Here is a 56,577-nt window from a genome sequence, read left to right on the forward strand (position 1 = left end):
CCACCCGGTGAGGCCCATCGCCCGGTAGCCCGCCTCCGTGTACCCGCCGTGCCAGCCCGCCACCAGCCCGAGCCGCCACAGCCCGGCCGGCAGCGCGGTGACGGCGGCGAGGTGGGCGGCGCGCACGGCCCAGCGGGGCGGGGCGGGAACGGCGGTGGAGGCGGCGGCAGCGGGCCGGGGCGTCGTCATGCCCCCACCCTTCCGCGCGGCCCCGGCCCGCCGCGTCCCCCCGGCGGCGGGCCCGGCGCCGGGGGCTCCCCCGGGCGGGGGAGGGGCGCCTCGGCCCCCGGGAGCAGGGCGCCTCGCCCCGTCACCCTGCGGCCGGGGCGCCGCCCGGATCAGCGCAGCCGCGAGGAGGAGAGGATCGACGCCAGGTGCGCGACCACCATGCCCCAGGTGATCGCCGTGATGCCCGCGAGCGTCCACCGGGTGGCGTCCAGGTTCCCGAGTCCGGCGTCCACCGCGGCCGCCGCCAGCAGCACCAGCGAGGCCTCGATGCCGTTCGTCACCCGGTGGATCTTGAACAGCGAGGCGACCTTGCGGGCCGTCGCGATGCCCTGGGAACGCGGCTGCGTCGACTCCTCGGTCGCCGGCAGCTGCCCGCTGCGGGCGCGGGCCACGTCCACCAGGTCCGTCGAGGCCTTGAGCAGCACCACGCCCAGCGCGGCCGCCAGCCCCGCCGACACCCACAGCTCCGACCCGCCGCGCGCCGCCCGGACACCCGCACCGATCATCAGCGCGGCGTCCGCCAGATAGGCGCCGAGCCGGTCCACGTACACCCCGGCCATGCTGAACTGGCGCTTCCAGCGCGCCACTTCGCCGTCCACGCAGTCGAACAGCAGGAACAGCTGGAACAGCACGACGGCCAGCACCGCACCTACCGGGCCCGGGATCAGCAGGGCCGCGCCGCCGCCGACCCCGCACACCACCATCACCCAGGTGAGGGTGTTCGGCGACACCGAGGTGCGCACCAGCTGCCGGGTGGTCCGCAGCGAGATCCGCCGCATGTACATCCGGCCCGCCCAGTGCTCGCCGTTGCGGCTCTGAAGCTTGGCCTGCGGCTGGCACACCTCGCGCAGCTCGGCGAGCGCCGGAGCAGCCACCATGACGACATCCCTCCACCTGTCCCGAAAACGATCACCACAGGCTACGGCCTCCGGGGGAACGTCCGGACCAGGTGGTATGCCGCCGGCCGTACGGGAGGTGTCCGTCGTCGGAACGTCCGGTGCGAACGGCGGGGACGTCTGCCGCGGACGTCCGGTGCCCCTGTCGCGCGCGAGCGTCGCGGACGTCCGCCGGGGCGCCCGCGGTGAAAACCGGTGGGCCGCCCGAGCGCCCCCGGGCTAGGCTGCGCGGGTTCGCCGGAACCCGAAGCCCCGGGCCCGACTGCCCGCCCCCGTACGCCGGTTGACGCGGTCCGCGGTCCCGGAGCGGAACGAGGAGCGCAGACCCATGGTGACCACGGGCGGCCCGTCCCAGAGCCCCGACCCGGCCCGACTGCTGGCCGACCACCGTCCGCGGGGCCCGGTGGAGACCGCCGACCACGAGCGCGCCCGCCGCCTCCTCGGCGTCGCCGACGCCTGGAACAGGGGCACCTTCCCGCTGCACTTCACCGCCTCCGCGCTGATCGTCCACCCGCCCACCCGTCGCGTCCTGCTGCGCTGGCACGTCCGCCAGCAGGCCTGGCTGCACGTCGGCGGCCACGGCGACCCGGGCGAGACCCGGCCGCTGGACATCGCCCTGCGCGAGGGCCTGGAGGAGACCGGCCTGACCGACCTCGCCCCCTGGCCCGGCCCCGCCCTCGTCCACCTCGCCGTGGTGCCCGTCCCCGCCTCGCCCGCCGAACCCGCCCACGAGCACGCCGACCTGCGCTTCCTGCTGGCCACCGCCACCCCGGAGCAGGCCCGGCCGGAGAACCCGGCGTCCCCGCTGGAGTGGCTCACCGTCGAGGAGGCCAAACGGCGGACCACCGAGGACAACCTCCGTGAGACCCTCGACCGCGCGGCCCGCCTGCTGCCGTCCGCCTGAACACCCTGGAGACCGACCGGATGCACACCGACCAGACCCTGATCTTCGACGCCGACGACACGCTCTGGGAGAACAACGTCCTCTTCGAGCGGGTCATCGACGGCTTCCTGGACTGGGTCGCCGCCCCGCAGGAGCAGCAGCGCACCCGGGCCCTGCTGAACGAGATCGAGGCCGTCAACTCCGCCACCCTCGGCTACGGCGCCGCCGTCTTCCGGCAGAGCCTCGCCGACTGCCTCCAGCGGCTCAACGACCGCACCCCCACGGCCGCCGAGCAGGCCCGGATCGACGACCTGCTCACCCCGCTGACCAGCCGCGACGTCGAACTGATCGCCGGCGTCGCCGACACCCTGGCCGCCCTCGCCGACCGCCACCAGCTGCTCCTGCTCACCAAGGGCGACCAGGGCGAACAGCAGCGCAAGGTGACGGCGTCCACCATCGACCACCACTTCCGCGGCGTCCACATCGTCGCCGAGAAGTCGGTCGACACCTACCGGCGGCTCACCGCCGACCTCGGCCTCGACCCGGGCCGGACCTGGATGATCGGGAACTCGCCCAAGTCCGACATCGCCCCCGCCCGCCGGGCCGGCCTGCGCACCGTCTTCATCCCGCACGAGCACACCTGGGTGCTGGAGCACGCGGAACTCGGCCCGGACGAGGCGACGCTGCGGCTCGGGGCCTTCCCCGAGCTGCTGCGCCACTTCTGACGGCCCCTCCGGGCCCTCAGCCCATCATCGCGGCTGCCGGCACCGGCGTCCCGTCCCGGTACAGCCAGGCCCGCTCGGCGGCCGACCAGACGCCGGTCGTCAGCAGGTAGAGCACGGCGGCCACCGGGACCAGCGCCGCGAACAGCACCGACCCGAACGACAGGTACGGCAGCAGTCCCGCCCCCGGCTGCGGGGCGGGCTGCGCCGTCGCCGCTGTAGCCGCCGCCGTCGCCGCCGCCGCGGCCGTGCGCCGGGCCCGGCGGAAGTTGACGACCCCGACCGCCGCCAGCCCGGCGAACAGCACCCCGAACACCGCCCACTGCCCGGCACCCTGCGCGCCCGTGACGTGCAGACCCAGCGGCACCCCGAACAGGGTGTGGTCCAGCAGGTCGTTCGGAGTGGTGAACAGGCGGTACATCACCGAGAAGAACGGGATCTGCACCAGCACCGGCAGGCACCCCGCGAACGGCGACACCTGCTCCTTCCGGTACATCTCGGCCAGCGCCTCCCGCAGCCGCTCCGGGCGGTCCCTGTGCTTCCTCTGCAACGCCGCGACCTTCGGCGCCAGCCGCGCCCTGGCCCTCTCCCCGCGCGCCGCCGCCCGCGCCAGCGGGTGCAGCGCCAAGCGGACGGCGACGGTGAACAGGACGATGGCCAAGGCGGTCGGCACCAGGTGGGCGACGGCGGCGACGACGGCGTGCGCCACGGCGACGGCAGGGTCGAGAACAGCGAGTACGGACATGGTGGAGCGAGCCCTCCGGGGTCTCAGGACATGAGTGATCGGCGGAGGACGGCCACGGGGAACGCCTGGAAGAACGTCCGGCAGGAACGATCGGAAGAACGCCTGGAAGGACGTCGGACGGAACTACGCGGCCGCCGGGGCCGCTCCCGGCGCCCTGGGGCGTCGCCTGCCCCGGGCGTCCGGATCACGCTGCGGAAGGAACGCCGTACCGAACGCCCGGCGCCGCAGCACCCCGCTGCGCACCGCCGCCGACGCCCGCGCCCCGAGGAGTCGCGCCCCGGCCAGCGCCCCGGCGACCGCCCCGGCCACCAGTGCCACGGCCGCGACGGCGGCCACCGACGCCAGCGTCCCGCTGTCGGCCACCAGCTCCCCGGTCAGCACCCGGAGCAGGCCCAGCAGCATCGCCACAACGGCCACGACGCGCTCCCCCTCCCGGTGTCCCATCGGCTTCCTGACGTACCAGCAGGACGATCCTACGAGCCCCCGGGTTCCCGCCTGTGTCGGGGACGTCCCCCACGGTGTCCCCCTGGCGCCCCCACCTGGTCCCGCCCGATTCCGTTCGTACCCGAAGGTCCCGCCCTCGGGGCGGCGAGAAGCGGCCGTCCGGGGTGTAGCCGCCGGGGCTACACGGGGCTACCGTGGAGAGGTGAAGACGATTACCCAGCGGGAGTTCCGGAACAACTCCGCCGCCGTGATGGACGCGGTGGAGGCGGGGGAGACGTTCCACATCACCAGGAACGGGGTCGAGGTCGCGGAGCTGCGGCCGGTGCCCGGGCGTCGGCGGCTCACGGCGGAGGAGCTGGTGGCCCGGCACGTGAAGCTGCCGCGCGTGGACTACCAGCAGATGCGCAAGGAGGCCGAGGAGGACTTCGGCCCCGAGGAGCTGGTGGGCGACGACGGCGACGACCCGTTCGAGCGGCGGCGTGGCTGAGCGCCGCAGAGCACCCCGGCGGCGGCCGGCCGGGGTGCTGGACACCTGCGTCTACATCGACCTGGCGCTGCTCAGCCCCTCCGACCTGCCGGCCGTGCCCGAGCTGACCGCGATCACCTTCGCCGAACTGCAGCAGGGCGTGTCGATGGCCCGCGACCCGGCCAGCCGGGCCGCCCGGCTGGAGGTGCTGGGCGCGGCGATGGCGGACTTCGACCCGCTGCCCTTCGACGCGGCCGCCGCCGCCCGCTACGGGACGCTGGTCACCCTCACCATCGCCGCCGGACGGCAGCCGCGCCCGCGCCGGATCGACCTGATGATCGCCGCGGTCGCCTCGGCCCACGGGCTGCCGCTGTACACCCGCAACGTGGCGGACTTCCGGGGGCTGGGCTCCGCGGTGGAGGTCATCGGGGTGTGAGGTCCGGGCGGGTCCCGTGGGCCGGGCGGGGAGTGGCGGTCAGGAGGCCCCGAGGGCGGCGGCCCCGTCCCGCTCGACCCGGTCGGCCATGGCGGCCGCGGCCTTCAGGGCCTCCGCCCGGTTCCGGGTGCGCAGCAGGACGGTGTTGCCCCCGCGCTTGCCCCGGTCGCCGCCCGCCTTGGCGGCGACGGCCCAGCGCGGTCGGCGGAGCAGGGCGAGGACCAGCCAGCGGAGTCCGAAGTTCAGCCCCAGGACGGCGGCGATGGGGACGAGCAGGAGGACCCCCTCGCCGCCGGCTTCGCCGCCGACGTGCCGCATGGGGTCGTAGGCGTGCAGGGGCCTGTGCGTGGCCCCGAGGCGGCCGAGCCACACCACCGCGATCCGTACGGGGCGGCGGTCGGGCCCGGTCACGTCGACGTAGCCGATCGACCCGTCCCGCTCGCCGCGGGCCCAGGCCGTCCGCTCCCTCGTGGTCGACAGGCTCTCCTGGAGCTCGCGGTCCTCGGCCTCCCGGGCCTTCCGGCGCTGCTCGAACTCCTCCGACCAGGCCTTCTCGCGCTTCTTCTGCTCGGTGGACCACGCCTGTTCGCGCTCACGCCGCTCGTCGGCGGTGACCCGCCGTTCCCCCCGGTTGCTCATGGCGGTCATCGTAGGAGACGAGGTCAAGGGAGGGTAAAGCGGGCCGCACGGCCGTCAGCCCGGGCGGACCGCCGTCCCGGTGGCGGCGGAGGTGCGGGCGGCCTCCAGGACGGCCAGGGCGGCCACCGCGTCGCGCGGGTCGACCGGGGGCGGGGTGCCCGGGGTGGTCAGGGCGGCGGCGATGCCCGCGTAGAAGGCGGGGTAGTCGCCCGGGTCGGTCGGCAGCCGGATCGCCGACTCGTCGGTGCCGAGGGTGCCGTAGTGCGCGGGCTGGTCGGTGCCCCAGGGACGGGTGCCGTCCGGGCGCAGGCCCGCCCGCAGGTCGGCCTCCTGCGGGTCCATGCCGGACTTGACGTAGCCGGCGGTGTCGCCGAGCACCCGCAGCCGGGGGCCGATCAGCGGGGTGATGGCGCTGGTCCACAGGTGCGAGCGGGTGCCGCTGGTGTGGGTGAGGGCGAGGAAGGCGTCGTCGTCCACCACCGCGCCGTCGCGTCGCACGTCGATCTCCGCGTACACCGTCTCGACCGGCCCGAACAGGGTGAGCGCCTGGTCGACGAGGTGGCTGCCCAGGTCGTACAGGGTGCCGCCGACCTCGGCCGGGTCGGCCAGCTCCCGCCAGCCCGGCTTGGGCTTGGGGCGGAAGCGCTCGAAGCGGGACTCGAAGCGGTGCACCCGGCCGAGCGCGCCGCCGCGCACCAGCCGGCCCGCGGTGAGGAAGTCGCCGTCCCAGCGCCGGTTGTGGAAGACCGAGAGCAGCACGCCCTGCTCCTCGGCGAGCCGGCACAGCTCCAGCGCCTGGGCGGCGGTGCCGGCCAGCGGCTTGTCCACCACGGTGGCCAGGCCGGCCCGGAGGGCGGCGCGGGCGAGCGGGGCGTGGGTGCGGTTGGGCGAGGCGATGACGACCAGGTCCAGCGCGTCCGGGTCGGCGAGCAGCTGCTCGGGCGTGTCCACGGCGCGGGCGCCGGGGTGCTCGCGCGCCAGCTGGGCGCGCCGGTCGGGGTTGGCGGTGACCACGGCGTCCAGCCGCAGCCCCGGCGTGGTGGCGATCAGCGGCGCGTGGAACGCGGAGCCGGCCAGGCCGTAGCCGATCAGGCCGACGCGGAACGGACCGGGAGTCGTCTGCGGGTTCATGCGCCCACTCAATCACGAGGCGCCCGGTTGCTCCCGGTTTCGGCGGACGGGACGGCGGGCCCGCCGCCGCGCCCTCGTCCGGGTGAGGCTGCCGCCGCGGCCCGGAGCGCGGTGATACGTGTACGCGGCGATACGTGCACGTATCACCCCACGGACTGCGACGGAGGATCACATGGCCGCCAACGGCTGGACCGACGACCTGCTCGACCGGATGCGCACCGTCGGCGACCCGCTCGGGGACGCCGCCATCGCCGAGACGTACGAGTTCGGACAGCAGGACCAGGTGCAGCAGACCCTGCTCGGCTTCGGCCGCAACAGCGACGCCGTCCCGGCCGGGCTGCCGCCCAGGCTCCGGGCGTACTTCGAGGAGTCCGCCGTCCTGCCGTCCTGGGCGGACCGGGCGCGGATGGCGCGCGGCCACGAGCTGCTCGGCCGCTACCAGCCGCTGATCGCCTCGATCCTGCTCTGCGGCTCGCTCCCGCTCTGCTACACCTGCGGCAACGGCGCCGAGGTGCTCGTCCGCTCCCAGCGCCTCACCTCCGGGGTGTACCGGCGCCTGATGGAGACCTCGCAGTTCGTCGTCGACGTCCTCGACAACGACGGCCTGGGGCCGGGCGGCCGCGGGCTCCGGTCGGCCCAGAAGGTCCGCCTGCTGCACGCCACCATGCGCTACCACGTCTCCCAGCTGGGCGACTGGGACGCCGCGGCCCTGGGGGTGCCGGTCAACCAGGAGGACCTGGCCGGCACGCTGATGTGCTTCTCGGTGCTGATCCCGCTCGGCCTCGCCGAACTGGGCGTCGAGCTGCTGCCCGAGGACCGGGAGGCCTACTTCCACATCTGGCGGGTGGTCGGCCACGTCCTGGGCGTCGACGAGCAGCTCAACCCGGCCAAGTTCGGCGACGGCGCGGCCCTGAAGGACGCCATCATCCGCCACCAGCAGCGGCCCTCGGAAGCCGGACGGGTGCTGACGAAGGGCGTCCTGGACTTCATCCGGGAGGTGCTGCCGGTCCCGTCGGGAGCGGGCCCCACCCTGATCCGGCGCCTGATCGGCGACAAGTCCGCCGACGTCATCGCGGTGCCCCCGGCGGACAGCCTCACCAAGCTCGGGCTGAGCGCCGCCGCCCTGCCGAACTTCGGGTACGGCAGGACGGGCGACACCCTGCCGCCGCTCGCCGAACTGGCGAGCCAACTGGGGCTGCTGGTCTTCAAGGAGGGGCTGCTGCTCACCAACAAGGGCCGCCGCCGGGAGTGGCAGGTCCCGACCGGCCTGACCGACTCGTCGTCCTGACCGGGGCGCCACCGTGCGGCCACCGGCCCCGGCCCGTGCGGTCACCGGCCCCGGGGTGTGCGGCCACCGGCCGGACGGGGGCCGCGCGGTGGCGGTGCGGGCGACTACGCTGGTCGGAGTTGGGGCAGCCTGTGGCGCCCGACCGGCCGAGGGTGTCCGGTCTGGGCATGTGCGAGAACGTTCAGACCTGTGCAAGACCGAGGAGACACCTACGTGGCAGAGCGCAAGCCCATCGAGTCCTGGCTGACCGACATGGACGGGGTCCTCATCCACGAGGGCACGCCGATCCCCGGGGCGGAGGAGTTCCTGCGCAAGCTGCGGGAGTCCGGCAAGCCCTTCCTGGTCCTCACCAACAACTCCATCTACACCCCGCGCGACCTCAGCGCCCGGCTGGCCGGCATGGGCCTGGAGGTGCCGGAGGAGTGCATCTGGACCTCCGCCCTGGCGACGGCCAAGTTCCTCGCGGGCCAGCGCCCCGGGGGCACCGCGTACGTGATCGGCGAGGCCGGCCTCACCACCGCGCTGTACCAGGCCGGTTACGTGCTGACCGACAACAACCCCGACTACGTGGTGCTCGGCGAGACCCGCACCTACTCCTTCGAGGCGCTCACCAAGGCGATCCGCCTGATCAACCAGGGCGCCCGGTTCATCTGCACCAACCCGGACGAGACCGGCCCCTCCACCGAGGGCGTGCTGCCGGCCACCGGCTCGGTCGCGGCCCTGATCACCAAGGCGACCGGGGTCGAGCCGTACTTCGTCGGCAAGCCCAACCCGCTGATGATGCGCGAGGCGCTGAACACCGCCGGCGCCCACTCCGAGACGGCGGTGATGATCGGCGACCGGATGGACACCGACATCGTCGCGGGCATGGAGGCCGGCATGGAGACCATCCTGGTGCTCACCGGCCTGACCTCCGCCTCCGACGTGGAGCGCTTCCCGTACCGGCCGACCCGCGTGGTCCAGTCGATCGCGGACCTGGTCGAGCTGGTCTAGCCGCTGGGTTTTCACCCCGCGTTCTCGTCGTGGGCCCCGTTCCGGCAGGTCGCCGGGGCGGGGCCGCTCCGTGTCCGGGGTGCGGGGCCGCCTGGTGCCCGCGGGGAGGCGGCCGTTGTCGGTGGGGCTGTGTAGCGTTCGGGGTGAAAGAGGGCGTGCGGCGCAACAGCCGCGGTGTGGGAGGTAGATGTCGTGACGGACACGGTCGAGGCGGGCGTGGTCGAGGCCGGCGAGGGCGGCGGGCTGGAACTGCCCGAGTCCTGGCGCGGGGTGCTGGGCGCCGAGACGGAGAAGCCGTACTTCGCCGAGCTGGCGGCCTTCGTGGCGGCCCAGCGCGCGGAGCACGAGGTGTTCCCGCCGAGCGGCCAGGAGTTCGCCGCACTGGAGGCCACCCCGTACGACAAGGTCCGGGTGCTCGTGCTCGGCCAGGACCCGTACCACGACAACGGCCAGGCCCACGGCATGAGCTTCTCGGTGCTGCCGGGCACCAAGACGCCGCCGTCGCTGCGCAACATCTTCAAGGAGCTGGACGCCGACCTGGGCGTCCCCGCCCCGGACAACGGCTACCTGATGCACTGGGCCGAGCAGGGCGTGCTGCTGCTCAACGCGGTGCTCACGGTCCGCGCGCACGAGGCCAACTCGCACAAGGCGAAGGGCTGGGAGAAGTTCACCGACGCGGTGATCAAGGCGGTGAGCGACCGCGACGAGCCGGTGGTCTTCGTGCTGTGGGGCAACTACGCGAAGAAGAAGCTGCCGCTGATCGACACCGCCAAGCACGTGGTGGTGCAGGGCGCGCACCCGTCGCCACTGTCGGCGAAGCTGTTCTTCGGCAGCCGTCCGTTCTCGCAGATCAACGCCGCGCTGGACTCCTTCGGCGCCGAGGCGATCGACTGGCAGGTGCCGAACCTGAAGGAGGCCTGAGCCTCCGCCCGGAGCGCCTGCGGGCGTTCCGGGGTGCCGGTCGGCGGGCGCCGGCAGCCGGTGGTGGCCGTGGTTCGGACGGGTTCGATGTCCCGTCCGCCCACGGCCACTTGGCGTTCACCACCGGTGGCCGTCGGCCGGTGCCGGGTGTGCTTAGCTGGTGCCGACCGGTCGCCGGACCGGGGCCGGGGAGGGGCGGTACGTGCACGGGCTGGGGCGGACAGGGACGTTGCGGGGCGCCGTCGGGGCGCTGCTGGCCGGGGTGGTGCTGGCGGCCGGGTCCGGCTGCACCGGTTCGGACGGCGGGAAGCCGGGAGCCGGGTCCGTGTCCTCCGCCGCCGGGGCGGGCGCGGGGGCGGGTGCCGGTGCGGGCTTCGCCCAACTGCCCGGGCAGGCCTTCTACGTCTCCGACCGCACCAACGCCGCCCAGCAGGTGACCGCGCTGCGCGGCCAGGGCCGGACGGCGGAGGCCGACGCGCTGCTGCGGATCGCCGGCCAGCCCTCCTCGCAGTGGCTCGGAGAGCAGGGCGCCCAGACGATCGCCGAGCAGGTGAGCCGACGGGCCGCCGAGGCCGGCCGCACGGCGGTCTTCGTCGCGTACGACATCCCGCACCGCGACTGCGGCCAGTACTCGGCCGGCGGCGCCCCCGACGCGGCCGCCTACCGGGCCTGGATCACCGGCGTCGCCCAGGCCCTCGGCGACCGCAGGGCCTGGGTGGTGATGGAGCCGGACGCCGTCGCGCACACCCTGGACACCTGCGGGATCAAGGGCGACCTGGCCGCCGAGCGGTACGGCCTGCTGGCCTTCGCCGTCCAGGAGTTGAAGAAGAACCCCAACGCGCGGGTCTACCTGGACGCGGGCAACCCCGGCTGGGCACAGGACCCGGAGGAGATGGCCACCGCCCTGCGCAAGTCGGGCATCGCGGCGGCCGACGGCTTCGCCGTGAACGTCGCCAACTTCTACGACACCGAACGGAACGCGGCCTACGGCGCCAGGCTCTCCGCGGCCCTCGGCGGGAAGAACTACGTCATCGACACCAGCCGCAGCGGCAACGGGGCGCTGGGCGGCGCCGCCTGGTGCAACCCGCCCGGGCGCGCGCTCGGCGAGCGGCCGACCACCGAGACCGGCCGGCCCGGGGTGGACGCCTACCTGTGGATCAAGAACCCGGGGGAGTCGGACGGCGACTGCGGCCGGGGCGAGCCCCGGGCGGGCGAGTTCTGGCTGCCGTACGCGCTCGGGCTGGCGCAGGCGGCGCGCTGAGGCCGCCTGCGCCTGACCTCGGGCCCTGCGCGTCGTGCGGTTCACACGGCGCGCGGTCTACGCGGTGATCTGGATCCAGCGGGCGACCGACGGGGTGCCGGCGGCGTCCGTCAGGAACAGCATGTACCAGCCCGGCGGCAGCAGGTTGGGGTTCGCGGGCAGGGTGAGCGAGACGCCGTCCGCCGTCCGTCCGGCGACGTCCAGGGCCACCGAGCGCTGCTCGACGTCCGTCACGTGGGTGACCGAACTCGGCCGGATCAGCTTGGCGGTGGCCACCGCCTCCGGGCGCGCCGTCCCGACGGCGAGGGTGCCGCCGAGCCGGGCCGCCTGCGGAACGGCGCCGACCTCCGGACGGTCGCCGTGGTACAGGTACGGCGGGGTGTAGATCTCGATGCGCTGCTCGAAGCCGCCCGGCTGGGTCTCGGCCTTGTCCGCGAAGAGCGGGTTGGAGCCCAGCACGGCGACCCGGCCGTCCGGCAGCAGCAGCGCCTCGGAGTGGTAGTTGCGGCCGACGGTCGGCTCGGCGGCGGTGGTGAAGCCGTTGGTGTCCGGGTGGTACACCTGCGCCTTGAGCAGGTCGCTGTCGCCGCGGCCGCGGTAGCCGCTGGAGCCGCCGGTGGTGAAGACGGTGTCGTCCGGCAGGATCACGCTGTTGAGGTAGCGGGTGCCGCCGGCCGGCAGGTCCGGGCCCGGGGTGAAGGCGGGAGCGGCGGAGGAGAGGTCCGCGATGTCGGTGCGGGCCGTGGACAGCGGCGACTCCCCGACACCGCCGCCGCCGAGCACCATCACCTTCTGCGCCTGCGCGGGCGGCAGCAGCACCGAGGAGGAGGTCTCGGTGAGGCCGGGGTCGCGCAGGCCGGGGACGGGCTGGAAGGCCCCGCTCGACAGGTCCCACACGCCGGGCTCGCGGCCCTTGTCGCCGGGGCCGTAGCCGCCGTTGGAGCCGGAGTAGAAGAGCTTGCCGGAGGCGGTCAGGAAGACCGCCGGGTAGGTCGGGAAGTAGTGGTCGGGGCCCTTGGACCAGGACTTGGTCCTCGGGTCGTAGATCTCGTTGTCGTTGCCGCTGAGGATCTCCCCGGTGTCGTCCAGCCCGGAGACGGTGACCACCCGGCCATCGCCCAGCCCGGTCAGCGTCGGGTACCAGCGGGCGTGGGCCATGTCGGTGACCGGCTCGTACAGCTCGGTGTCCGGGTTGAACTCGAAGGCGGAGCGGATGCCCTGGTACTCCTGCTTGTCCAGGGTCAGCTTCTCGCTCTGCCCGTACAGGTTGTGGGCGTCGGTGCCGCTCAGGCCCTTGATCCGGTACTGGGCGGGGGAGTCGGAGACGAAGTCCTGGCCCGGGCCGACCGCCTCCACGTACACGTGCTGCTCACCGGCGGTGACCACGGTCTGCTTGCCGGAGCCGGTCTTGGTCGCGGCCGGGACCGTCACGGCGGCGGTGCTGGCGTACTCGTGGCCGTTCGGGGAGACGAAGACGGTGCCCTTGGGGAAGGTCCGGTCGCGCTCCGGGCTCTCGTTGCGCACCCGCATGATGCCGGCGGCCTTCTTCACGGCGCCGGCCAGCTTCTCGTAGCGCTGGGTGCCGCCGGCCACCAGGACGCGGCCGTCCGGCAGCGAGGTGTGGCCGCCGCAGAACATGTCGGCCGGGGTGGGGACCAGCTTGTAGGTGTTCCGGGCCGGGTCCCAGAGCAGGCTCTTGAAGGTGCCCGCGTTGAACTGCTTCTCGTCGTTGCCGGAACCGGCCACGATCAGGACCTTGCCCGTGCGCAGCACGGTCGCGTGCACGGCGTTGACCCGGAACTCGGTGGGCAGCGACAGGGTCTGCCAGTGGCCGTACTGCGCCTTGTACTCGGGGCGGTTGATCACGTAGTGGTGGTACTGCTGGGAGGCGAAGCCGAGGACGGCCGGCGCGTTCATCCCGGCCACGGTCAGCGCGACGGTGCTGCCGAGGGCGAGGCGCTTGGTGCGGCCGGCCTTGTGGATCTTCACGGTGGGTGCTCCCCTCGGGAGGCGGTCGGGGGCTCTGGTCGGTGGGCGGCTCTGTTAGGTGGGTGGTGCTGTTCGGCGGGTGGTGTCGGTCGGTGGGTGGTGCTGGTCAGGCGGTGGTGCTGGTCAGTGGGAGGGTGCCGGTCAGTGGGAGGGTCTGCCGCTGTCGGCGTGGTCGGGTGAGGTTCGTCCGGGGCGGGGGGCGGGAGGTGCGGGCTGCGCCGGTCCGGCGGTCCGGGCGGCTCGGGGGTCGCGGGCGTGGCGCGGGCGGCGCTTCTCCAGGACGACCTGCGGGGCCGCCGTCGGGTCGCCGGTGACGGTGAGGGTGGCGGTCGGGCGGGTCCGGCGGCGGCGTACGGCGTCGCCGGCGCTGATCAGGACCGGCAGGAGGGTGAGCAGCAGGGCGATCCAGGCCCAGGTGCGCATCGCGACGTGGTCGTAGCCGGTGACGTAGGAGGCGGCGATCGCGCCCCCGAACACCAGAGTCCAGAACAGGTGGAAGCGAAAGGTGCCGAGCCGGTCGGTGCTGGCCGAACTGCCCTTGGGCGTCACCACGAAGCGGCTGCGGCGGCGAACCAGCGCCTGGAGCAGCGAGGCCGCGTAGACCGGACCGCAGAGCGCCGACATCACCATGCCGGCGACCCCGGAGGAGCCGGCCGGCTCGTGCGGGCTCACGTTGTGCTTGCGGTTCCAGGTGTAGAGCAGGAGCTGGAGCGCGGCGGCGTCGCTGTAGAGCATCATCCAGATCTCCGAGGAGACGTGCACGCCGGAGGCGCCGAAGCCCAGGTAGAGCACGCTGGACAGGCCGCCGAGCAGCCAGGTGAGCGCCGCCATCGGGTAGAAGCCCACCATCAGCGAGTAGTTGAGCAGCCGGCCGGGCGACAGCCGCCACAGCACCCGCCAGTACTGGGTGAACAGGGTCTCGTAGGTGCCGCGGCTCCAGCGCAGTTGCTGGGAGAAGAAGTCGGTCCAGGAGGACGGGCCTTCGCCGACCGCGAGCACGTCCGGGGTGTACACGGACTTCCAGCGTTCTCCGGTCTCCGGGTTCCGGCTCCGGTGGAACTCCAGACCGGTCGCCATGTCCTCGGTGATGGAGTCGTACAACCCGCCGATCGACTGGAGAGCGCTGATTCTGACGGCGTTGTTGGTGCCCACGAACATGGGCGCGCCGTAACGGTTTCCGGCGCGTTGGATGAGGGCGTGGAAGAGGTACTGCTGGCTCTCGGAGAATTTGGTGACGGCCGATCCCGAGCTGCGGTAGTTCCCGTACACCTGGGGGCCGACCACGAATGCCACGTCGGGGTCGCGGAAGTAGCCGAGCATCCGCTCGCAGAAGTCCGGCAGCGGAACGTGGTCGGTGTCCACGGACACCCAGAACTCGTAGTCGTCGCCGTGGGCCTGGAGCCAGGCGTTGTAGTTGCCGTGCTTGGTCCCGGCGCGGAACCGGCCCTTCGGCCGGTTCCAGTGCGGCCGGCCGGCGCGGGTGAAGTGGCGCACGCCCAGCTCGGCGCAGAGCTCCCGCATTGCAGGATCGTTTCCCTCGTCCAACAACCAGACGTCGTACGGTCCGTTGTGCCGGACGGCCCGCGCCGCCGTCAGCGTGGCCCGGACCATCTCCGGCGGCTCCTTGCCCGGCACGCAGGTGGTGAGGAAGGCGACCCGGGTGCCGGGCTCCGGCGTCACCGGGACCGGGTCGCGGGCGACCAGCGTGGCGTGGGTGTTGGAGACGACGTTGACCAGCCGGAACACCTCGACGACGGCGATGATGCCGATCATCACCTTGTCGCCGAGCAGCACCAGGGAGTTCGTCTCGTCCAGCCGCTCGGGCCAGTGCTCCGGCAGCAGCAGCCAGACCAGCAGCACCGCCTCCACCACGGGGGCGGCCATCAGCAGCAGCGCGGCACGGATCCGGTGCGGCTCGCGGCGCAGCAGGCTGCGGTACCGGACGCGGTAGGGGGCCGCGGGGGGCGGCTCGTACGGGGCGGCTGTCGGGGCGGGGCCGTACGGGGCGGGGCTGTATGCGGTGGGGTCGTGCGGTTCGTCGGGGGAGGGCGGGTGCGGTGCGACCGGTTCGGGCCAGTAGACGCCGCCGCCGAGGTCGTCGTCCTCGTCCGGGTCGTACGCCGGGCCCGCGAGACGGCTGAAGTGGCCGTAGTCGTAAGGGGCTTCGGGTATGGGAAGGGCGCGCAGGGCGGCCTCGTCCAACTCCCCGGCGCCTCGCCCGTGGGCCGTTCCGACGCCCTTGCGTCGTGAGAACGGCGGCGTGGTCATAGCTGCTCCCCCCGGAGTTCGCGCCTTGCGCGGCTCGCTCGGTTCACTCGGCTCGCTCGGCTCTTGCGTGGGTCTGCCTCGACTCGGAGCCGTCCGGGTGGAACAGGGTGGAACCGGCCGGAATCAGCTGGAAACAGCTGGGAACAGCCGGAACCGGCTGGAACGAGACCCGGCGAACTGCGGTTCTCGGGCAGTTCCCGGGCCGTCCGGCAGATTCGGCGTGTGCGACCGGTTCGGTTGTGCGTCGGTACGGCGGCCTCGAATCCGGGATCCCGATGCACTTTCCAGCTTCCCCTCCGGGTACGTCGGGATCCTTGGCCGCCTCAACTCTCCCTGAGCGCAACGGTGATCGCAACCAGTCCGGGAGATCGCCGTCGCCCAGGCATGAAGATGCCACGGTTTCCGGCCGATCCGGCGGGCGTTGGTGCTAATGCGGTGAATTCGCTCCGGCCCGGGCGGTCCATGGAACTCGGTGGTGGTGGAGGGCTGTTGCGGAGTTGCCCGTGGAGCCGTTCGCGGGGTCGCTGTCGTGTGCCGGCGGGGGCAGCGGAACGGCCGGACCGCCCCTCGGGGCGATCCGGCCGTCCGTACGGGGCCGGGCTGGTCAGGCGGGCTGGTCAGAGCGGGGGCAGCAGGGGCGCGCCGGTCGCGGCCTGGACCTCGGCGAAGTCCACGCCCGGCGCCGTCTCCACGACCCGCAGCCCCTCCGGGGTCACGTCGATCACCGCGAAGTCGGTGACGATTCGGTCCACAACTCCCCGTCCTGTCGCGGGAAGTGACAGCTCATCGACGATCTTCGGCGAGCCGTCCCGGGCGGTGTGCTCCATCACCACGATCAGCCGACGGGCCCCGTGCACCAGGTCCATCGCGCCGCCCATGCCCTTGACCATCTTGCCGGGGATCATCCAGTTGGCGAGGTCCCCGGCGGCCGACACCTGCATCGCGCCGAGCACCGAGACGTCGATCCGGCCGGCCCGGATCATGCCGAAGGAGAAGGCGGAGTCGAAGTACGAGGCGCCGGCGGCGACCGTCACCGTCTCCTTCCCGGCGTTGATCAGGTCGGCGTGCTCGGCGCCCTCCTCCGGGTACGGGCCGACGCCGAGGATGCCGTTCTCCGAGTGGAGCACCACCTCGACGCCCGGCGGGAGGTGGTTGGGGATCAGGGTCGGCAGGCCGATGCCCAGGTTCACGTACTGGCCGTCGCGCAACTCGCGGGCGGCGCGGGCAGCCAGGGCGTTGCGGGGATCGAGAGCGGTGGCGGCGGTGGTGGCGCGGACTGCGGTCTCGGTGGGCATCGGGTCAGGCCTCCTGGAGTGCGGGGCGGACGGTCCGGCGCTCGATGCGGCGGTCCTCGGGGTCGGCGGCCACCACCCGGTCGACGTACACCCCGGGCAGGTGCACCGCGTCCGGAGGGAGCTCGCCCGGTTCGACGATCCGGTCCGCCTCGACCAGGGTGATCCGGCCCGCCGCCGCGCAGAGCGGGTTGAAGTTCCGGGCGGCGGCGTGGAACACGCAGTTGCCGTGCCGGTCCGCCACCTCGGCCCGGACCAGCGCGAAGTCCGCCGTGATCGCCTCCTCCAGCAGGTAGCGACGGCCGCCGAACTCCCGGACCTCCTTCGGCGGGGAGGCCAGGGCCACCGAGCCGTCGGCCGCGTAGCGCCAGGGCAGCCCGCCCTCCTCGACCTGGGTGCCGACCCCGGCCGGGGTGAAGAACGCCGGGATGCCGGCGCCGCCCGCCCGGAGCCGCTCGGCCAGCGTGCCCTGCGGGGTCAGCTCGACCTCCAGCTCGCCGGAGAGGTACTGCCGGGCGAACTCCTTGTTCTCCCCGACGTACGAGGAGGTCATCCGGGCGATACGGCCCGCCCGCAGCAGCAGGCCCAGCCCCCAGTCGTCCACCCCGCAGTTGTTCGAGACCACCCGCAGTCCGGTGGCGCCGGAGTCCACCAGGGCGCCGATCAGCGTGCTGGGGATGCCGCAGAGGCCGAAGCCGCCGACGGCCAGCACCGCGCCGTCGGGAACGTCCCCGACGGCGTCGGCGGGGGAGTCCAGGACCTTGTCCAAGGGGTCACCTCGTGAGGGAGTGGGCGGAGGGGGTGGAAGAGGAAGGGGCGGAGCGCGGCCGGGGTGGTGCGGCGGCCGGGGAAGGTGGGACGGGCAGGTGGGACGGGCTTGTGGGAGGGGCGGCCGGCGGGCTCGGCCGCCGCGCGGAGCCCGTGGCCGTACCAGGCCGGGCTGGGGTCCTGCCTGGGCCGGACCGGGGTCGGGCACGCCGCTGGGGTTGGCTGCCGTCGGACGGGCTCCGCGCCCCTCCACCGTCACCGGGCAGGGGTGGGCACAGCCATGGCGGCCACCCCCATGGGTGGGCGCGGAGCCGTGTCGGCGGGCCACACCCGGGCGCCCGGGGGACGGCGGCGGGCCGACGGTATGTCGACCGGAGCCACATCCCGACCGGCTGATACGTCGACCGGGCACATGTCGCCGTTCCCACCGCACACCTACGGTTCCCGCATCCACCCGCCGCACTTCAGGAGTCGGTCACCATGCGCAGCTCGACAAACCCCTCCAGGACCGCCTCCGGCGTTCGCCTGGGCGACTCCCTGACCGGCGGCCCGGCCCGGAAGCTCGCCGCCCTCGCGGCCTGCGTCCTGCTGGCCTCGGGCTGCGCCAAGGCCGGCACGGCCGGGACGACCGCGGCGGACGGTGGATCGAAGGGCCCGATCAAGGTCGGCCTGGTGTACTCCAAGACCGGGCCGCTGGCCGCCTACGGCAAGCAGTACCTGGAGGGCTTCAAGGCCGGCCTGAGCTACGCGACCAAGGGCACCGGCGCGGTCGACGGGCACAAGATCGAGTTCGAGGAGCAGGACGACGCCGGCGACCCGGCCAAGGCGGTGTCCGCCGCCAAGGACCTGATCGGCAAGGGCTACAAGGTGCTGGCCGGTTCCACCGCCTCCGGTGTGGCCCTCCAGGTCGGTCCGATCGCCGCCCAGAACAAGGTGCTCTTCATCAGCGGCCCGGCCGCCGCCGACAAGGCCACCGGTCTGAACAAGTACACCTTCCGTTCCGGCCGCCAGTCCTACCAGGACATCAAGACCGCGGCCTCGTTCATCGGTGACGCCAAGGGCAAGAAGGTCACCGTGCTCGCCCAGGACAACGCCTTCGGCCAGGCCAACGTGGCCGCCGTGAAGGCGCTGCTCGGCGCCGAGGGCGCGACGGTCGACCAGGTGCTCGCCCCGCCGAGCGCCACCGACCTCACCCCCTTCGCCACCCAGGCCAAGACCGCCAAGCCCGACCTGCTGTTCGTCGCCTGGGCCGGCGACACCGCCTCGGCCCTGTGGACGGCGCTCAACCAGCAGGACGTGTTCGCCGACACCAAGGTCGTGACCGGCCTCGACCTGGCCGCCTCCTACCCGCTGTTCGGCCCGGCCGCCGAGAAGATCTCCTTCCTGAACCACTACTTCGACGGCGCCGCCGGCACCCCGGTGGAGAAGGCCATGACCGATGCCGTCACCGCCGCCGGAGGGAAGACGGACATCTTCACCCCGGACGGCTTCACCGCCGCCCAGATGATCGTGCACGCCGTCGAGTCCAACCACGGCTCCGCCGACGACACCTCGGCCCTGGTCAAGGCCCTGGAGGGCTGGAGCTTCGACGGCGTGAAGGGGAAGACCACGGTCCGCGCCGAGGACCACGCCCTGCTCCAGCCGATGTTCCAGGTGCGGCTGACCGGCAGCGGTGCCGCCGCCAAGCCCTCGGTGGAGAAGACCCTGACCGCGGACGAGGCGGCACCCCCGGTCACCCCGATGGCGGGCTGATCCCGATGCCCGCCCGCACCACGTCGACTCCTTCCGCCTCCTCGGCTGCCTCCGCCGCGTCCACCTCGTCCGCGGGGTCCTCCGCGTCCTCCTCTCCGGTGCTGCGTCTGGACGGGCTCGGCTGGGCCGTCCGCGGCGTGCCGATCGTCGAGGACGTCTCCTTCTCGGTCGGCGAAGGCGAGTTCATCGCCTTCATCGGGCCCAACGGCGCCGGCAAGACCTCCCTCTTCAATCTGATCTCGGGCATCTACCCGGCGACCCACGGCAGCCTTCACCTCGACGGCGCGGACATCACCGCCGAGACGGTGCACGCCAGGGCCCGCCGCGGGCTCGGCCGCACCTTCCAGACCTCCTCGCTCTGGCCGGGGATGACCGTCGCCGACCACGTCCGCCTGGCCGCTCAGGCGGCGGCCGGACCGGGTGCCTCGTACCGGCTCTGGCGCCGCGCCGACCGCTACGAGCAGCAGCTGGCCGACACCCTGGAACGCACCGATCTCACCCACCGCGCGGACACCCTGGCCAGTGCGCTCTCGCACGGGGAGAAGCGCAAGCTGGAGCTGGCCGTCCTGCTGGTCTCGGAGCCCCGGCTGATCCTGCTGGACGAGCCGATGGCCGGAGTCAGCGCGGAGGAGGTGCCCGCCCTCACCGAGCTGATCCGTTCCGTGCACCGTGACCTGGGCCGGACCGTCCTGATGGTCGAGCACCACATGGACGTCCTGCTCGGCCTCGCCGACCGGCTCGCGGTGATGCACCACGGCACGCTGCTCGCCCTGGACACCCCCGAGGCCGTGATGGCCGACCCGACCGTGCAACAGGCCTACCTGGGTGAGGCGTTGTGACCTCCTCTCCGTTCTCCGCTCAGCGCCCCGCTCCTTCGGCGCACTCCGCCTCCTCTCCGTCGTCCGCGTCCTCGCCGTCGTCCGCTGCCGAACCCCTCCTCTCCGTCCGCGATCTGCGGGTGGTCATCGACGGGCTGCACATCCTGCACGGCGTCGACTTCGACGTGGCCCCCGTCGGGGTGACCGCGCTCCTCGGCCGCAACGGCGCCGGGAAGACCACCACCGTCAAGGCCGTCATGGGCCTGGTGCCGCGCACCGGAAGCATCCGGCTCTCCGGCTCCGAACTCTCCTCCCTTCCCACGCATCTGGTCGTTCGTCATGGCATCGGCTACGCGCCCGAGGACCGGGGGATCTTCGCCGGCCTCACGGTCGCCGAGAACCTCCGCCTCGCCGAGCGCGCTGCCGGGAGCGGGAGCGGGAGTGGCGGCGAGGCCGGTGAGCCCAACTACGCACTCGTCCACGAGCTCTTTCCCGAACTCAAGCAGCGGGCCGGGCAATTGGCCGGGACGCTCTCCGGCGGCCAGCAGCAGATGGTGGCGATCGGCCGGACGCTGCTCAACCGCAACCGGTTGATCATCGCCGACGAGCCCACCAAGGGCCTGGCCCCGAAGATCGTCGCCGAGGTGGCCGAGGTGCTGGCGCGTGCGGCCGAGGCCGTGCCCGTCCTCCTGGTCGAGCAGAACCTCGCCCTCGTCCGCCGGCTGGCCGGAACCTGCGCCGTCCTGGCCGACGGCCGTACCGCCCACCGCGGAGACACCGCCGAGCTGTTGGCCGACGAGGAGGCCGCCCGCCGCCTGCTCGGCGTCGGCTCCCGTCACCCGCTCGCCGGCGGGCCCCGGCCCGCCGCCGCCCCGGCCTCCCCGGCCGCCCCTGTCGTCACCGCCGAGGTGAAGCCCTGATGGACACTGTCGTCCTCCTTTTCTGTACCGGACTCGGTCTCGGTGCGCTGTACTTCCTGGTCGCCTCCGGTCTGTCGCTGATCTTCGGTCTGATGGACGTGCTCAACTTCGCGCACGGCGCCCTGCTCTCGATCGGCGCCTACGCCACCTGGTGGGCCGGTGCCGAGGCCGGTCTCTCCTTCTGGCTCGCGGTGCCGTTCGGCACCCTGGTCGGAACGGCCGCCGCCGTCCTGCTGGAGCTCTTCCTGATCCGGCCGCTCTACAGCCGACCGCGCGACCAGATCCTTGCCACCGTCGGGGTCGGGCTCGCCGTACCCGCCCTGCTGATGGGGATCTGGGGCGCGGACTCCCGCCCCTTCCCGCAGCCGGAGCTGCTGTCCGGCACCTGGCACGTGCTCGGGGCGACCGTCCCGGTCAACCGCTTCGTGCTGGTGGCCGCCGCCGCCCTGCTGCTGCTCGCTCTTCGGTTGTTTCTCGCCCGCACCCGCTACGGGCTGATCGTCCGGGCCGGCGTCGAGGACCGGGCGATGGTCACGGCGCTCGGCATCGACGTCCGGAAGGCGTTCACCCTCGTCTTCGCCCTCGGCGGGGCGGCCGCCGCACTCGGTGGCGCCCTCGGCGGCCTCTACTTCGGTTCGGTCAATCCCGGCCAGGGGACCGGCCTGCTCATCTTCGCCTTCGTCGTCGTGGTGATGGGCGGCATGGGCTCCGTGACCGGAGCCGCCGTCGCCTCGGTGGGCGTCGGCCTCGTCCAGCAGTTCGCCAACTACTACACCGGCGCCGGGCTCGGCGACCTCTCGGTCGTCGTCCTGCTCGCCGTGCTGCTTCTCGTCCGACCCCGTGGACTCACCGGGAGGCTCGCGTGAGCGCCGAAACACCGATCACGAGCACCGGTGGCCCCGCGGCCGGCCGCAGCGCCGCCGCTCCGGCAGGGGGGACTGACACCAGCCCTGCCGTGACCACCATGTCAGCAGAGGGGACTGACACCAGCTCCACCGACACCGCCACTGTGGCAAGGGGGACTGACACCGGCCTTGCCGAGACCCATTGTGAACACAGGGCCGAGTCCGGCGCCATCCCTCGAACGGGTGATCCAGTCACTAATCGCTGGACTGGCGCGCACAGAGCGCTACGCTGGTGGCCGATCGCTCTGCTGATCACGCTCCTTGTCGCCCCATACAGTGCGCTTCCCGTCCCGGGACTGCTCGACGGCCCGCTCGGCAGCCCCGGAAGCCTCCAACTGCTCGCCCTGTGCCTCCTCTACGGCGGGCTCGCCACCGGTTACGACCTCCTGCTCGGTCGGACCGGACTGCTCTCCTTCGGCCACGCGCTCTACTTCGCGACCGGCCTCTACGCCACCGACCTCGGCATGCTGGAGCTGCGACTGCCGTTCGCCGCCGCCGCGGTGTTCGGCGTCTCCTGCTCCGTCCTGCTGGCCCTGCTGCTCGGCTCGGTCAGCCTGCGCGTCACCGGCATCGGCTTCTCCATGGTCACCCTCGCCTTCGCCCAGGCCGGCTCGATCCTCGTCCAGCGCAACCCCGGTGGCGCCACCGGTGGCGAGGAGGGCCGGTCCGCCCCGGCCGACCTGCTGCCCTCCGGCCTGCTCGGGATCGAGAACACCGCCAACCTCTACTGGATCGCCGTCGGCTACCTGGTGCTGACGGTCGCCGCGGTCCACTGGGCCGTCAAGTCCCCGATCGGCCGGGTCTGGGAGGGCATCAAGGAGAACGAGCGCCGGGTCGAGGTGCTCGGACTGCGGCCGTACGGCTACAAGTTGGTCGCCTTCGTGCTGGCCGGCGGACTCGCCGGGCTGGGCGGGGTGGTCTACCTGCTGCTGACCGGTGGCGCCACCCCGCAGGCCGCCACCTCGGACGCCACGCTCGCGCTCCTGGTCATGGTCGTCCTCGGCGGCTCCGGCACCCGCTGGGGGCCGCTGCTCGGCGGTGTCCTCTACACCTGGGCGAGCCACCGGCTCGGCGACCTCGCCAACTCGTCGGCCGTCGCCGACCTTCCGGCGGTGCTGCGCGTGCCGCTCTCCCAACCCCTGTTCCTGCTGGGCGCCCTGTTCGTCGCCGTGGTCTACCTGCTGCCCGGCGGCCTGGCTAGACTGCCTGCCCGCATCCGATCCGCCCGCACCGGCCGTTCCGCCCCGGCGCCGGCCGGCCCCGGAACCGCCCACCCCACCGGAGGTACCCCCGCGTGAGCCAGTCGCCGCTGAAGCCCGAGGAGTTGACCGTCCCCGTGCCCGGTGGGGACCTGGCCGTCCTGCGCTGGCCCGCCGAGGACCCGCAGGCCCCGACGGTCGTGGCGGTGCACGGCATCACCGCCAACGGCCTCGCCTGGTACGAGGTCGCCCGCCGGCTCGCCGGCCGGGTCACCCTGCTCGCGCCCGACCTGCGGGGCCGCGGCGCCAGCCGCTCGGTCACCGGACCGTACGGCCTGGCCCGGCACGCCGACGACGTGGCCGCGCTGATCGGCGCGCTCGGCTCGGGGCCCGTCACGGTGGTCGGCCACTCGATGGGGGCCTGGGTCACCGCCCTGGCCGCCGTCCGGCACCCCGACCTCGTCCGCCGCGTCCTGCTGGTCGACGGGGCGGTGACCTTCCCGCTGCCGCAGGGCGTCCGCGAGGAGGACGCCCTGGCCGCGGTGCTCGGCCCCGCGCTGGCCCGGCTGTCCACGACCTTCCCGGACCGGGAGGCCTACCGGGAGTTCTGGCGCGGGCACCCCGCCTTCGCCGGCGAGTGGACCGAGGGGATCGACGCCTACACCCAGCGCGACCTGGTCGGCGCTGAGCCCGAACTGCGCTCCTCCTGCGTGCTGGAGGCCGTGCAGGCCGACGGCGCCCAGGTCCTGCTGGACGAGGACGCGGCCGCCGCCGTGCACCGGCTGCCCTGCCCGGCCGACCTGATCTGGGCCGAGCGCGGCCTGTTCGACGAGCCGCAGGGCCTCTACGACCACGAGCGGATCGGGCTGGCCGGACTGGACTCGGAGCGGGTTCCGGCCTCGCCGGTGCCGGACACCAACCACTACTCGATCCTCTGGGGCGAGGCCGGGGCGGACCGCATCGTCCGCATCCTGCTCGCGGACGCCCTCACCGCCGGGTAGCCGGTCCGCCCCGGAACACCGACCGGGAACCGAGCAGGACGCAGACCGGAACGCCGACGGCCGGCGGGGGCCTGCACCCCCGCCGGCCGCCGCCGGTGCCCCGTCCCGCCGTTCCCCGGCGGGTCAGCCCGCCGTGCCGAGGAAGCTCTCCCAGCCGCCCGCCGGCGCCTGGCCGACGTTGAGCGAGCGCAGTTTGCGCAGGGTGGACTGGTCCTGCACCTCCAGCCACTCGACGAGCTGCTTGAAGGAGACCAGCCGGACGTCGGGCTTGCCCGCGATGGTCTTGAGGGTCTCCTCGACGGCGTCCATGTAGATGCCGCCGTTCCACTGCTCGAAGTGGTTGCCGACGAAGAACGGCGCGCGGTTGCCGTTGTACGCGCGCTCGAAGCCCGCCAGGTAGGAGTTGGTGGCCTGGGTGCGCCAGTCGCCGTACTTGGCCGGGTCGCCCTTGGTGCTGCCGGCGGACTGGTTGGCCAGGATGTTGTAGTCCATCGACAGGACCTGGAAGGTGTGCCCGGGGAACGGAATGGACTGCAGCGGGAAGTCCCAGACCTTTCCGTCCTGCACCTTCTGCGGCCATATCTGCAGGCCGCCCGAGGAACTGGCGTCGTACTTCCAGCCCAGCTTGGCGATGGTCGGCAGCAGCGCCTTCTGGCCCTCCAGGCACGGGGTGCGGCCGCCGATCAGCTCCTTCTTGTAGTCGAAGGGGAGCGGATCGACATCGGTGAAACCGGTGTTGGTCCGCCACTGGGTGACGAAGCCGATCGCCTGGTCGATCTCGCTCTGCCAGTCCTCCGGGGTCCACACGTTGACCCCGTTCTTGTCCGGACGGCTGGAGCAGAAGTGCCCGTTGAAGTGGGTGCCGATCTCGTGCCCGGCCAGCCAGGCCTGGCTGACGAGCTTGAGCGTGCTCTTCACCGCGCCGTCCGACAGGTACGGGATGTCGGAGGCGCCGACCGAGTGCTTCGGCGGGTGGTAGAGGTCCGCCTTGCCCTTGGGCAGGGCGTAGATGCCCGAGAGGAAGAAGGTCATCGTGGCCTTGTGCTGCTCCGCCAGCTTCAGGAAGCGGGGGAACTGGCCGTCCTCGGTGCCGCCGGCGCCGTCCCAGGAGAAGACCACGAACTGGGGCGGCCGCTCACCCGGCTTGAGCTTCTCGGGCTTGGGCTGGTTCGGCTGCGGGCCGGTGTCCGCGTTGGAACCGTCGCCGATCGGGGTGCCCTTGGGCACTACCGCCTGGGTGGGGTCGCCGCTGCCGCCCTGGGTGGTGCTCGCGCCGCCGGGGCCGGGGGAGGGGGAGCCCTGGCCCGAGCCGGACCCGCCGCTGGAGCAGGCCGCGACCGCGCCGAGGGCCGCGGTCGCGGCGGTTGCGCTGAGCACCGTCCTGCGCGAGATGCTGGTCATGGTCTCCCCTGGGTGCCGATACCGGTGGTGAGGGCGGCCCGCGGCCGCACCGGTCAAATCGGGCAATTGATGAATATTCCGCCGTTAGCATGTCATGTCGCCGCAGCGGTCACCAAGGTCGCCGAGCGCTGACGACTCTCAACACGCCGGGCGCGTACGGCTGGGCTGCGGGGATGCCTCGACTGTTGCCGTCCTGTGACGCTTCCCGCCCCGTGCGGTCCGGTCAGTACGCTACCGCCGGTCGGTCCGCTCCCCGCCGGAGTTCGTCAGCGTTCGGCCCGGTTGGTCGCCCTTTTGGGAAAACTTTTGCCCCTTGCTGGGCCGGGCGGCCCGAAGCCCGCTATGGGGCCGCTCCGGGCGGGCCGGGAGCGAGGGGAAAGAGGGAGAGAAGGGGGAGGGGCGGTCGGGCGGGCCGTCAGAGCGCGGCGAGTCGCCGGGTGCGGCGCACCATGCGCGCGATCGCGGTGCTGATGGCGGTGGCCGCCGCGCAGGAGACCACGAGGCTCAGCCAGGCGGTGTTGAACCAGTGGCTGTTCAGCCAGCCCAGCGTCACGATGTAGGCGGCCCAGACCAGCGCCGCCAGTGCCGACCAGTGCAGGAACCGGTGCGGATGGGCGGGGGAGTGGCCGATGGCCAGGTCGAGGACGGTCCGGCCGGCCGGGACGAACCGCGCGACCACGACCATCGCGGCGGCCGCTCCGTGGGGGCGTTCGATCAGGGCCTCCTGGACCCGGGTCACGCTGGCCGCCAGTTTCGGGCGCCGGGCGAGCCGGCGGTGCAGCACCGGGGCACCGCGCCGGGCCAGGTTCAGCAGCAGGAGGTCGCCCAGGAAGGAGGCCACCGCCACGCCCAGTCCGAGCATCAGGGGCGCGCCGTTGATCTGCGAGGTCTTGAGCACGGCCAGGATGACCAGCGTCCCGCTGGGGATGAACGGCAGGAGGGCGTCCCCGAGCACGGCGACGAGCGCCAGCGCGCAGATCCACGAGGATCCGATCGCGGCCACGAAGTTCAAGACCCTTTACTCCCTCCGTGCCTCCCGGGGGAGCAGGTGGCTGCAGGGGTCAACGCTAGCGCCTCGACTTTTCATGCCATGAAGCACCCCGGTATGGCATGGATCACGAGTGCTGATTCCGGCCGTGCCCCGAGGCGGCGGGCCGTGTGTCCGGGCCGTATGTCCGGGTCGGCCGGGGTGAGGGGCACCCGGGCGGCGGAGGGCCGCCGAAACCGAACGAGCCCCCGGGGCGGGGTGCCGCGCCGAGGGCTCGCAGTGATCGTCCGGTGCTGGTCCAGCCCGACGATCTTGCTGGTGGAGTGCGGATCCCGCTCCGGCGGTCCGCCTCTGGGCCCAAGCCTGCCGGACGCCGACCCCCGGTCGCGAGGGCCCGGGCTGGCGACTTCCGGCGCTGGCGGGAAGTCGCCAGCCGTGTTCGCCCACTGGCTCTCCGTCAGCCGAACGGTCGGTCGGACGCCCGTGCGAAATGGCCGAAACCCACTCGGACCGTGGCCGGACGACATCCCCGAGGCGGGAACAGCGAGCCCCCGGCCGTGGTTGACCCCGGTCGGCGACAGCGACCGGCGGACCACCCGGGCCCGCGCGGCCGGCCACGACGGTCGGCTCAAGGACGGCAGCCAGGAGGGCGGACGGGATGACCACCGAGGACCAGCAGGAGCACGGGGCCGAACCGGCGGCCGACACGGCGATCCGGGGCACCGCCCGGGGAACGGCACCCGCCCCGCTCTCCATCCTCGACCTGGCCACGGTCGGCGTCGGCCACACGCCCGCCGAGGCCCTCGCCGCCACCACCGAACTGGCCCGCCAGGCCGAACAGTGGGGCTACCACCGCTTCTGGGTGGCCGAGCACCACGGCATGCCCGGAGTGGCCAGCTCCACCCCCGCCGTCCTGCTCGCCCACCTCGGGGCCAACACCACCACGCTGCGGCTCGGCTCCGGCGGCGTCATGCTCCCCAACCACGCCCCGCTGGCCATCGCCGAGCAGTTCGGCCTGCTGGAAGCCCTGCACCCCGGGCGGATCGACCTCGGACTCGGCCGCGCCCCCGGCACCGACCAGGCCACCGCCCGGGCGCTGCGCCGCGGCCTCGCCGAAGGCGCGGACGACTTCCCGCAGCAGCTCGCCGAGCTGACCCACTTCCTCGACGGCGACTTCCCGGACGGCCACCCGTACGCCCGGCTGACGGCCGTCCCCAAGGGCGAGGGCCGCCCGCCGGTCTGGCTGCTCGGCTCCTCCGGCTTCAGCGCCCAGCTGGCGGGCCGCCTCGGCCTCCCGTTCGCCTTCGCCCACCACTTCAGCAGCGCCAACACCGTCCCGGCGCTGGACCTCTACCGCTCGTCCTTCCGCCCCTCCGCCGTGCTCGCCGAGCCGTACGCGCTGATCGGCGTGAGCGCGGTCGCCGCCGACGACGAGCCCTCGGCCCGGCGCCTCGCCCGCTCCGCGGCCCTCGGCATGCTCCGCCTGCGGCGCGGCAACCCCGGCCCGATCCCCACCCCGCAGGAGGCCGAGGAGTACCCGTACAGCCCGGTCGAGGCCGACTTCATCGACAGCTGGCTCGACAACGTCGTGCTCGGCGACCCGGGCCGGGTCGCCGACGGGCTGGAGGCCCTGCGCAAGCGGACCGGCGTGGACGAGCTGATGGTCACCTCCCACATCCACGGCCACGAGGCCCGGCTCCGCTCGTACGGCCTGATCGCCGAGGCGTACGGCCTGACGGCGACGGTGTGACGGCTGCGGCCTGACGGCTGTGGCGGGACCGACGGCCTGCGGTCCTGCTACAGCCGTGACCGCCGCCGGGAGGTTCGACGCCCCGGGCCGGCCGGGGCGCGGGCCGAGCGCCACGCGGTGGTGGGCCACACCACCGCGGGCCGGGCGGACCGACCCGTCGGCCCGCCGGCCCGCGGCTGTTGCTCACTGCGACCGGTTCGGCTTCGCCGGGGGCAGGCGAAGTGCCGGCTCCGGGCGGGCGTCGGCCGAGGCCCCGTCTCGTTCCGGCCCGCCCCTGCGGCTAGCGGCCCTGTAGGGCGGGGCGGCCGTCGCGGAGTATGGCCGCGACGAGTTCGGCCTCGCCGGGGCGGGCGAAGTACCAGCCCTGGGCGGTGTCGCAGCCGGTCAGCCGCAGGCGTTCGGCCTGGGCGGCGCTCTCGATGCCCTCGGCGGTGACGGTCAGGCCGAGGGTGTGGGCGAGCTGCACCATCGCGCCGACGATCTGCTCGTCCGCGTCGCTGCGGCGGGAGCCGAGTTCCGGGCGGCCGGGCCGGTCCGTCGGGGAGGGCTCGCGGAAGCCCTCGATGAAGGTGCCGTCGAGTTTGAGCACGTGCACCGGCAGCCGGGAGAGGTAGGCCAGGTTGGAGTAGCCGGTGCCGAAGTCGTCGATCGCGATCCGCACGCCCATGTCGGCGAGCGCCTGGAGGGCCTGGAGGGGCCGGCCGCCGGGGCCGAGCAGGGCGCTCTCGGTGATCTCCAGTTGGAGCAGCCGGGCCGGCAGGCCGGTGCGTTCGAGGGCCCGGGCGACGTCGGCGACGATGTCGGAGTCCCAGATCTGGCGGGCGGCGAGGTTGACGCTCACGAAGGTCTCGGTCTCGGGGAACTCGGCGAGCCACTGCCGGGCCTGGCGGCAGGACTCCTCCAGTACCCAGGTCCCGAGCGGCACGATCGCGCCGGTCTCCTCGGCGAGCGGGATGAAGCGGTCCGGGGAGAGCGTCCCGTAGCGGGGGTGGCGCCAGCGGACCAGCGCCTCCGCGCCGTGCACGGTGCCGTCGGCCAGGCCGACCAGCGGCTGGTACTCGATCGCGAACTCGCCGCGTTCCAGGGCCGGGCGGAGCGCGGTGGCGAGCAGCTGCCGGGTGAGCTGGTGGGCGCCGCGGTCCGGGTCGTAGAGGGTCCAGCGGGCGCGGCCGTCGGCCTTGGACCAGTAGAGCGTGGCGTCGGCGTCCTTGACCAGGTCGGTCGAGGTGGTCTCGTGCACGGACCGCTCGACCACGCCGACGCTGGCGGTGACCACCAGCCGGTGCCCGGCCACGTCGAAGGGACGTTCCAGCACCTCCAGGATCCGGGCGGCCAGCTCGGTCAGCTGCTCGCTGCCCAGGCTGTCGGTGACCAGCACGGCGAACTCGTCGCCGCCCATCCGGGCCACCAGGTGGGTGTCGCGCCCGTCGAACCCGCGCCGCAGCCGGGTGGCGACGGCGATCAGCAGTTGGTCGCCGATGTGGTGGCCGAGCGCCTCGTTGATCGCCGCGAAGCCGTCGAGGTCCAGGTAGCAGACCCCGACCCGGCGTTCGTCCGGGGCGCCGACCGGGCCCGGCTGGTCGGTCGGTGCGAGGCAGGCGGCGTCGAGCCGCTCGAAGAAGTAGGTCCGGTTGGGCAGCCGGGTCAGCGGGTCGTGCAGGGCCTGGTACTCCAGCCGGTCGCCGAGCCGGCGCTGCTCGGTGATGTCCTCGACCAGCGCGAGGGTGTAGAGGGGGTCCCCGGCGCCGTCCCGGATCAGCGAGACGGTGACCTTGCTCCAGACCGTGTGGCCCTCGCGGTGCTTGAGCTGCTTCTCCACGCGGAACCGTTCCCGCTCGCCGCGGACGAGTTCGGAGAAGAGCCGGTCCGGCATGCCCTCCGGGTCGATGATCTCGTGCAGGTGGGTGCGGACCAGGTCGCCGACGCCCTGTCCGATCAGGGCGGCGAAGGCGGGGTTGACCTCGATGATCCGGTCCTCGGCATCGATCAGGGCCATGCCGATGACGGCGTCGCAGAAGGCGGCCCGGAACCGGGACTCGCTGGCCCGCAGCGCCGCCAGCAGCCGGTCGGTGTCGATGCTCTCCCGGCCGCTGCCGCGGGTGAGCCCCCGCTCCCGGCGGGCGTCGCCGTTGAGCGGGGCCGCGCAGGTGGGGCAGAGCAGCGGCTCCGGCTCGGTCAGCGTCCCGCGGGCGGTGAAGGAGGTGACGGGCCCCGCGGCCGGCCCGGTGACGGATCCGGAGACGGGCCCGCCGCCCGTTCCGCCGGTCGGTCCGACCACAGGTCCGGCGGCTGATCCGGCGGTGGGTCCCAGGGTCGGTTCAAGGGCCGGATCGAGGACCGGTTCCAGGACCGGAGAGGCGAGGTGGCGGTGGCACGGTGACTCCTCGTGCCGCCCGCCCGGGTGGTGTGCGTCGGCCCCCTCGTTCTGGCCCGGCACGGCATGCTCCCGTCCGCTGCTGACGCTTGACGATGTCCGGCCGGCCAGTCGGGACCCGGCGGTCGGCTCCGCACTCTGTCGTGGTCCTCGGAGTCGGTCCGCTGCGGGGCCGCCCGTCGTGGGGCGCCGGTGCGCGGGGACCCGCCTGAAGGACAGGGCGCTGCGGCCGATCATAGGCCGCGACGGCAACACGCGGTGACCGCCGCCAGGGTGATTCGCCCGCTTTGTGATCATGAATGGCGGTACGTGCAGACGCCCCCGGTGCACATCACATGATGTGCGCCAGGGGCGCGTGCGCTGAAGCCGCGCCCCTGGGCGCCGACCGTGCGCCGGACGCGGACCGGTCGCGCGCCGACCGCGGGCCGGACACCGGCCGGGAGCCGGACGCCGGCCGGTCCCCGAGGGGCGCGGTGGAGAAGAAGAGGAGAAGAGGGGTGCGGTTCAGGCCAGCTTGGCGGTGAGGGTGATGGTGGTGCCGGTCAGGGCCTGGCTGACCGGGCAGTTGGCCTTGGCGTCCTCGGCGGCCTTGACGAAGCCCGCCTCGTCCAGGCCCGGCACCGTGCCGGTGACGGTCAGGTGGATGCCGGTGATGCCCTCGCCCGGCTGGAAGGTGACGTCGGCCTGGGTCTCCAGCGTGGTGGGCGGGGTGCCGGCGCCGGTGAGGCCGTGGGAGAGGGCCATCGAGAAGCACGCCGAGTGGGCGCCGGCGATGAGCTCCTCCGGGCTGGTCTTGCCGTTGGCCTGCTCGGCGCGGGACGGCCAGGACACCGGGTACGTGCCGATGCCGGACGATTCGAAGGTCACCTGGCCCTGGCCGGCGACGAGGTTGCCCTCCCAGGCCGTACGGGCGGTGCGGGTGGTTGCCACGATCGGTTCCTCCAGTGCTGAGGGAGAGTGTTCGAGCGGTCACTTCCGGTCATGCGTGCCCCAGCCTACGGGCAGGGGCCTCCCCGCTCCGGCGTGTCACGCCGCAGCGGGGAGGCGGTGCGCGGTGCCGGCGGGCGGCTCCGGGGCGCTGTCCGGATCGTGGACGGTTCTGTTCGACGGTGCGGGGCCGGAGCGGGGGCCCTGTTAGATTTGCCCGGGCCCGAGCCCGGCCGGCGTACGGTCGGGCGCCCACTCCAGACACCGGGAGCCGCCCCGATGACGGACCACTCCACGACCCCCGACGCCGCTCTGCCCCAGGGGATCGACGACGCCGTACGGGCCGAGCTGACCAGCCTGCGCGAGAGCATCGACAACATCGACGCCGCGGTGGTCCACATGCTGGCCGAGCGTTTCAAGGCGACCCAGCGGGTCGGCCGGCTCAAGGCCGAGCACAAGCTGCCGCCGGCCGACCCGGCGCGCGAGCGGGACCAGATCAAGCGGCTGCGGGAGCTGGCGGCGGGGGCGAAGCTGGACCCGGTCTTCGCGGAGAAGTTCCTGAACTTCATCATCGCCGAGGTCATCCGCCACCACGAGGCCATCGCCCGCGCCTGACCGGGCCGGAGCCCGCACGCCCGGAGGCCGGAGGCCCCCGCGCCCGGAGCCCGCACCCCACCCGGAGACGGAGACGGAGCGGACCGCCGGCAGCGGGCCCCGGTCGTTCCCGGCCCCTCCCGGCCGTTCCCAGGTGACCCCCGGTGATCCCCGGTGCGACCCCTCGGGGCTCCCCTGGGACACCCGGCGATGTCGGCGGCGGCTAAATGACCGATTTCGTCAGGCTCCACGGTTGGCGTAGCGTGCAGGTTTCCCCAGCCGGAGAGGTGGAGCAGCGACGATGGCGGTGAACCTGCCCGAAACGCCCAGCGGGGCCGGAGCCCCCAGCGGCTCCGCGTCGAACGTCCACGAGGTGTCCGGCGGCCGCGCCGAGGCCCGCCGTCGGGCGCGCGGTTCGCGCGGCCGTACGGACCGCCGCGCGGGCCGGCGTCCCCGGCCGTGGTGGATCGAGCTGCCGGTGATGGCGGCGGTCGGCCTGGTGGTCGCGCTGCTGATCAAGACCTGCCTGTTCCAGGTGTTCACCATCCCGTCCGGCTCGATGGAGAACACCCTGCGGATCGGCGACCGGGTCGGCGTGAACAAGCTGGCGCCGCTGACCGGCTGGGAGCCGGAGCCGGGGCAGCCGGTGGTGTTCAAGGACCCGGGGGGCTGGCTGCCGCCGCAGCCGACCGACCCGAACCCGGTCACCAACGCGGTGAGCTCGGTGCTCAGCTTCGTCGGCCTGGTGCCGCCGAAGGACGACAACTACCTGGTCAAGCGGGTCATCGCGACCGGCGGCCAGACCGTGCAGTGCGAGGGCACCACACTGACCGTCGACGGGCGGAAGGTCGACGAGCCGTACCTGCACCCCGGGGACGACTCCTGCGCCGGGCTGGACTTCGGGCCGGTGAAGGTGCCCTCGGGCTACGTCTGGGTCGAGGGCGACCACCGCAGCGACTCCGCGGACTCCCGGTACCACCAGCACGGCCCGGGCGGCGGCGCCGTGCCGGTGGACAACGTGGTCGGCCCGGTGTCGGCCGTCGTGTGGCCGCTCAGTCACCTCGACTGGTTCGGCTGGACCGGCCGCTGATCCCGCGCTCGGCGGCCACCCGGTCGGGGGCCCCGGGCCCGGCGGCTCCAGAGCTGTCGGCCCCCGCGTCTGAACCCGAGCCCGAACCCGTTCCCGAGCCCGTCCCTGAACCCGTCCCCGATCCCGTCTCCGCGGGCTTGCTCGCCTGCGCCGCGAAGGCGCCGGTCAGCACCAGCAGGCCGCCCGCGATCTGCGGCACCCCGAGGTGCTCGCCGAGCAGCACCCAGGCCGTCACGGTGGCGACCACGGCCTCCAGGTTGGCGACCACCCCGGCGATCGGCGGCGAGAGGTAGCCGACCGAGATCACCCCGGTCAGGTAGGCGAGCACGGTCGCGATCAGGACCATCCACGCGGCCGGGACGAACGCGGGCAGGGTGTGCCCGTTCATCACCACCGACCCGCCGAGCCGGCTCCAGTCGGCCTGCCACGGCCGGGTGAGGACGGTGAGCAGCACCGCGCCGACGAGCAGCCCGAACGCGCTGACGGCGAGCGGGTCGACCGGGCGGTCGCCGTGCCGGCCGGCGTCGGCGAGCACGAAGTAGCCGACCTGGCAGAAGGCCGCGCCGAGGGCGAACAGCACGCCCAGCGCGTCGAAGCTCAGACCGTTCCAGACCTCGACCACGCAGGCCAGCCCGGCCACCGCGACGCCGGCGCCGATGGCCGCGCCGCGGGTGATCGGCTTGCGCTGGACGAACTTGACGTAGCCGATCAGCAGCGGCGGGCCGAGGTACTCGATGAGCAGGGCGACGCCGACCGGGATGCGGGAGATCGCCGCGAAGTAGCAGGCCTGGACGCCCGCCACGGCGAGCAGGCCGAAGCCGAGCAGCAGGCCGGGGCGGCGCAGGACGGCGTCCCGGTGCCGGTAGGCGATCGGGAGGAGTGCCACCGCCGCCCCGGTGACGCGGAGCCACACCACGTGCAGGGGGGAGAGTCCGGCCTCTATCAGCGGCTTGGCCGCGGTGCCGGAGCCGCCGAAGGCGAAGGCGGAGACGAGCGCGAGGCCGAGGCCGAGGGTTCTGCCCGAAGGGAGGGTGGGCGAGGCCGTTGATCTGTGCACGGCCGCATTGTGACAGTCATACCAATGATCGGGTAAGGCGCCATTCCGTCATTCGGTCCTGCCCTTCACCGTACGCGGCGGCGAAATCACTCGGCCCCGGCCGCCCGGTCTCAGCTGAGAGCGGGCGGCCGGGGCCGAGTGAACTGGCCGGGATGATCGGACCCCCGTCAGCCCCCGGACCGGGACGAGGCGCCCGCCCCCGTGAGCGCGTCCGTCCCGCCCGTCCCGCCCGTGGGCTGGCCGGTCGGCTGGCTGGTCGGGGGCGCGGTCGGCTGGGTGGTCTGCGTCGGCTTCGAGGTGGGCCGGGGCGGCCGGGTGGGCTGGGTGGTGGGCTGGCTGGTCGGCGGGGCCGTCGGCGCGGTGGTCGCGCCGCCGTCGGTGCCGCCCGACGGGGTCGAGCCCGAGCCGTCGCCCGGCGCCGTGGTGGGGCCGGTGCTCGGAGCGCCGCTGGGGGCGCCCGTCGACGGGGCGCTGCTCGGCGTGCTCGGGGCGGTCGGCAGGTCGGTGGCGCCCGAGGAGTCGCCGCCCGCCGGGGTGGCGAAGTCGCTGACCGGCTGGCCCTTGAGCGCGGACTTCATGTAGCTGGTCCAGATCTGGGCCGGGAACTGGCCGCCGGCCGCGCCGTCGATGCCGCCGACGCCGCTCAGGCTGACCTGGGAGCCGTTGCCCGGGTCCTGGCCGAACAGGGCGACCGAGGTGACCAGCTCGGGGGTGTAGCCCACGAACCAGACCGACTTCTGGTCGTCGGTGGTGCCGGTCTTGCCCGCCACCGGTCGGCCGAGGCCCTTGGCTCGCCAGCCGGTGCCGCCCGGGTCGCTCACCACGCCCTGGAGCATCGAGGTGACCTGGTTGGCGGTGTCCTCGCTGATCGCCTGGGTGGTCTTGTGCGCGGGCAGCGCGACGTTCTCGCCCTCGCGGTCCACCGACTGCACCAGCCACGGGGTGATCTGCTTGCCGCCGTTGTCCAGCGTGGCGTACACGCCCGCCATGTCGAGCACGCTCGGGGTGGCCGCGCCCAGCGGGATGGACGGCACCGGGTCGAGGCCCGGGGTGTTGCCGGGCAGGCCCATCGCGACGGCGGTGTCCTTGACCTTCTGGAGCCCGGTGTCCTGCGCGAGCTGCGCGAACGCCGAGTTGACCGACCAGTCGGTGGCCTGCTGGAGGGTGATCTGGCCGTAGCTCTTGTCGCCCTCGTTCGGCGGCGCGTACGGGGTGCCCTTGCCGCCGCGGACCTTCCGGCCGCTGGTGCCGTCGTAGACCGTGCGCGGGGTGACGGTGCGACCCTCCTGGGTCTTGGCGTTGTTCTCGAAGGCGGCGGCCAGCGCGATCGCCTTGAAGGTCGAGCCGGCCTGGTAGTCGCGCCGGGTGGCGTTGTCGACGTAGTGCTTCACGTAGTCGACGCCGCCGTACAGGGCGACGACCGCGCCGGTCTTCGGGTCCACCGAGGCGGCGCCGGCCTGGGCGGCCGCGTCCTTCTTCCGCTTGTCCGGGTTCAGGCTGTCGTGCAGCTGGGCCTGGACGGAGTCCTGGAGGGCCTGCTGGCGGGCCGGGTCGATGCTCAGCTTGATCGTGTAGCCGCCCTTGGCCAGCTCGGTCTCGTTGATCACGCCGCTGGAGGTGAGGTACTGGGTGGCCGCGTCGACCAGGTAGCCGGCCTGGCCGGACAGGCCCGGGTTGGGCTGGGGGTCCCGGACCTCCGGGAAGGCGGTCCTGGCCCGCTCGTCCGCGGAGAGCCAGCCCTCCTTGACCATGCCGTCGAGCACGTAGTTCCAGCGGTTGACGGCGTTCTGCTTGCCCGCCGCGGTCGCGGTGGCGACGTCGTAGGCGCTCGGGGCGTTCAGCAGGGTGGCCAGGTAGGCGCCCTGGGCGGGATCGAGGGCGGACGCGTCGATGCCGAAGTACGCCTGGGAGGCGGCCTGGATGCCGTAGGCGCCGCGGCCGTAGTAGGAGGTGTTCAGGTAGCCGGAGAGGATGTCGTTCTTGCTCTCGGTGGCGTCCACCTTGATGGCGATGAACAGTTCCTTCACCTTGCGGGTGACCGACTGCTTCTGGTTCAGGTACGTGTTCTTCACGTACTGCTGGGTGATGGTGGAGCCGCCCTGGGTGCCCTGGCCCTTGGCGGTGTTGACCGCGGCCCGGGCCAGGCCCTGGACGTTGATCGCGCCCTCGTTGTAGAAGTTCCGGTCCTCGGCGGCCAGCGCGGCGTGCTGGGCGGCGGGGGAGACCTTGTCCAGGGAGACGTTCTGCCGGTTGGTCTGGCCGGTGCGGGTGAGCACCGAACCGTCCGCGTAGAGCCAGGTGTTGCTCTGGGCGGTGGCGGCGGCGTGCGCGTCCGGCACCTTCACCAGGGCGATCCCGAGGGCGAACAGACCGATGCCGAGCAGCAGCGCGGAGCCGAAGCCCAGCAGGGTCATCCGCCAGGTGGGTATCAGCCGGCGCCAGCCGGTGCGCTTCGGACGTCGCGGCTTCCCGCCGCCGGATCCGCCGGATCCGCCGGCCGGGCCGGTGGAGCGCTTGAGCCGTTTGACCGGCCGGAGACTGATCGACGGCGTGCGACGGCCGCCCTGGGCGTTTCTGGACAAAGCGCGGCCTTTCCTGCGGGCGCATCGAGGCAGCCCGGCACGGACGGGGACATCGGCGGTTGGGGACCTTTGTCCCGATTCCGGTTTTACTGCCCTGGACGAGCAGAACGGGCCGGATAGCTCCGGCGGATCGCCAATCGAGACCGACATCACACGCAAAACGGACGTCGGAGGCCAAAAAATCGGGGAGCCCCTCGCTGCTGCGAGAGGCTCCCCAAATGTCTGTGCGCCGCCAGGGACTCGAACCCCGGACCCGCTGATTAAGAGTCAGCTGCTCTAACCAACTGAGCTAGCGGCGCCTGCTGACCTGGAAAACAATACACGGTTCCGAGGGGTGCCTCGAACCATCGCCGAGCCATCACCGAACCGTCGCCGAGCCGCCCCCGGGTCGTGCCCGGGGCACCCGCGAACGACCCGGGCGGCGGCCGATCGATCCGCCCCTTTCCTTCCGGTTGGTCCGGAGTTCGCCGCTGGTTAGGGTGGAACGGTGCCCCGCCCCCAGCCAGGCCACCGCGCCGCGCGGACGACGGTCGCCACCCTGCTGCTGCTCAGCGCCGTGGCGTACACCGCCTGGGTGCTGGAGGTCGTGCTGAGCACCGGACTCGACCCGGTGCAGGCGTACATCAGCGAACTCGCCGCCGAGGACCAGCCGCTGGGCGGCCTGTTCCGGGCCACCGACCTGGCCGCCGGACTCTGCCTGCTCGCCGCCGCCGGCACCGCCCTCGCCACCGGGCGGGTCGGGGCCTCGCGGCGGCGGCGCTGGGCGCTGGCCGGCTGGTCCGCGCTCGCCCTGTTCGGCGCCGCGACCGCCGCCGACTCCCGGCTGCCGCTCAGCTGCGCCCCCACCAGCGACGAGATGTGCGCCGCCCGGGAGACCGCCGGGCTCGTCCCCGCCACCCACACCGCGCACGCGGTCACCAGCAGCCTCGCCATGGCCGGGGCGCTCACCGCGCTGGTCTCGCTCACCGTGGCCGCCCGGCGCTACCGCTGGTGGCCGCCGGTGCGCCGGTTCGGGCCCTGGCTGCTGGGCGCCGAACTGCTCGCCACCGGCTGGAGCCTCGCCTCGATCGCCGCCTTCCAGGCCGGGCGCGGCACCTGGGCGCTCGGGGCCGGGCAGCGGCTCCAGGTGCTGCTGGTCGCGCTCTGGCTCGGCCTGCTGGCCCTGGGCGTCGCCCGCTCGGACGGTACGGACGAGGACGCCGAGGACGCCGAGGTGAACCAGGGGGACGAGGGGCGGCGCCGACCGACCGAACCGTCCCCGGGACGGAGGCCGACATGAGCACCGCCGGACCGGAGGCCGTCGACCGGGCGCGCTTCCTGCGCGTCGACGGCGTCCCGCTGCACGTCCGCACCGAGGGCAGCGGCCCGGTCTGCCTGCTCTCCGGCGGCCTCGGCAGCAGCTGGTTCGACTGGGACCTGGTCGTCCCCTTCCTCACCCCGTACCGCACCGTGGTCCGCTTCGACCGGCCCGGTTACGGGCTGAGCGCCGGGGAGCCCGCCACCGGGCGGCCCGCGCCGACGGCGGCCGGCGAGGCCGGGCGGATCCGGGCGGTGCTGGACGGCCTCGGGCTGCGGGAGCGCTGCACCGTGGTCGGGCACTCGCTCGCGGGCTTCCACGTCGAGGCCTTCGCCCGGCTGCACCCCGAGCGGACCGCCGGACTGGTGCTGGTGGACGGCAGCGTGGAGGCGGCGGCCCGGCCCTACCCGGCACCCGGTGCGCGCGACCTGGCGGCCCGGGCGGTGGCCGGCGCCGCCACCGCCCTCGCCGTGCCCTACCTGCTGGGCCCGACCGCCCGCCGGGCCATGGCCAGGCTGTCCACCGTCCGCCGCGAGGACCTCGCCCCGGCGCCGCTGGTCCGGCACTGCTACCGCACCGGGCGGGCGCTGCGCGCGCTGCTGCGGGAGAACAGCCGCTACCTCGACACGGCCGCCGAACTGGACGAGCTGCGGCGCACCCGGCCGCTGGCCGAGGACCTGCCGGTGACCGTGCTGGCCGCCGACGACGGCTGCCGGACCCGCCGCACCGAGGACTGGCTGGCCCGGCAGCGGGAGCTGGCGGCACTGCTCGGGGCGGACTTCCGCACCACCGCCCCGGCCGGGCACCTGGTGATGTTCGACCGCCCGGACGCGGTGGCCTCGGCGGTGCTCGACACCCACTGAGCGGTCGGCCTGGCTGCCGGAGGCCGCGAGGGCGGGTGCCGGAGCACGGATCAGCCCCCGGACTGGGACCTCCGCCGGGTGATCTCCCGCTTCACGGCCCGGGGGACCGGCAGGTCGCGGGCCAGCTGCCGGACGGCGTGCCGGGTCTCGGCGCCGTCCGGACCCCGGTAGAGCCGGCGCTCCAGCCCGGCCGCCCCGATCAGGCCGGCCAGCTGCCGGTCGCGCTCGTCGGCCGGATCGGTCGGATCAGCCGCACCGGTCGGACCAGAGAGACCAGTCGGACCAGAGAGACCAGAGAGCCCGGAGAGCCCGGCGCGCGCCAGCGTGGCCGCCGTCCGGGCGGCGATCAGCGCTCCGGCGTCCGGCCGCACGGCCGTCCAGCGGCGGTAGGGCAGCCCGAGGAAGCGGTGGCTCCGGACGGTCAGCACGCCCTGCCCGACCATCCGGTCCAGGTGGTGGTGGGTCGCCCGGCCGTGCGGGTGGGTCAGCGCGCGCAGCGCGTGTTCGAGGGTCCGGGGCCGGCCCTCGCCCGCCTGCCCGAGGTCGGCCAGGACGGCGGCGGCGAGTTCGTCCTGGTCGCCCGGCGGCCGGTGGCCGGTGATCCGGCGCCCGTCGACGGTGATCGTGCCGGCCAGCTGGAGCTCGGCGAGGACGGCGCCCGCGACCGCCGTCGAGAGGGTGAGGGCGGGGATCCGAAGGCGTCCGTCCGCCGGGTCGGCGCAGAGCAGCAGCAGTTCCTCGGCCAGGGGCCGGGTGCCGGTGTCGGGGGAGTTCATGGAGAGAAGGCCTACCCGGCCCGGAAACGCCTCAGGCCGCCCACCGGAGTGGACGGCCTGAGACCTTGCCATGTGCGCCGCCAGGGACTCGAACCCCGGACCCGCTGATTAAGAGTCAGCTGCTCTAACCAACTGAGCTAGCGGCGCTTGCTGACGTCGAAGACTTTACACGCCGCCGACCGGATCCACCGAATCGTGTTCGAGTGATTACCGATTGTCACTGCCCCTGAGTTGCCGGCTCCGGGTGGTGGCAGGCCGCCTGGTGGTCCGCCCCGGGGGTGCCGAGCAGGGTCGGCCGCTCCTGTTCGCAGCGGGCCCGGTCCGCCGGGGCGGAGAGCGCGGCGTAGCGCGGGCAGCGGGTGCGGAAGACGCAGCCGGTGCGGCGCTCGGTGGGCGGGGGCGGGTCGCCGGCCAGCAGGATGCGGTCGTGGGCGCGCTCGGCGGCGGGGTCGGGCAGCGGGACGGCGGAGAGCAGGGCGCGGGTGTACGGGTGGCGGGGGCGGTCGAAGACGGCGGAGACCTCGCCCTGCTCGACCGTCCGGCCGAGGTACATCACGCTGACCCGGTCGGCGAGGTGCCGGATCACCGAGAGGTCGTGCGAGACGAACAGGTAGGAGAGGCCCAGTTCGGCCTTGAGGGCCTGGAGCAGGTTGAGCACCCCGGCCTGGATGGAGACGTCCAGGGCGGAGACCGGCTCGTCCAGCACCAGCAGCCCGGGCCGGACGGCGAGGGCCCGGGCGATCGAGACGCGCTGGCGCTGGCCGCCGGAGAACTGGTGCGGGTAGCGGACGGCGTGCTCCGGGTCGAGGCCGACCTGGCGCAGCAGCTCGGGCACCCGGCGGGCGATCTCCTCGCGCGGGGCGCGCTGGGCGAGCAGTGGTTCGGCGACGATGTCGCCGATCGGCATCCGGGGGTCGAGGCTGGCCATCGGGTCCTGGAAGACGATCTGCACCCGGGCGCGGAGCCGGTGGGCCTCGGCCCGGGTGAGCGTCGCGGTGTCGTGGCCGAGCAGTTCGATCCGGCCGGTCTCCGGGGCGCCGAGCCGCAGCAGTTCGAACAGGGTGGTGGACTTGCCGGAGCCGGACTCCCCGACCAGGCCGAGGGTCTCGCCCTCCCGCAGGTCCAGGTCGACGCCGTCCACCGCGTACACCTCGCCGACCTTGCGCTTGAACACCGTGCCCTTGAGGAGGGGGAACGTTTTTTCCAGGCCGCTCACCGACAGCACCGGCGTCCGGCTGGAGCGGTCGACGGGGCCGGCGGCGGCCGTCGGCAGCTCCGGAACGGGGTAGACCTCGGCCGGCGCGGGCCGTCGCTCGGCGAGCTCCGCCGACCGTACGCAGGCCGAAAGGTGCTCCTCCGTACCCTCCAGGGCGGGCTCGGCCGTCGTGCAGCGCTCCTCCGCGAGCGGGCAGCGCGCCGCGAAGGGGCAGCCCGGGGGCAGTTCGGCCATCGGCGCCGGGGTGCCGGGGATCGGTACGAGCGGACCGCCGCGCCCGTCCAGCCGGGGCAGCGCGCCGATCAGGCCGAGCGAGTACGGGTGGTGCGGGGCCGCGAAGAGCTCGTCCACCCCGGCCGTCTCGACCACCCGTCCGGCGTACATCACCGCGACCCGGTCGGCCGCCCCGGCGATCACCCCGAGGTCGTGGCTGACCAGGACGAGCGCCGCGCCGGTCTCCCGCTGGGCGGTGCGCAGCACGTCGAGCACCTGGGCCTGGATGGTGACGTCGAGGGCGGTGGTGGGCTCGTCGGCGAGCAGGATGTCGGGATCGTTGGCGACCGCCATGGCGATCATCGCGCGCTGCCGCATGCCGCCGGAGAACTCGTGCGGGAAGCTGTCCAGGGCCCGGTCGGGCGCCGGGATGCCGACCAGGTCGAGGAGTTCGGCGGCCCGGCGGCGCGCGGCGGCCCGGTCCACCCGCTGGTGGACGCGGACCGCCTCGGCGATCTGGTCGCCGATCCGGTAGACCGGGGTGAAGGCGGACAGCGGGTCCTGGAAGACCATGGCGATCCGGCGGCCGCGGATCGCGGCGAGCTCCCGGCCCGGCAGCCCGACCAGTTCCCGCCCGTCCAGCCGCACCGAGCCGCTGACCCGCGCCGTGCCGGGCAGCAGCCCGAGCACGGACAGCGCGGTCACGGACTTCCCGGAGCCGGACTCGCCGACGATGCCGAGGGTCTCGCCGCGCCGCAGGGTGAGGTCCACCCCGCGGACGGCGGGGACAGGGCCGTCGGGCCCGGCGAAGTCGACCCGCAGGTCCCGGACGGCGAGCAGCGGGGTTTCGACGGTGGTGGTCACGGGAGCTTCCTACGGCTGGCAGGGCGGTGGGAACGGCGGGCGGACCGGGAACGGCGGGGCGCGGTCCCGGAGGTGGGGTCGAGGGCGTCGCGCAGCCCGTCCCCGATCAGGTTGACGGCGAGCACGAACAGCACCAGCAGCGCCGCGGCGAAGTAGAACAGCCAGGGGAACACCGGGGCTTCGCCGGTCCCGGCGGCGAGCAGGGTGCCGAGCGAGACGTCCGGCGGCTTGACCCCGAAGCCGAAGTAGGAGAGCGCGGTCTCGCTCATCACGGCGCCGCCGACCGCGATGGTGGCGTCGATGATGAGGAAGGAGGCGACGTTCGGCAGGATGTGCCGGCTGATGATCCGCAGCGGCCGTACGCCCATGAACCGTGCGGCGCGGACGAATTCGCGCTCGCGCAGGGAGATGGTCATCGAGCGGACCACCCGGGCGGTGATCATCCAGTTGAACAGCGCGAGCAGCAGGACGAAGGCGATCCAGCCGGCGCTCTTCAGCCGGGACGAGACGATGGTGATGATCAGGAAGGCCGGGAAGACCAGCAGCAGGTCCACCAGGAACATCAGCGCCCGGTCGGCCCAGCCGCCGAAGTAGCCGGCGCAGGCGCCGACGACGGAGGCCAGCACGGTGGAGAACAGCGCCACCAGCAGACCGATGACCAGCGACTTCTGCAGGCCGCGGACGGTCTGCGCGAAGACGTCCTGGCCGACCCCGTTGGTGCCGAACCAGTGTTCGGCGGACGGGGGTTGGTGCAGCGCGGAGAAGTCCGGGGCGGCGTAGTCCCAGGGTGTGAGGTACGCGCCGCCGAAGGCGAGCAGGAACAGCAGCAGGACGATGACGGCCCCGGCGACGGCGCCGCGGGCGGCGAGCAGCCGGCTGAGGACGAGCCGTCCGCGGCCGGTGCCCCGGGGGGCGGTGGTCGCGGCGGAGGGCTCGGCGACGGTGGTGGTCATTCGGCTCTCCTCCGGTCAGGACCGCACGCGCGGGTCGAGGGCGGCGTGCAGGGTGTCCGCGAGGAAGCCGGAGACGAGCACGACGACGGCGGTGAACAGGTTGATCGCCACCACCGAGTTGACGTCCTGTTCGTTGATCGACTGGATCAGCCACTCGCCCATGCCGTGCCAGCCGAAGATCGTCTCGGTGAAGATCGCGCCGGTGAAGATGCCCAGGAAGCTGTAGGCGAACATCGTCGACATCGGGATCACCGCGGTCCGCAGCCCGTGCTTGAGCAGCGCCCGGCCGCGGGTCAGGCCCTTGGCCTCGGCGGTGCGCAGGTAGTCGGAGCCGAGCACGTCGAGCATGGTGCCGCGCTGGTAGCGGCTGTAGGTGGCGAGGCCGCCGAGGGCCAGCGAGATGGTGGGCAGCAGCAGGTGCAGCGCCCAGTCGGCGAGGTGGGTGCCGAGGCCGCCGGTGAGCCCGGGGGTCTCGTAGCCGGTGAACGGGATGACGTCGTGGCCGGCCGCGTCCTTGGCGGCGATGGCGCCGTTCTTGAGGAACAGCGCGACCAGGAAGACCGGGGTGGAGAGCAGCACGAAGGACAGCACGGTGAGCAGCCGGTCGGAGATCCGGTACTGGCGCACCGCGCTCCAGGCCCCGGCCGCGACGCCGAGGACCATGCCCAGCAGGCTGCCGAGCAGCAGTAGCCGCAGCGAGACCCAGACCCGGCGGCCGAAGTCGTCGGTGACCGGGGTGTCGTGGATGGTCCGGCCGAGGTCGCCGTGGAGCAGCCCGCCGGCCCAGTGGCCGAAGCGTTCGACGACCGGGGTGTGGTCATTCAGGTTGAGCGCCGTGAGCTGGCGTTCGACCGATTCGACGGCCGGGCGGGGGACCTTGGCGTCGAAGTAGGTGCGCGGCTGCAGGGCGGTCGCGGAGATCGCGTACGCCAGGAAGACGGCGGCGATCAGCAGCACCGCGTAGTAGCTCAGCCGCTTCGTCAGGAAGCGGAGCATCAACGGCCGCCCGTCACGGTGCGGGTGGGGCCGACGCGTCTGGTGGGCATCGGGTGGGGGCCTCCGGTCCGGGCCCGTTCGGGGCGTCGGTTGGCAGGGTTTGGCGGATCGTCAGATGGCTTGACTGGTCGGTGAGTTGGGAAAGCGCAGGTCAGAGTGAAGCACCCGGGCACTGAGGCGGTGTTGCGCCCGTGTTGCCGCGTGTGACTTTTCGATCAGGTGTGCCCTCCTCCCCCTGGTGGCGGATCTGATCCGCTGTTACCTTCTGCTCGCCCGGTGCCGAATTGGCTGCCCACGCTCAAGCCCCGTCACACCTCTCGCGCCCCAACTCCCGTCATCGATCCCAGGGGGACCCTCATGGACGCTTCCACCACGGCCCGCCGCCTCGGCCGGGCCGCCGCGCTCGCCGTCGCCGTCGCGCTCGCGGTCACCGCGTGCACCTCGGGCGGGGGCGGCTCCGCCGACAACGCGGCGAAGAGCGAGCCGCCGGGCCCGGGCGCCAACGACCTCAACCCCAAGCCGCTGGACCAGGTCAAGGACGGCGGGGAGGTGCGCTTCCCGCTCTACCAGTGGATCACCCAGTGGAACCCGCTACAGGTGGACGGCTACTACGGTTCCGCGGTCTCGATCATGCGCAACCTGGAGCCCTCGCTCTTCAATACGGACGCCGCCGGCAGCTTCCTGCCCGACCCGGACTACCTGGTGGACGCCAAGGTCACCTCGACCTCGCCGCAGGTGGTCACCTACCGGCTCAACCCCAAGGCCAAGTGGTCGGACGGCAAGCCGCTCGGCTACCTGGACTTCAAGGCCGACTGGCAGGCCGCCGGCGGCAAGGACCCGGCGTACAACGTCTCCGACCCGTCCGGCTACGAGCAGATCTCCGCGGTCGAGCAGGGCGCCGATCCGACCGAGGTGAAGGTCACCTTCGCCGAGCCGTACGCCGACTGGCAGAACCTGTTCCGCCCGCTGATCCCGGCGGCCGGGATCTCCACCCCGGACGACTTCAACAAGGGCTGGGTGGAGAAGATCCCGATCACCGCGGGCGCGCTGAAGGTCGGCACGGCGGACAAGACCGCGCAGACCCTGACCCTCGTCCCCGACCCGGCCTGGTGGGGCACCAGGGCCAAGGTCGACAAGGTCACCTTCCGGGTGATGTCCCAGTCGGCGACGACCCAGGCGTACCTCAACAACGAGATCGACTACGCCGCGGCCGGCACCGCCACCGCGTACGGGCAGCTCAAGGACGCCAAGGACACCGTGATCCGCAGCGCCAGTCCGTGGGACGAGGTGCACATCTCCTTCGGCGGCTCGGGTGCGCTGAGCGACCGGAAGGTCCGGCAGGCGCTCGGCAAGGCGCTGGACCGCTCCGCACTGATCAAGATCGCCAACAACGGCGTGCCGGTGGAGTTCAAGCCGCTCGGCAACCACATCTTCATGCCCAACCAGACCGGGTACCAGGACACCTCTGGCGACTGGGCCAGGTTCGACCTGGCCGCCGCCAAGAAACTCCTGGACGAGGCGGGCTGGAAGGAGGCCGGCGGCGGTCAGCCGCGCACCAAGGACGGCCGGCCGCTGGAACTGCACTGGGTGCTCAACGACTCCACTCCGCAGGCCCAGATCGACCTGGCCACCGCGGCGGTGGCGATGTGGCAGGCGGCCGGGGCCAAGGTCAGCCTGGACAAGGTGCCCGCCAACGACTTCTTCACCAAGTACGTGAACCCGGGCAAGTTCGAGATCGCGAGCTGGCGCAACACCGACTCCTTCCCGCTCTCCAAGAGCCTGACCAACTTCCGGCTGCCGGTGGGCGACAACAGCTTCAGCAACCCCTCGCGCCTGGGCAGCCAGGAGATCGACGAGCTGCTGAAGAAGGCCGCCGGGACGGTCGACCCGGCGGAGGCCGCGAAGCTCTACAACCAGGCGGACGCGAAGATCTGGGAGCTCGGCCACACCGTCGAGCTCTACCAGCGGCCGGAGGTGGTGGCGACCCGCAAGGGCCTGGCCAACTACGGGGCCTTCGGTCTGGCGGGGGAGGACTACAGCAAGCTCGGCTGGGAGAAGTAGCCGCCGCCGGGGCGGGGCGGGCCGCACGGCAGGCGCTGGCGAGCAGCGCGGTGATCACGAGGCCGGTGGCGCGGACGCGGGGGGATCGGCTCCGCCGCCCCCGCAATCCCGCCACCCGCCTTGACCTTCCGCGTTGCCCGCACGCCACCCGTGTCGTGGGGCCCGGCAGGGCCCGCGCTCTTCCAACCGGGGAAGAATCTAGCGGCGCTCCGGTCGCTCGCGACGCAGCGCGCGGGGCGCGCCCGGAAACCCGCCGCGCTGTCACCCGGTTCGCGCACCGGAGCGTCAACTACGGCTGACGGCAAGGAAAAAAGGGGACATACGGGGCCATCGCGCCCGGGGGCGCGCGGCCTTTCCGGGCCGCGCCGGTGCGTGCACGGCCGTCACGCCCGCGTGCAGAGCCGTCGCGCCGGTGCGTGCGCCGGGCCGGGGCCGCTGCCAGGATGCGCGGGACGGTCCCCCCGCCCTCCTCCCGACTCCCCGGAGCAGCTCCGATGGCCAGTGACCCCGCCGCGACGGCACGCCCCAGCCACCCCGTCGATCCGCCGCCGGTGCGCCGGATGGTCCCGCGCGACCGGAGCGAGCCGCACCGGGTCGCCACCCCGCTGGAGCTCTTCTTCGACCTCTGCTTCGTGGTCGCGGTCGGCCAGGCCGGGCGCGAACTGGCGGGCTCGCTGGCGGCGGGGCACTACGGCGACGGCCTGCGCGGCTTCGTGCTGGCCTTCTTCGCGATCTGGTGGGCCTGGATGAACTTCACCTGGTTCGCCTCCGCGTACGACGTCGACGACGTGCCGTACCGGATCACCACGCTGGTGCAGATCGCCGGGGTGCTGATCCTCGCCGCCGGCGTGCCGCGGATCTTCGCCACCCAGGACCTGACGCTGGGGATCGTCGGCTACCTGGTGATGCGCCTGGCGATGGTCACCCAGTGGCTGCGCGCGGCCGCCGGCGAGCAGGGCCCGGCGCGCCGGGTCGCGCTGGGCTACGCGGCGGGGATCACGCTCTGCCAGGCCGGCTGGGTGGTGGTGCTGTTCCTGCCGCAGGACGTCCGGCTGTACGTCATCCCGGTCGGGGTGCTGTGCGAGCTGGCCGTGCCGGTGGTCGCCGAACTGCGGGCGCGGACCTCCTGGCACCCGCACCACATCGCCGAACGGTACGGGCTGTTCACCCTGATCGTGCTCGGCGAGACGGTGGCGGCGGCGACCGTCGCGGTGCAGTCGGCGGTGGACGAGCACGAGGAACTGGGCCGGCTGGTGCCGGTGGCCGCCGGCGGGCTGCTGATCTGCTTCGCGGCCTGGTGGATCTACTTCGCCCGGTCCGTCCACGAGCACCTGCGTTCCAACCGGCAGGCGCTGGTCTGGGGGTACGGGCACTACCTGGTGTTCGCCTCGGCGGCGGCGATCGGCACCGGGCTGGAGGTGGCGGTGGAGTCGGCGGTGCACCAGGCGCACATCTCCGAGACCGCCGCCACCGCGACGGTCACCGTGCCCACCGCGCTCTACCTGGTCACGGTCTGGTTCCTGCACTCCCGGCACACCAAGCGGGGTGCGGCGGCCCAGTCGGTGGCGCCGGCGGGGGCCGCGCTGGTGCTGGCCTGCACCGCGCTCGGCGGCTCCGGGGTGCTCGCGGCGGGCCTGGTCTGCGCGCTGATGGTGGCGGTGGGCGTGCTGGTCCACGGCCGGGAGAGCAGGTGGGCGGGCGCCCGCCGGGCGTACTGATCCGCGGGGCGTACCGATCCGCGGGGCACGCCCAGTTCGAACCGCCCAGTCCGAACCGCCCTGTCCGAACAGCCCGTCAGCCGACCCGGCCCAGCAGCACCGGCTCGTGCCGCGCCAGCCAGTCCAGGTAGGCCGGGTTGACCTTGGCCAGATCCAGGTAGGCGGCCCGCAGTTCGCCGTACAGCGCGTCCAGCGCGGGCGGGCTGAGCACGCGCGGACGCCAGGTGAACAGCAGCCGGACGGCCAGCGGGTCCCCGTGCACCGGGCGGACCACCGTGCCGGGACCGGGCAGTGAGGTGGGCTGGCAGGGGCGGACGGCCTCGCCGGAGGCGACCAGCTCGGCGGCGGTGGCGTTGTCCCGCACCTGGACCACCCGGGGGTTGAGCCCGGCCTCGGTGAACACCCGGCGCATCGCCGCGTACTCGTGGTCGGCGGTCGGGTCGACCATCCAGGTGTCCTCGGCGAGGTCGGCCAGGTGGACGACGTCGCGGGCGGCGGCCGGGTGCCCGGCGGCGAGCGCGACGAACTGCGGCTCCCGGGCCATCAGCACCCGGTGCTCGGCGTCCGGCGGCACCCGCAGCGGGAAGCCCTCGCACTCGTGCACGAAGGCCACGTCCAGCTGGTCGGCGGCGACCATCCGCAGCAGCGCGCTGGCCGAGATGTCCACGTGGATGGTGGTGTCGGTGTCCGGCAGCCGCTCGTGCACCCGGCGCAGCCAGGCCGCGACCGCCCGGCTTCCGACGCTGCCGATCCGCAGCCGCCGCTGCCGGCCGGGGCCGGCCGAGTCCCGCGCCTCCTGGCGGGCGGCGGCCACCAGGGCGGCCATCTCGGTGATCACCGGCCGGGCCCGGGAGAGCACCGAGTGGCCGAGCGCGGTGGGCCGGCTGCCGGTCTGCTCGCGGGTGAACAGGGTGCCGCCGATGGCCCGTTCGATGCGGTGCAGCTGGGTGGTGAGGGAGGGCTGGGTCATGCCGAGCTGGAGCGCGGCCTTGCGGAGGCTGCCGCTGTCGGCGATCGCGCACAGCACCCGGAGGTGTCTCACGTCGAGCTCCACGTCGGGAGCATAGACGCCGTCGCACCCCTTCGCCAAGGACATGACAGGCATTCAAGGCATGCCGAAGGGCCGGCCGACGGACCGACCGGCTGAACGGCCGACGGATCGGCCGGTGCGCCGCACGACGGCACCGGGCCGCTATGCGGTGGTGCTATCGCCGGTTGGCATCATCCGCGACGGCCCCGCCCGGGTCGAAGCTCGGGGGCAGCAACCCGCCCCTCGGCCACCGCCCGGGGCGGCCCCCACCGTGCGCCCCGGCCGGGCCCGGCCCCCATCGGGCCCCGGCGAGCCGGCGCACCGCGAAACCGGAGTCCCCACATGAAGCGATCCGTGCTGTCCGCAGCCCTGGGCCTGACCCTCGCGGCCGGCCTGGCGGTCCTGCCCGCCACCGCCGCGACCGCCGCTCCCGCCGCCCCGGCCGTGCAGGGCTACACCCCCTCGACGTACGCGGGTTCGGCCGCGGAGGCGGCGAACAACCAGGCCTTCTTCCAGGCCGTGATGGCCTCGGCCAAGGCCAAGCAGGCCGCCAACCCCGGCCTGGCGACCGTCACCGTCACCTACGACACCGCGAACGCGCCCTCCTTCACCAGCCAGATATCCCAGGCCGCGCAGATCTGGAACAGCTCGGAGACCAACGTCCAGCTCCAGGCGGCGAGCGGCAGCGGCGACTTCTCGTACTACGAGGGCAACGACAGCCGCGGCTCCTACGCCAGCACCGACGGCCACGGCCACGGCTACGTCTTCCTCGACTACCAGCAGAACCAGCAGTACAGCTCGCTCCGCGTGGTGGCGCACGAGACCGGCCACGTGCTCGGCCTGCCCGACGACTACTCCGGCCCGTGCAGCGAGCTGATGTCGGGCGGCGGCCCCGGCCCGTCCTGCACCAACCCGTACCCCGACGGCAACGAGCGCAGCCAGGTCGACTACCTCTGGGCGAACGGTCTCGCGGCGCGGAACTGACGCGAGCGGCAAGCGGGTTCGGGGTGGCGGGCCGCTCGGCCGGAATCGAGCGGCCCGCCACCCCGGGTACTTCCCCGGACCGGAGCCTAGCCGCCGCCGGAACGGAATGCCAGGGGCACGATTGAGTCAAGTCGAGGAAAAGACAGCTCAAATCGACTCCATAGCAGGGGTATTGAACGGTGCTATCGCGGGTTGGCATCATCCGCGCACGCGCCGGGTTGCCCGAAGCTCTGGGGACACCACCCGTTGACCAGGTGTTCCCCCCGGCCGGCCCCCAACCGGCCACGTCACCTCAGGAATCGGAGCCCCCACATGAAGCGATCCGTGCTGTCCGCCACCCTCGGCCTCGCCCTCGCGGCCGGCCTCGCCGTGCTGCCCACCACCGCCGCCGCGGCCGCGACGCCGACCGCCCCGGCCGTGCAGGGCTACACCGCCACGACGTACGCCGGTTCGGCCGCGGAGGCGGCGAACAACCAGGCCTTCTTCCAGGCCGTGATGGCCTCGGCCAAGGCCAAGCAGGCCGCCAACCCGGGCCTGGCGAGCGTCACCGTCACCTACGACGCCAGCTCCGCCCCCTCCTTCCGCAACCAGATATCCCAGGCCGCGCAGATCTGGAACGGCTCGGTCGCCAACGTCAAGCTGCAGTCCGGTTCGGCCGCCGACTTCCGCTACTACGAGGGCAACGACAGCCGCGGCTCCTACGCCAGCACCGACGGCCACGGGCGCGGCTACGTCTTCCTCGACTACCAGCAGAACCAGCAGTACAGCTCGGTGCGCGTGGTGGCGCACGAGACCGGCCACGTGCTCGGCCTGCCCGACCACTACTCCGGCCCGTGCAGCGAGCTGATGTCGGGCGGCGGCCCCGGCACCTCCTGCACCAACCCGTACCCGAACACCACCGAGCGCAGCCGCGTCAACTCGCTCTGGGCGCGCGGCTGAGCCGGGCGCTGAACCCCGGGCAGTGAACCCCGGACGGTGAACCCCGGACCGGCCGCCTCGGCGCGGCCGGTCCGGGGCCTCGTCGGTTCCCGGGTGCGATCCGGTCCGGGGCCTCGTCGCTCCCCGGCGTTGTCGGTGCCGCGTGCGAGCATGCGGCCGAGACCCGTACGCCCCGACCGCCAGGAGCCACCGCCATGCCCCGTTCCGCCCCCGACCGGCTCGCCGACCTCCCGTACGCCGAGCTGCTGCGCCCGCACACCGGGCCGCTGCGCGCCGACGAGCGGTACGACACCGCGCACTTCGACGGCGGCGAGCACACCGACGAGTCGGGCGCCGGGGCGGCCTTCCTGGAGTGCGCCTTCACCGGTGTCGCGCTCAGCGGGGTCAAGCTGCGCCAGGCAAGGTTCAACGAGGTGTGGGTGCAGGCCGGCCGCTGGGTCGCCTGCGACCTGAGCGACTCCGAGTGGCAGGACAGCTCCTTCGTCGGCGGCGTGCTCGCCGGGGTCGCCGGGTACGGCTCGGCGCTGCGCCGGGTGGTGTTCCGGGGCTGCAAGCTGGAGGCGGTCAACCTGCGCTCGGCCGTCCTGCGGGACGTCGTCTTCGAGGACTGCCTGCTGCGCGACGTGGACTTCGGCGAGGCGAAGCTGACCGGGGTGTCCTTCCCCGGCTCCACGCTGGAGGAGGTCCGGCTGCGCGGCGCCACGCTGAGCCGGACGGACCTGCGGGGCGCCGTCCGGCTCGGCCTGGTCGACGGCCACCAGGGGCTGCGCGGGGCGGTCATCAGCTCGCTCCAACTGATGGAGCTGGCCCCCCAGTTCGCCCACGCGCTGGGGATCGAGGTCAAGGACCGCTGAGCACCTGAGCCCCTTCGCGCGTTCGCCCGGGCGTCGCTCGGTGACGCCCGGGCGAACAGTCCGCCAAACCTGCCGTCGGCACCTGGTGGGCCGGTCGGGCCGAGGTGGAGACTTCTCCGCGATCGATGGCCCCGACTTGTGCACACAACATCGCCAGCGAAGGGACGGACCGGTCTGATGGCCGAGTTGAGTCGTAGGAAGTTCGTCACGCTGTCCGGCGCCGCCGCGGCAGGCCTCGCCGTGGCCGGCACCGGAGCCGCGGGGCCCGCGGGGGCCGCCCAGGGAAGTGGCGCAGCTCCCGCTTCCACCGCCGCGCTCAGCGCGACCGGCACCATCACCGACGCCCGGCACGTGGTGATCCTGATGCAGGAGAACCGCAGCTTCGACCACTACTTCGGCACGCTGCGCGGCGTGCGCGGCTTCGCCGACCGCAGCGCCATCCAGATCTCCGGCGGCTACAGCGTCTTCAACCAGCCGAACGGCCTGCTCGCCCGCCAGTACCCCTGGCAGTTCAGCCAGACCAAGCCGGCCGGCGGAGCGGACCCGGAGCGCCTCGCCCAGTGCAACGGGGACCTCAGCCACGGATGGGGTGACCAGCACAAGGCCTGGAACGGCGGCAAGATGGACTCCTGGGTCGCCGCCAAGGGCAACGTCCGCACGCTCGGCTTCCTCACCCGCCAGGACATCCCGTTCCACTACGCCCTGGCCGAGAACTGGACGATCTGCGACGCCTACCACTGCTCGGTGCTCAGCGCGACCGGCCCCAACCGCACCTACCACTGGTCCGGCCAGATCGACCCGGCCGGCACCGCGGGCGGCCCGGCCTACGACGGCGGCGACGAGAAGGGCCTGCGCTGGCAGACCTACGCCGAGGCGCTGGAGAGCGCCGGCGTCAGCTGGAAGGTCTACCAGAACGCCGCCGACAACTACGGCGACAACGCCCTGGCGTACTTCACGAACTTCACGGGCGCCCAGGCCGGCAGCCCGCTGGCCGTCAAGGGCATGGGCTCGGTGCCCAAGGTCACCGGGCGGACACCGGACGACATCGCCGCCGCCATCAAGGCCGACGTGCTGGCCGGGACGCTGCCGCAGGTGAGCTGGATCGTCCCCGACCAGGCCTCCTCCGAGCACCCGTACGCCACCCCGGTGGACGGCGCGCACTTCGTCCACATGGTGATCGACGCGCTCAACGCGGACCCGAACGTCTTCGACTCGTCCGTCCTGTTCATCAACTACGACGAGAACGACGGCTTCTTCGACCACGTCCCGCCGCCCGCCGCCCCGGCCGGCACCCCGGGCGAGTTCTACAACGGCACCAACATCGGCCTCGGCTTCCGCGTCCCGCTCATCGCCGTCTCGCCCTGGACCCGCGGCGGCTGGGTCAACTCCGAGACCTTCGACCACACCTCGGTGCTGCGCTTCCTGGAGACCTGGACCGCCGCCCTCGGCAAGCCCGCCACCTGCCCGAACATCAGCGACTGGCGCCGCCGCGTCTGCGGCGACCTCACCAGCGTGTTCGACTTCGCCAACCCGGTCTACGGCCTGCCCGCGCTGCCCGACACCTCGCAGACCATCGGCCTGTCCGCCTGCGGCCCGCTGCCCAACCCGGCCCCGGTGAACAACCAGCTCCCGGTGCAGGAGTCCGGCACCCGCCCGGCGCGCGCCCTGCCGTACCAGCCGAACGCCAACCTGGACCACCTGGAGTTCGGCTCCGGCGGGGTGATGAAGGTCTGGATCGCGATGGACAACGGGGGCGCCGCCGCCACCAAGTCCGCCCACTTCGCGGCCTACGCCAACGCCTACCGCAGCGGCGGTCCCTGGCAGTACACGGTGGACCCGGGCGGCAGCACCAGCGACTTCTTCAACTGCGGCACCAACTTCGGCGGCGGCCCGTACGACCTCACGGTGGTCGGCCCCAACCGCTTCCTGCGCCGCTTCAAGGGCGACGCGATGAAGGCGGGCAAGAACGCCGCCGTCACCGCCTCCTACGCGGTCGAGCCGGGCACCGGCAAGCTCGCGCTCTACTTCAAGCTCGCCAACTCCGGCAGCACCCCGATCACGTTCACGATCGCGTCCAACAACTACCGCACCGACGGCCCCTGGACGTACCAGGTCCCGGCCGGCGGCAGCGTCAGCGACTTCTTCAACGCCGTGGCGTACAGCAACGGCTGGTACGACTTCACCGTGACGGTGGATGCGGACAGCACCTGGTCCCAGCGCTTCACCGGCCACCTGGAGACGGGTGCGGCGAGCATCACCGGCTGACCGTCGTTCCCACCGCGCCGAACGGGGCCCCACTCCTCCGCCGAGAAGTGGGGCCACCGTGTCACCGCCGCCAGAACAGGTGGTGCGCCACGCCGCTCGGGCTGGGCACGACCTCCAGGTGGAACCGGTCGAGCAGCTCGTCGGGGGACTCCCAGAGCTTCAGCCCGGTGCCGAGTTCCAGCGGGGAGACCGCGATGTGCAGGGTGTCCACGAGGTCGGCGTCGAGGAACTGGCGGATGGTGGTGACCCCGCCGCCGAGGCGGACGTCCTTGCCGTCGGCGGCCTCCCGGGCCTGCTTGAGGACGGTGGCCGGGTCGCCGTCGACGAAGTGGAAGGTGGTGTCGGAGAGCGTGAACGAGGGCCGGGTGTGGTGGGTCATGACGAACACCGGCGTACGGAACGGGGGCTCGGCACCCCACCAGCCGAGCCACTCGTGGTCCTGCCACGGGCCGCGCTGGGGCCCGAACTTGTTGCGCCCCATGATCTCGGCGCCGATGTTGCGGTCGAAGTCCCGGGTTAAGTAGTCGTCCAGGCCCCGGCTGCCGCCGGGGTCGGTGCGCATCGGCCAGCTCGCGGTGGCCCCGGCCCAGGAGAAGAGCCGCTCGGGGCGGTCGAGGCCGAACGGCAGCTCGAAGCTCTGGTGCTCGCCGGCCGCGACGCCGTCAGCGGAGACGTTGAAGTTCATGACTCTGAGCAGTTGGTTCATGACTGGGGCTCCTGTCCCGTGATCGTGCGGCGGGGTGCCGCACACCGGGACGTCGGAGCGGACCCGGCGGGATTGACATCGGGCCCGGGATTCTTTCGAGGACTTCTCTCGGGGGCGGTCCGGGCCCGTCAGGCGAACGGGCCCCGGGGGAACCACGGGTCGTGGACCTCGCGGGGCCCGTCCGGGGTCAGCAGGGTGAGGCCGAGCGCGCCGGAGGCGTACTCGGCGAGCTGCACCGAGCCGTGCCGGGTCTCCAGTTCGGCCTGCACGGGCACCGGCAGCTTGGTCAGGGCCCGCCGCAGCTGCAGGGCGTCCCGCCGGCTGATCGGCTGCGGCGCGCGCAGCACCAGCCGCAGCGGGCTCATCGGCCCGGCCACCGGCACGCCGCTGCCCAGCTCGTAGCCGACCGCGCCGATCGGGCCCCAGGGCAGCCGGTGGTCCGCGACCAGCCGGCCGACCTCGGGCAGCAGGGCCAGGGCCGGGATGCCGGCGAGCCGTTCGGGGGCCAGGTGCCCGCGCCGGTCGGGGAGCTGTTCGGGCCGCAGGGTCCGGGCCACCGCCGCCCAGGGGGCCAGGGCGTCCAGCCGCTGGCCGGGGCGCGGGCCGCGCACGGTCACCGGGAACCACAGCTCGGGCGCGGCCTCCGGGTCCCGGGTGCAGCGCTGGGGGTGCGGCAGGTCCACCGGGTTGCCGACCACGGCGGGCGCCCGGCCGACCGTCACCCAGGGGTGCGCCCGCAGCACGGCCCGTGCCCAGCCCGGCAGTTCGCCGCCCGCGAGGGGCCGCAGCGAGCTGGGGCACTGCATCAGCAGCAGGTCGTGGGCGCCGGGCAGCCGGCCGTCCAGGGCGGCCAGCGGGCCGACCCGCCGGCGCGGTCCGTCGTGCTGGTCCTCGACGGTGCGCCGGGCGGGGCTTCCGGGGTGTACGACGGTCACTGCGGGCTCCAGGGGGTGGCGTGGATGTCGCCGACGGCCACCACCCTCCGCCCGTCCGGCGGCTCCCGGCTACGGCCCTTGGACGCGTTCACCAGGGACCAAAGGCTCAAGGTGCGCCCGTCCGTGCCCGGTGTGAGAGTGGGGGACAGCCCGGCATTCCGTCGTTCCCCCCGGAGGAGGAGCCATGGGCATCTTCGACAGGTTGTTCCACCGGCCGCAGCACGAGTCCGTCGGACAGGAGTCCGCCCAGCGGGCCGCCCTCGCCCACGACGAGGCCGCCGACGCGTACGGCGACGACATCGAGCGCACCCGGGAGCAGCAGGAACGGCTCGCCCAGGAGGAGGCCGACCGGCGCGCCGCCGAGAACATGACCGCCGAGGGCGACCCCTGGGGCTGAGCCCGGACCTCAGGCCGTACGCGGCGGCAGCGGCGGGCGGCGCAGGTCCGGTCGGGGGGTGTCGGCGGACGGCGGCTCGGCGGCGGGGGCGTCCTCCAGCAGCTCCAGGGCCAGCTGGACGGCGGCGACCAGCTCCGGGTGGCGTCCCCGGGCCCAGTCGCGCGGGGTGCGCAGCACGTGCACGTCCGGTTCGACGCCCCGGTTCTCCACCGTCCAGCCGAGCCCGCCGCCGAACCAGGAGGCGTTCTTCGGCACCGAGATCTGGGTGCCGTCGCCGAGGGTGTGCCGTCCGCTCATCCCGACCACCCCGCCCCAGGTGCGGGCGCCGATCACCGGGCCGAGCCCGAGCAGCTTGATCGCCGCGATGATCACGTCGCCGTCGGAGCTGGTGGCCTCGTCGGCCAGCGCCACCAGCGGTCCGCGCGGTGCGTGCCGGGGCCAGCGGACCGGGCGGCGGTCCCGGGTGAAGTCCCAGGCCAGGACGTGCCGGGAGAGCTTCTCCAGGACGAGTTCGGAGACGTTGCCGCCGGCATTGCCGCGGACGTCCAGGACCAGCGCGGGCTTGTCCAGTTCGCGCCGCAGGTCCCGGTTGAACTGCGCCCAGCCGGAGCCGCCGAGGTCCGGGATGTGCAGGTAGCCGCACCGTCCGTCGCTGAACTCGCGTACCAGGGAACGCCGTTTGGCCACCCAGTCCTGGTAGCGGATGGGCCGTTCGTCGACCAGCGGGGTGATCACGATCCGCCGCACCGGGCCGTCCGGGGCGCCGCGCAGGGCCAGTTCGA

50 protein-coding genes and 2 tRNA genes (2 of these 52 running past the window's edge) are annotated in these 56,577 nt (G+C 73.4%); 26 read left to right on the forward strand and 26 right to left on the reverse strand.

What is annotated here, in order from left to right:
* Together AMK13_RS31340 and AMK13_RS31345 are read right to left on the reverse strand one after the other, a co-directional pair.
* Window positions 1–189, reverse strand: partial view of a hypothetical protein gene (locus AMK13_RS31340; protein WP_074005078.1) — the start only. 369 nt of this gene lie to the left of the window's left edge; only the first 189 of its 558 coding nucleotides appear in the window; it begins with the start codon at window positions 187–189; its stop codon lies beyond the left edge, outside the window.
* Window positions 190–338: 149 nt separating this feature from the next.
* Window positions 339–1,106 (reverse strand): CDP-alcohol phosphatidyltransferase family protein, encoded by a 768-nt coding sequence (locus tag AMK13_RS31345; protein WP_074005079.1) that lies wholly within the window; start codon window positions 1,104–1,106, stop codon window positions 339–341.
* 346 nt (window positions 1,107–1,452) lie between these two features.
* On the opposite strand from AMK13_RS31345, the gene AMK13_RS31350 reads away from it, so the two are divergent.
* Window positions 1,453–2,028, forward strand: coding sequence for an NUDIX hydrolase (locus AMK13_RS31350; protein ID WP_074005080.1), 576 nt, complete (start codon window positions 1,453–1,455; stop codon window positions 2,026–2,028).
* A 20-nt stretch (window positions 2,029–2,048) separates the two neighbouring features.
* On the forward strand, window positions 2,049–2,732 hold the full coding sequence (locus tag AMK13_RS31355; RefSeq protein ID WP_074005081.1) for an HAD family hydrolase: 684 nt from the start codon (window positions 2,049–2,051) through the stop codon (window positions 2,730–2,732).
* Between the two features lie 16 nt (window positions 2,733–2,748).
* Here the strand turns inward: AMK13_RS31355 and AMK13_RS31360 are convergent, their stop codons facing one another.
* Window positions 2,749–3,474 carry a YidC/Oxa1 family membrane protein insertase gene (locus tag AMK13_RS31360; RefSeq protein WP_074005082.1) on the reverse strand — a complete coding sequence of 242 codons (726 nt, stop codon included), beginning with the start codon at window positions 3,472–3,474 and terminating at the stop codon, window positions 2,749–2,751.
* A gap of 123 nt (window positions 3,475–3,597) precedes the next feature.
* Window positions 3,598–3,891, reverse strand: a complete 294-nt coding sequence (locus AMK13_RS31365) for a DUF6412 domain-containing protein (protein ID WP_241853107.1) — start codon at window positions 3,889–3,891, stop codon at window positions 3,598–3,600.
* Between the two features lie 229 nt (window positions 3,892–4,120).
* Between AMK13_RS31365 and AMK13_RS31370 the strand changes: the two genes are divergently transcribed.
* Both AMK13_RS31370 and AMK13_RS31375 read left to right on the forward strand, forming a co-directional pair.
* Window positions 4,121–4,405, forward strand: coding sequence for a type II toxin-antitoxin system Phd/YefM family antitoxin (locus AMK13_RS31370; RefSeq protein WP_049649701.1), 285 nt, complete (start codon window positions 4,121–4,123; stop codon window positions 4,403–4,405).
* Window positions 4,398–4,820: a type II toxin-antitoxin system VapC family toxin gene (locus AMK13_RS31375; RefSeq protein WP_049649700.1), complete on the forward strand. Its 423-nt coding sequence runs from the start codon at window positions 4,398–4,400 to the stop codon at window positions 4,818–4,820. Before AMK13_RS31370 ends, AMK13_RS31375 begins: the two co-directional genes overlap by 8 nt.
* A 39-nt stretch (window positions 4,821–4,859) precedes the next feature.
* On the opposite strand, the gene AMK13_RS42415 is transcribed toward AMK13_RS31375, so the two are convergent.
* Together AMK13_RS42415 and AMK13_RS31385 are read right to left on the reverse strand one after the other, a co-directional pair.
* Window positions 4,860–5,459, reverse strand: coding sequence for a hypothetical protein (locus tag AMK13_RS42415; protein ID WP_074005084.1), 600 nt, complete (start codon window positions 5,457–5,459; stop codon window positions 4,860–4,862).
* Between the two features lie 54 nt (window positions 5,460–5,513).
* Window positions 5,514–6,590 (reverse strand): Gfo/Idh/MocA family oxidoreductase, encoded by a 1,077-nt coding sequence (locus AMK13_RS31385; RefSeq protein WP_074005085.1) that lies wholly within the window; start codon window positions 6,588–6,590, stop codon window positions 5,514–5,516.
* Between the two features lie 172 nt (window positions 6,591–6,762).
* Here AMK13_RS31385 and AMK13_RS31390 point away from each other — a divergent pair, with 172 nt between their 5' ends.
* From AMK13_RS31390 to AMK13_RS31405, 4 genes are all read left to right on the forward strand, one after another.
* Window positions 6,763–7,878 (forward strand): oxygenase MpaB family protein, encoded by a 1,116-nt coding sequence (locus AMK13_RS31390; RefSeq protein WP_074005086.1) that lies wholly within the window; start codon window positions 6,763–6,765, stop codon window positions 7,876–7,878.
* A 213-nt stretch (window positions 7,879–8,091) separates the two neighbouring features.
* Window positions 8,092–8,871, forward strand: coding sequence for an HAD-IIA family hydrolase (locus tag AMK13_RS31395; RefSeq protein WP_049649696.1), 780 nt, complete (start codon window positions 8,092–8,094; stop codon window positions 8,869–8,871).
* Between the two features lie 192 nt (window positions 8,872–9,063).
* Window positions 9,064–9,792, forward strand: a complete 729-nt coding sequence (locus AMK13_RS31400; protein ID WP_234348220.1) for a uracil-DNA glycosylase — start codon at window positions 9,064–9,066, stop codon at window positions 9,790–9,792.
* A gap of 160 nt (window positions 9,793–9,952) precedes the next feature.
* Window positions 9,953–11,053, forward strand: a complete 1,101-nt coding sequence (locus AMK13_RS31405) for a glycoside hydrolase family 6 protein (RefSeq protein ID WP_241853108.1) — start codon at window positions 9,953–9,955, stop codon at window positions 11,051–11,053.
* 57 nt (window positions 11,054–11,110) lie between these two features.
* Here the strand turns inward: AMK13_RS31405 and AMK13_RS31410 are convergent, their stop codons facing one another.
* The 4 genes from AMK13_RS31410 to AMK13_RS31425 all read right to left on the reverse strand — a co-directional run bounded on the left by AMK13_RS31410 (window position 11,111) and on the right by AMK13_RS31425 (window position 17,371).
* Window positions 11,111–13,042, reverse strand: coding sequence for a kelch motif-containing protein (locus AMK13_RS31410; RefSeq protein ID WP_074005088.1), 1,932 nt, complete (start codon window positions 13,040–13,042; stop codon window positions 11,111–11,113).
* Between the two features lie 141 nt (window positions 13,043–13,183).
* Entirely contained in the window at window positions 13,184–15,310 is a 2,127-nt protein-coding gene (locus tag AMK13_RS31415) for a glycosyltransferase family 2 protein (RefSeq protein WP_107418905.1), read from the reverse strand.
* A gap of 617 nt (window positions 15,311–15,927) precedes the next feature.
* Complete coding sequence (locus tag AMK13_RS31420) at window positions 15,928–16,605, reverse strand: 3-oxoacid CoA-transferase subunit B (protein ID WP_074005089.1); 678 nt, start codon at window positions 16,603–16,605, stop codon at window positions 15,928–15,930.
* 4 nt (window positions 16,606–16,609) lie between these two features.
* Complete coding sequence (locus tag AMK13_RS31425; protein ID WP_074005090.1) at window positions 16,610–17,371, reverse strand: CoA transferase subunit A; 762 nt, start codon at window positions 17,369–17,371, stop codon at window positions 16,610–16,612.
* Between the two features lie 479 nt (window positions 17,372–17,850).
* Here AMK13_RS31425 and AMK13_RS31430 point away from each other — a divergent pair, with 479 nt between their 5' ends.
* From AMK13_RS31430 to AMK13_RS31455, 6 genes are all read left to right on the forward strand, one after another.
* On the forward strand, window positions 17,851–19,122 hold the full coding sequence (locus AMK13_RS31430) for a substrate-binding domain-containing protein (RefSeq protein WP_079272659.1): 1,272 nt from the start codon (window positions 17,851–17,853) through the stop codon (window positions 19,120–19,122).
* Window positions 19,123–19,220: 98 nt separating this feature from the next.
* Window positions 19,221–19,961: an ABC transporter ATP-binding protein gene (locus AMK13_RS31435; RefSeq protein WP_074005091.1), complete on the forward strand. Its 741-nt coding sequence runs from the start codon at window positions 19,221–19,223 to the stop codon at window positions 19,959–19,961.
* A gap of 119 nt (window positions 19,962–20,080) precedes the next feature.
* Window positions 20,081–20,860 (forward strand): ABC transporter ATP-binding protein, encoded by a 780-nt coding sequence (locus AMK13_RS31440; RefSeq protein ID WP_241853109.1) that lies wholly within the window; start codon window positions 20,081–20,083, stop codon window positions 20,858–20,860.
* Complete coding sequence (locus AMK13_RS31445; RefSeq protein WP_074005092.1) at window positions 20,860–21,726, forward strand: branched-chain amino acid ABC transporter permease; 867 nt, start codon at window positions 20,860–20,862, stop codon at window positions 21,724–21,726. The genes AMK13_RS31440 and AMK13_RS31445 overlap by 1 nt, the downstream gene beginning before the upstream one ends.
* Window positions 21,727–21,824: 98 nt before the next feature.
* Window positions 21,825–23,063, forward strand: a complete 1,239-nt coding sequence (locus AMK13_RS31450; protein ID WP_079272676.1) for a branched-chain amino acid ABC transporter permease — start codon at window positions 21,825–21,827, stop codon at window positions 23,061–23,063.
* Entirely contained in the window at window positions 23,060–23,965 is a 906-nt protein-coding gene (locus AMK13_RS31455; protein WP_074005093.1) for an alpha/beta fold hydrolase, read from the forward strand. Before AMK13_RS31450 ends, AMK13_RS31455 begins: the two co-directional genes overlap by 4 nt.
* 123 nt (window positions 23,966–24,088) lie before the next feature.
* Here the strand turns inward: AMK13_RS31455 and AMK13_RS31460 are convergent, their stop codons facing one another.
* Window positions 24,089–25,366 carry a lipoprotein gene (locus tag AMK13_RS31460; RefSeq protein WP_049649680.1) on the reverse strand — a complete coding sequence of 426 codons (1,278 nt, stop codon included), beginning with the start codon at window positions 25,364–25,366 and terminating at the stop codon, window positions 24,089–24,091.
* Between the two features lie 415 nt (window positions 25,367–25,781).
* The gene (locus AMK13_RS31465) at window positions 25,782–26,369 is read right to left on the reverse strand and encodes a DedA family protein (RefSeq protein WP_234348218.1); all 588 of its coding nucleotides are present in this window, start codon (window positions 26,367–26,369) and stop codon (window positions 25,782–25,784) included.
* A 643-nt stretch (window positions 26,370–27,012) separates the two neighbouring features.
* On the opposite strand from AMK13_RS31465, the gene AMK13_RS31470 reads away from it, so the two are divergent.
* On the forward strand, window positions 27,013–28,104 hold the full coding sequence (locus AMK13_RS31470; protein WP_074005094.1) for an LLM class flavin-dependent oxidoreductase: 1,092 nt from the start codon (window positions 27,013–27,015) through the stop codon (window positions 28,102–28,104).
* A gap of 280 nt (window positions 28,105–28,384) precedes the next feature.
* Here AMK13_RS31470 and AMK13_RS31475 read toward each other — a convergent pair whose 3' ends face one another.
* Both AMK13_RS31475 and AMK13_RS31480 read right to left on the reverse strand, forming a co-directional pair.
* Window positions 28,385–30,382: a putative bifunctional diguanylate cyclase/phosphodiesterase gene (locus AMK13_RS31475; RefSeq protein WP_241853110.1), complete on the reverse strand. Its 1,998-nt coding sequence runs from the start codon at window positions 30,380–30,382 to the stop codon at window positions 28,385–28,387.
* A gap of 600 nt (window positions 30,383–30,982) precedes the next feature.
* On the reverse strand, window positions 30,983–31,408 hold the full coding sequence (locus AMK13_RS31480; RefSeq protein WP_049649677.1) for an OsmC family protein: 426 nt from the start codon (window positions 31,406–31,408) through the stop codon (window positions 30,983–30,985).
* Window positions 31,409–31,684: 276 nt separating this feature from the next.
* Here AMK13_RS31480 and AMK13_RS31485 point away from each other — a divergent pair, with 276 nt between their 5' ends.
* Together AMK13_RS31485 and lepB are read left to right on the forward strand one after the other, a co-directional pair.
* A complete protein-coding gene (locus tag AMK13_RS31485) occupies window positions 31,685–32,020 on the forward strand; it encodes a chorismate mutase (protein ID WP_049649676.1) in 336 nt (111 codons plus the stop codon).
* A 280-nt stretch (window positions 32,021–32,300) separates the two neighbouring features.
* A complete protein-coding gene (gene lepB, locus AMK13_RS31490; RefSeq protein ID WP_063780047.1) occupies window positions 32,301–33,089 on the forward strand; it encodes a signal peptidase I in 789 nt (262 codons plus the stop codon).
* Here the strand turns inward: lepB and AMK13_RS31495 are convergent.
* The 3 genes from AMK13_RS31495 to AMK13_RS31505 form a co-directional block, all read right to left on the reverse strand.
* The gene (locus AMK13_RS31495) at window positions 33,052–34,146 is read right to left on the reverse strand and encodes an EamA family transporter (protein WP_074005095.1); all 1,095 of its coding nucleotides are present in this window, start codon (window positions 34,144–34,146) and stop codon (window positions 33,052–33,054) included. The genes lepB and AMK13_RS31495 overlap by 38 nt on opposite strands.
* A gap of 167 nt (window positions 34,147–34,313) precedes the next feature.
* On the reverse strand, window positions 34,314–36,560 hold the full coding sequence (locus AMK13_RS31500) for a transglycosylase domain-containing protein (RefSeq protein ID WP_079272677.1): 2,247 nt from the start codon (window positions 36,558–36,560) through the stop codon (window positions 34,314–34,316).
* A gap of 393 nt (window positions 36,561–36,953) precedes the next feature.
* Window positions 36,954–37,027, reverse strand: a tRNA-Lys gene (locus tag AMK13_RS31505).
* Window positions 37,028–37,215: 188 nt separating this feature from the next.
* Here AMK13_RS31505 and AMK13_RS31510 point away from each other — a divergent pair.
* Window positions 37,216–38,007: a DUF998 domain-containing protein gene (locus AMK13_RS31510; protein WP_079272663.1), complete on the forward strand. Its 792-nt coding sequence runs from the start codon at window positions 37,216–37,218 to the stop codon at window positions 38,005–38,007.
* Window positions 38,004–38,888, forward strand: coding sequence for an alpha/beta fold hydrolase (locus AMK13_RS31515; RefSeq protein ID WP_074005096.1), 885 nt, complete (start codon window positions 38,004–38,006; stop codon window positions 38,886–38,888). The genes AMK13_RS31510 and AMK13_RS31515 overlap by 4 nt, the downstream gene beginning before the upstream one ends.
* Before the next feature lie 50 nt (window positions 38,889–38,938).
* Here AMK13_RS31515 and AMK13_RS31520 read toward each other — a convergent pair whose 3' ends face one another.
* The 5 genes from AMK13_RS31520 to AMK13_RS31540 form a co-directional block, all read right to left on the reverse strand.
* Entirely contained in the window at window positions 38,939–39,664 is a 726-nt protein-coding gene (locus AMK13_RS31520; protein ID WP_074005097.1) for a GOLPH3/VPS74 family protein, read from the reverse strand.
* Window positions 39,665–39,737: 73 nt separating this feature from the next.
* Window positions 39,738–39,811: transfer RNA gene (locus tag AMK13_RS31525), tRNA-Lys, on the reverse strand.
* 70 nt (window positions 39,812–39,881) lie between these two features.
* The gene (locus tag AMK13_RS31530; RefSeq protein WP_074005098.1) at window positions 39,882–41,957 is read right to left on the reverse strand and encodes an ABC transporter ATP-binding protein; all 2,076 of its coding nucleotides are present in this window, start codon (window positions 41,955–41,957) and stop codon (window positions 39,882–39,884) included.
* Entirely contained in the window at window positions 41,954–42,910 is a 957-nt protein-coding gene (locus AMK13_RS31535) for an ABC transporter permease (RefSeq protein ID WP_074005099.1), read from the reverse strand. Before AMK13_RS31535 ends, AMK13_RS31530 begins: the two co-directional genes overlap by 4 nt.
* Window positions 42,911–42,925: 15 nt before the next feature.
* Window positions 42,926–43,906, reverse strand: a complete 981-nt coding sequence (locus AMK13_RS31540; RefSeq protein WP_049652233.1) for an ABC transporter permease — start codon at window positions 43,904–43,906, stop codon at window positions 42,926–42,928.
* Window positions 43,907–44,263: 357 nt separating this feature from the next.
* On the opposite strand from AMK13_RS31540, the gene AMK13_RS31545 reads away from it, so the two are divergent.
* Together AMK13_RS31545 and AMK13_RS31550 are read left to right on the forward strand one after the other, a co-directional pair.
* Window positions 44,264–45,967 carry an ABC transporter family substrate-binding protein gene (locus AMK13_RS31545; protein WP_074005100.1) on the forward strand — a complete coding sequence of 568 codons (1,704 nt, stop codon included), beginning with the start codon at window positions 44,264–44,266 and terminating at the stop codon, window positions 45,965–45,967.
* Window positions 45,968–46,461: 494 nt separating this feature from the next.
* Window positions 46,462–47,685 carry a low temperature requirement protein A gene (locus AMK13_RS31550; RefSeq protein ID WP_074005101.1) on the forward strand — a complete coding sequence of 408 codons (1,224 nt, stop codon included), beginning with the start codon at window positions 46,462–46,464 and terminating at the stop codon, window positions 47,683–47,685.
* Window positions 47,686–47,761: 76 nt separating this feature from the next.
* Here AMK13_RS31550 and AMK13_RS31555 read toward each other — a convergent pair whose 3' ends face one another.
* Entirely contained in the window at window positions 47,762–48,739 is a 978-nt protein-coding gene (locus AMK13_RS31555; RefSeq protein WP_241853111.1) for a LysR family transcriptional regulator, read from the reverse strand.
* A gap of 318 nt (window positions 48,740–49,057) precedes the next feature.
* Here AMK13_RS31555 and snpA (AMK13_RS31560) point away from each other — a divergent pair, with 318 nt between their 5' ends.
* From snpA (AMK13_RS31560) to AMK13_RS31575, 4 genes are all read left to right on the forward strand, one after another.
* A complete protein-coding gene (snpA, locus tag AMK13_RS31560; RefSeq protein ID WP_074005103.1) occupies window positions 49,058–49,699 on the forward strand; it encodes a snapalysin in 642 nt (213 codons plus the stop codon).
* A gap of 312 nt (window positions 49,700–50,011) precedes the next feature.
* Entirely contained in the window at window positions 50,012–50,638 is a 627-nt protein-coding gene (gene snpA / locus AMK13_RS31565; protein ID WP_049652228.1) for a snapalysin, read from the forward strand.
* A gap of 194 nt (window positions 50,639–50,832) precedes the next feature.
* Window positions 50,833–51,492, forward strand: coding sequence for a pentapeptide repeat-containing protein (locus AMK13_RS31570; protein WP_049652227.1), 660 nt, complete (start codon window positions 50,833–50,835; stop codon window positions 51,490–51,492).
* 177 nt (window positions 51,493–51,669) lie between these two features.
* Window positions 51,670–53,757 carry a phosphocholine-specific phospholipase C gene (locus AMK13_RS31575; protein WP_079272665.1) on the forward strand — a complete coding sequence of 696 codons (2,088 nt, stop codon included), beginning with the start codon at window positions 51,670–51,672 and terminating at the stop codon, window positions 53,755–53,757.
* A 61-nt stretch (window positions 53,758–53,818) separates the two neighbouring features.
* Here AMK13_RS31575 and AMK13_RS31580 read toward each other — a convergent pair whose 3' ends face one another.
* Both AMK13_RS31580 and AMK13_RS31585 read right to left on the reverse strand, forming a co-directional pair.
* The gene (locus AMK13_RS31580; protein WP_074005104.1) at window positions 53,819–54,463 is read right to left on the reverse strand and encodes a dihydrofolate reductase family protein; all 645 of its coding nucleotides are present in this window, start codon (window positions 54,461–54,463) and stop codon (window positions 53,819–53,821) included.
* A 128-nt stretch (window positions 54,464–54,591) separates the two neighbouring features.
* Entirely contained in the window at window positions 54,592–55,398 is an 807-nt protein-coding gene (locus AMK13_RS31585; RefSeq protein ID WP_074005105.1) for a phosphoribosyl-dephospho-CoA transferase MdcG domain-containing protein, read from the reverse strand.
* Between the two features lie 184 nt (window positions 55,399–55,582).
* On the opposite strand from AMK13_RS31585, the gene AMK13_RS31590 reads away from it, so the two are divergent.
* Complete coding sequence (locus AMK13_RS31590) at window positions 55,583–55,795, forward strand: hypothetical protein (protein ID WP_049651940.1); 213 nt, start codon at window positions 55,583–55,585, stop codon at window positions 55,793–55,795.
* Window positions 55,796–55,804: 9 nt separating this feature from the next.
* Here AMK13_RS31590 and AMK13_RS31595 read toward each other — a convergent pair whose 3' ends face one another.
* Window positions 55,805–56,577, reverse strand: partial view of a S41 family peptidase gene (locus AMK13_RS31595; RefSeq protein WP_241853112.1) — the 3' portion only. 2,446 nt of this gene lie beyond the right edge of the window; the window shows 773 of its 3,219 coding nt (coding positions 2,447–3,219); its start codon lies beyond the right edge, outside the window; its stop codon occupies window positions 55,805–55,807.

The sequence above is a fragment of the Streptomyces sp. CB02056 genome, assembly GCF_001905545.1.
GTDB lineage: Bacteria > Actinomycetota > Actinomycetes > Streptomycetales > Streptomycetaceae > Kitasatospora.

What these genes read in the sequence shown, in the direction of transcription:
- AMK13_RS31535 (WP_074005099.1), bottom strand. Translation starts at nt 42,910, where the DNA reads ATGACCACCACCGTCGCCGAGCCCTCCGCCGCGACCACCGCCCCCCGG.
- AMK13_RS31345 (WP_074005079.1), bottom strand. Translation starts at nt 1,106, where the DNA reads ATGGTGGCTGCTCCGGCGCTCGCCGAGCTGCGCGAGGTGTGCCAGCCG.
- AMK13_RS31485 (WP_049649676.1), top strand. Translation starts at nt 31,685, where the DNA reads ATGACGGACCACTCCACGACCCCCGACGCCGCTCTGCCCCAGGGGATC.
- AMK13_RS42415 (WP_074005084.1), bottom strand. Translation starts at nt 5,459, where the DNA reads ATGAGCAACCGGGGGGAACGGCGGGTCACCGCCGACGAGCGGCGTGAG.
- lepB (WP_063780047.1), top strand. Translation starts at nt 32,301, where the DNA reads ATGGCGGTGAACCTGCCCGAAACGCCCAGCGGGGCCGGAGCCCCCAGC.
- AMK13_RS31500 (WP_079272677.1), bottom strand. Translation starts at nt 36,560, where the DNA reads ATGACCCTGCTGGGCTTCGGCTCCGCGCTGCTGCTCGGCATCGGTCTG.
- snpA (WP_049652228.1), top strand. Translation starts at nt 50,012, where the DNA reads ATGAAGCGATCCGTGCTGTCCGCCACCCTCGGCCTCGCCCTCGCGGCC.
- AMK13_RS31450 (WP_079272676.1), top strand. Translation starts at nt 21,825, where the DNA reads ATGTCAGCAGAGGGGACTGACACCAGCTCCACCGACACCGCCACTGTG.
- AMK13_RS31385 (WP_074005085.1), bottom strand. Translation starts at nt 6,590, where the DNA reads ATGAACCCGCAGACGACTCCCGGTCCGTTCCGCGTCGGCCTGATCGGC.
- AMK13_RS31515 (WP_074005096.1), top strand. Translation starts at nt 38,004, where the DNA reads ATGAGCACCGCCGGACCGGAGGCCGTCGACCGGGCGCGCTTCCTGCGC.
- AMK13_RS31390 (WP_074005086.1), top strand. Translation starts at nt 6,763, where the DNA reads ATGGCCGCCAACGGCTGGACCGACGACCTGCTCGACCGGATGCGCACC.
- AMK13_RS31460 (WP_049649680.1), bottom strand. Translation starts at nt 25,366, where the DNA reads ATGACCAGCATCTCGCGCAGGACGGTGCTCAGCGCAACCGCCGCGACC.
- AMK13_RS31540 (WP_049652233.1), bottom strand. Translation starts at nt 43,906, where the DNA reads ATGCTCCGCTTCCTGACGAAGCGGCTGAGCTACTACGCGGTGCTGCTG.
- AMK13_RS31590 (WP_049651940.1), top strand. Translation starts at nt 55,583, where the DNA reads ATGGGCATCTTCGACAGGTTGTTCCACCGGCCGCAGCACGAGTCCGTC.
- AMK13_RS31430 (WP_079272659.1), top strand. Translation starts at nt 17,851, where the DNA reads ATGCGCAGCTCGACAAACCCCTCCAGGACCGCCTCCGGCGTTCGCCTG.
- AMK13_RS31420 (WP_074005089.1), bottom strand. Translation starts at nt 16,605, where the DNA reads ATGCCCACCGAGACCGCAGTCCGCGCCACCACCGCCGCCACCGCTCTC.
- AMK13_RS31545 (WP_074005100.1), top strand. Translation starts at nt 44,264, where the DNA reads ATGGACGCTTCCACCACGGCCCGCCGCCTCGGCCGGGCCGCCGCGCTC.
- AMK13_RS31360 (WP_074005082.1), bottom strand. Translation starts at nt 3,474, where the DNA reads ATGTCCGTACTCGCTGTTCTCGACCCTGCCGTCGCCGTGGCGCACGCC.
- AMK13_RS31580 (WP_074005104.1), bottom strand. Translation starts at nt 54,463, where the DNA reads ATGAACCAACTGCTCAGAGTCATGAACTTCAACGTCTCCGCTGACGGC.
- AMK13_RS31445 (WP_074005092.1), top strand. Translation starts at nt 20,860, where the DNA reads ATGGACACTGTCGTCCTCCTTTTCTGTACCGGACTCGGTCTCGGTGCG.
- AMK13_RS31470 (WP_074005094.1), top strand. Translation starts at nt 27,013, where the DNA reads ATGACCACCGAGGACCAGCAGGAGCACGGGGCCGAACCGGCGGCCGAC.
- AMK13_RS31350 (WP_074005080.1), top strand. Translation starts at nt 1,453, where the DNA reads ATGGTGACCACGGGCGGCCCGTCCCAGAGCCCCGACCCGGCCCGACTG.
- AMK13_RS31520 (WP_074005097.1), bottom strand. Translation starts at nt 39,664, where the DNA reads ATGAACTCCCCCGACACCGGCACCCGGCCCCTGGCCGAGGAACTGCTG.
- AMK13_RS31355 (WP_074005081.1), top strand. Translation starts at nt 2,049, where the DNA reads ATGCACACCGACCAGACCCTGATCTTCGACGCCGACGACACGCTCTGG.
- AMK13_RS31550 (WP_074005101.1), top strand. Translation starts at nt 46,462, where the DNA reads ATGGCCAGTGACCCCGCCGCGACGGCACGCCCCAGCCACCCCGTCGAT.
- snpA (WP_074005103.1), top strand. Translation starts at nt 49,058, where the DNA reads ATGAAGCGATCCGTGCTGTCCGCAGCCCTGGGCCTGACCCTCGCGGCC.
- AMK13_RS31415 (WP_107418905.1), bottom strand. Translation starts at nt 15,310, where the DNA reads ATGACCACGCCGCCGTTCTCACGACGCAAGGGCGTCGGAACGGCCCAC.
- AMK13_RS31570 (WP_049652227.1), top strand. Translation starts at nt 50,833, where the DNA reads ATGCCCCGTTCCGCCCCCGACCGGCTCGCCGACCTCCCGTACGCCGAG.
- AMK13_RS31575 (WP_079272665.1), top strand. Translation starts at nt 51,670, where the DNA reads ATGGCCGAGTTGAGTCGTAGGAAGTTCGTCACGCTGTCCGGCGCCGCC.